This is a genomic window from Pseudomonas serbiensis (assembly GCF_030580745.1).
Classification (GTDB): domain Bacteria; phylum Pseudomonadota; class Gammaproteobacteria; order Pseudomonadales; family Pseudomonadaceae; genus Aquipseudomonas; species Aquipseudomonas serbiensis.
This window is the reverse complement of sequence record NZ_JAUQOO010000005.1, coordinates 172735-230405: the sequence shown is the minus strand read 5'-3', so window position 1 is coordinate 230405 and position 57671 is coordinate 172735. Positions and strand designations below refer to the sequence as shown.

The following is a 57671-nucleotide window of genomic DNA, read 5'->3' as shown; positions in this document are numbered from 1 at the left end:
CGCCGGGTCTCGGTGGTGGGCAGTTTCAATAACTGGGACGGGCGTCGTCATCCGATGCGCCTGCGCCATCCCTCGGGTGTCTGGGAAGTATTCGTGCCTCGCTTGCAGGCAGGCGAGATCTACAAATACGAAATCCTGGGCAGCCAGGGCATCCTGCCCTTGAAATGTGACCCGGTGGCGCTGGCAACCACCTTGCCACCCGATACCGCCTCAAAGGTCGCCCAGCCGTTGCAGTTCGACTGGCAGGACCATGACTGGCTGCAATCGCGCGGCGACCGGCATGCCCAGACGGCACCGCTGTCGATCTACGAGCTGCATGCCGGTTCCTGGCAGATGGAGCAGAACGAAGACGGGACGCAGTGGCGGCAATACAACTGGCGTGAACTGGCTGACAGGCTGATCCCTTACGTCAAGGAACTGGGCTTCACCCATATCGAACTGATGCCGATCATGGAGCATCCATTTGGCGGCTCCTGGGGTTATCAATTGCTGGCGCAATTCGCTCCCACGGCACGTTATGGCTCGCCCGAGGACTTTGCGTTCTTCGTCAACGCCTGCCACCAGGCCGAGATCGGCGTGATCCTGGACTGGGTGCCCGCGCATTTTCCAACCGATACCCATGGCCTGGCCCAGTTCGACGGTACGGCGCTGTACGAATATGGCAACCCGCAGGAAGGCTTCCACCAGGATTGGGACACCCTGATCTACAACCTGGGCCGCACCGAAGTGCATGGTTTCATGCTGGCCTCGGCGCTGCACTGGCTCAAGCACTTCCATATCGACGGCCTGCGGGTGGATGCTGTGGCATCGATGCTTTATCGGGATTACTCGCGCAAGGCTGGCGAATGGGTACCGAACCGTTTTGGCGGGCGTGAAAACCTCGAAGCCATTGACTTCCTGCGTCACCTCAACGATGTGGTCGCGATTGAAGCGCCGGGCACCATGGTGATTGCCGAGGAGTCCACGGCCTGGCCGGGCGTCACTCAGAATACCCAGCAGGGCGGGCTGGGGTTCTCCTACAAATGGAACATGGGCTGGATGCATGATTCGTTGCATTACATGCAGCAAGACCCGATTCACCGCGCCCATCACCATAACGAACTGAGCTTTGGTCTGGTGTACGCCTGGTCCGAGCGCTTTATCCTGCCGATTTCCCACGATGAAGTGGTGCATGGCAAGCACTCGCTGATCGACAAGATGCCGGGTGACCGTTGGCAGAAATTCGCCAATCTGCGCGCTTACCTGACCTTCATGTGGACGCATCCGGGCAAGAAGCTGCTGTTCATGGGCTGTGAGTTCGGTCAGTGGCGCGAGTGGAACCACGACGAGCAACTGGACTGGTACCTGCTGCAATATGCTGATCATATCGGCGTGAAAAAGCTGGTATCGGACCTCAACCGCCTGTATCGCCAGGAAAAGGCCCTGCACGAGCGCGATGCCGAGCCGATGGGGTTCCAGTGGCTGATCGGTGACGATGCGGCCAACAGCGTGTTTGCCTGGTTGCGCTGGAGCAAGGAGGGTGAGCCGCTGCTGGTGGTCGCCAACCTGACCCCGGTGCCCCGTGAAAACTATCGTGTTGGCGTGCCATTCACCGGGACCTGGGTCGAACTGCTCAACAGTGATGCTGAAACGTATGCAGGCTCGAATCTGGGTAATGGCGGCGGGGTGCATACCGAAGACAGCCCGAGCCACGGGATGCCTGCTTCTGTTTCATTGAGTCTGCCGCCTTTGGCGGTGCTGATTCTCAAGCCTAAGGTCGAGGAATAGTGAACCGTCGCGGCCAAGGCCCCTCCCACATCTGCGTGGGAGGGGCCTTGGCCGCGACAGCAACCTACCAGCTCACTCTGACCCCCAGATTTCCCCGCAACCCATCCAGGTCATTGTCATCCAGATTGCTGCTGTAATCGGCGCTCAGGTAGAGGCTGATCTCACGGGATAATCGGGTTGTCAGCCCAACGCCCAGGTCAGCCGTCGTCGATTTGTGTTCCGTCTTGATCCGGTCGTTGTGATCGAAGGTCAGTGTGTCCGCACCATCAAAGTTGTGCCACAGGTTACCTTGTAAAAACGGCTCGACCGGAACTCCCCGCACTTGATAGCGGCCTTCAAGCCGTCCACCCAGGCGTGCGGTGGTGTAGGGCTGTGAGTCGAACGCGACGTGTGAGATTCCATCGTTCTGGCTATCGAGGTCGATACGTTGATGGATCACTTGTGCCTGAGGTTCGATAACCCAGTGTGGCGCCAGCGCAATGGGGTAACCCGCCTCGACGGAGAGGCTCAGGACATGGCCGTCAGTGTCGATACGAATCCCCCGGTCTGAACGGCTGTTGCCATCCAGTCGAGTACCCATCGCCACGGTATCCAGATACCAGCCTTGCGGGTCGATCAGGGTCCAGTAGATGCCGAGGCTGTCACCCTGGATTTTCAGCTTGCCAGTACGGCGGCCCTCGAAACCCTCGGCAAAGCCTTTGACGTGGCCGTCCAGTTGCGTGTGGGCAACGAATAGACCGGTTCGCTGGGTACGCCCGCTGCTGGTTTGCAGGGCCAACAGGTCATGGCCGACCTGATAGCCCTTGAGCGATGCATCCAGGCCAGGAGCTACCGTGCCTGACCAGTCCTGCTGGAAGTCGTTGCCAAATATGCGTGCCCAACCCGCAGCAAAGGCACCGGTCTCGTTCAGCAGGTTCTGGTCGCCTTGACGCTCATGGAAGGTCCCCAGGGATGACAGCGCCAGTTTTGCAGCGGCTGGAGGCACCACTGCGTAATTCGGAACCTCCAGACGATACAAGGGAACAGGCGCAGCACCACGTACAGGAGCGGGAAGCGGCGGGGTGCCAGGTGCGGGAACGGGCTGGATAGCCGCCGGTTGAAAGGTTGGCGGTGTGGGCGCTGGAGCTTCGGGTGGCACAGGAGTTGGCGTCGGTGTTGGCGTTGGTGTCGGCGTCGGTGTTGGTGTCGGTTCAGGAGCAGGCTCGACTGGCGCAGTGACGAGTGCCTCAGGTACGGAAATCACCGATGAGCGCAGAAACCAGCTGTTCTCCGAGCCGGCAGTGGCTCCACCCTTGAACAGGTAGTACTGATAGGCGCCGACAGACAATGAGTTTTTCAGTGAAAAGGCTGAGTTATCGCTGGTCGCGCCATTGGCGGCCTCGACCACTTCGATCCCGTTTTGCAGGGTCAATGCACCGACTCCTCCTTGATTGTCGACTGTAATCTGAGTGCTGCCGCTGATCGATCCCCGGGATACCACCAGTTTGTCGCTGGGCGAGCTGTCTTCGCCCAGCACCGATTGCAGCCTTAGCTGCCCGTTATTGCCAACGTAATTGCCATTGACCGTCAGTGTGTCAGTCGCACTGCTGCTACCGGTGCTCATGTCCAGAGTGCCGGCGTTGTTGAGTGTGACCAAGCGAGCGCTGGTAAAAGGCGAAATGCTGCCCGATACGGATGTCAGGGTACTGCTGGCGTCGACATTCATGACTCCCGTTTCGCTGGTGCTATCCCCCAGCGTGAAAATGCCTGCCAGATCCAGCCGTGAACCATTGTTCAGATTGACCGTTTCCCAGTTGGTATAGCGTGCGGGATTTGCTGAGGTTGTTGCATCAAAGGCCAGTAGATCCGTGCCCGGACCACCATTGAGCAGCGGGTTGGGTCCCAGGTAGGTTTCATTCAGATTGCTCAGTGTCGCCGTGTCATTATCGTTCTCCATCAGCACACTGCCGCGTATGTAGCCGCCATTGAGCCAGGTGAAGGTGTCATTGCCGAAGCTGGTGCGAATCCCGCCGCGAATCTCGCCGCCACTGACGGTAACCCTGTCGTTGCCACCACTGACACTGACGATCCCGCCAATACTGCCGTCTGACAGAATGATCGTATCGCGGCCAAAGCCTGTGACCAGATTGTTGACGATGGCCCCGCCCGACATATCGAAGGTATTGTCATCCAGTTTCATGTCTACGCGGCCTATGGTGCCGCCGGTCATTCTGGCCTGATCACCATCCTCGAAGGCGTTACTGATCGTGCCGCCGGTCATGAGAAAGGTGTCCAGGCCATCGCCTTGAGTCAGCGAGCGCAGGGTGCCGCCACTCATGAAGAAATCATCACGGTCGGTACCTTGATTGACATCGCCCGTGATGTTTCCTGCCGTGATACGAAACTGATCCGGCCCCGCGCCCTGATTGACGCTGCCGGTGATGTTGCCGGAATTCATCTCGACCCTGTCGCTCCCTGGCCCATAGGTGACGCTGCCGTTAATCGAACCCGTACCTCCTGCCGGGAATATCAGCGTGTTATTACCGCCAGGTTTGTTCAAGGGGCCGCTGTTGCCGCTGTCACAGACCTGTATCTCGTTGGCGATGGTGGCGGCGAGATCGCAGGCACCATGAGCGTTGGGAGAGATGAAGAAGGTCAGTACAGCCAGGGGAAGGATTCGAGCGATGAAGCGCAGTAACCGGTGGTTGATTTTCATGACTGCTCTCTCTGAACACGTGGTCAGGGAGGCGGTTCATGGTTCCAATGCTGGCCTGGCTACCACGCAAGTGACATCCATGAAGGGGTTTTATAAGCCTGATCAATGGCTAGCAGAAACAAGTCAAGATCCGATTGCGAGATGCGTCAATTAGTTGACCGACCGGCGGCATCAGGTTCCGTGCGAAAACAGGTTCAGGTGCCTGCTTGAGGGCGGCGTGATAACCAGAGTGTCAGGGCCAGGGCGGTTATCGACAGCAAAGAGGCATAAAAGAAAATCCAGCCATAGCCCTGACCCAGTGCAATGGCTCCCATCACGGGGCCTGCAATCGCCAGCGCCAGATCAAAGAACACGGCATAGGCGCTCAAACCTGCACCGCGACTGGTGGTAGGGACTTGCTTGATCGCCTCGACACCCAGAGCCGGATACACCAGCGACAGCCCCAGACCGGTAAGGCCCGCGCCCGCCAGGGCAAAACCGGTGTTGGGAGACAGCCACAGCATTACCAGCCCGATGGTTTCCACTGCCATGCACAGCATCGCCGCATTGAAGCCGCCCAAGCGATTGATGGCGCCGATAAAGAGCAGGCGGGCAAGGATGAAACATACCCCGAACATGCTCAGGCACCAGGCTGCTCCTTCCCAGCCACGGCTGATATAGAACAAGGTAATGAAGGTGGTCAGCGTCCCGTAGCCGATGGATGATAGCGTCAACCCAAGGCCATACGGAGCGATACGCCCGAACACCGACCAATAGGGCAGGCGCTCACCGGCAATCACCGGTACCGATGGCTTCTTGCGAATCATCAGCAAGGCCAGGGCCGCCATGGCGACAAGGGCAATGCCCAGGCTGTTGAACCCGGTGTGGTCGATCATCACGACCCCAAGTGGTGCGCCGATGGCAATCGCGCCGTAGGACGCGATGCCATTCCAGGAAATCGAGCGTGCCGTATGCTCCGCGCCGACCTTGCCGATACACCAACTGATGGTCCCGACCCCGATCATGCCCTGGGATACGCCGAGGAACAGCCGTGCAACGATCAAAATCCACAGGCTGGCCAGAGGAATGCTTTCAAGCAGCGTGGCGGCCAGCGTCATCACACCGCTGATGACTATCCCGCAAAGGCCAAGGACGATGGCGCGTTTACTACCCATATTGTCCGTCAGCCGGCCGGCAAAGGGACGGCTGAGCAGGGTGGCCAGGTATTGCGAGCCGATGGTCAGACCTGCGACCACCGCACTGAATCCGAGTTGGTCGTGTACATAGCCGGGCAGCACGGCAATCGGCAGGCCGATGCACAGGAAGGCGATGAAGGTATAGAAGACGATTGAGACAATTTGCAGCGTGATCGCCATGGAACTTGGCTGCGCTGAAGGTTTCTGGCTTGAGGCGGCAGGCATTGGACTCGTTCGCTGGCAGGCGGTTGGAATGGAATCATCATGGCGCGGTAAGGGCTTAAATGAAAGCACGCTAACAATCTGATCGGGTGTATTGCTGTTCTTCTCACGTAGTCATAGGATGACTGACCACAAACACAATAACAAAAGGTGCTTCATGAAAAAAAACCTCCTGCTGGCGGCTGCGGTTTCCTGCTCGTTCGGTCTGTCTGCTCATGCAGCGACTTTCGCTTATATCTCCAGCCCTGCTGACGGGCTCATTTCCCAATACCGACTGGACGCGGCAAGCGGGGCGCTTAGCCTGATAGAGCAGACCAAGGCAGGCGATCAGGTCAACCCTATGGCTCTCTCGCCGGATGGCAAGACGCTGTTTGCCGCATTGCGCGCCAAGCCTTATCAGGTGGTCGGTTTCGGCATTGAGCCCGGCACCGGGCATCTGAAACAGATTTCCCAAGGACCACTGGCCGAGAGCCTGGCTTACCTGTCCACTGACCGCAGCGGTCGATTTCTGCTTGGCGCGTCCTATGGCGGCGACCTGCTCAGTGTTCAGCCCATCGATGAGCAACAGCGCCCGGGCGACAGCATAAAGACCTACAAGACCGGCCTGCATGCCCATTCGGTGAGTACAGACCCGAGCAACCGATTTGTGTATGCCGGCAACCTGGGCGTAGATCACGTCCTGCAATATCGTCTGGAGAAGGACGGCACGCTTGCACCGATTGGCACGGGTTACGTCTCCGTTGCAGACAACACCGGGCCACGCCATCTGGCCTTCTCGCCGGACGGCAAGTACCTGTATGTGGTGGGAGAGATGAGCGGCACCGTGGACGGTTTTTCAATCAATGATCAAACCGGCGCGTTGACCGCGGTCACCCAGGCAGCCGGAATCCCGGAACGCCTGAAACTTGCCCATGGCGAAGTTCGTGATGCCCGCAACAACGACCTGAAGGACGATCCGACTCCGCGCATCTGGGCAGCAGATATCCGTATTGCGCCGGATGGCAAGTTGCTGTTTATCAGCGAGCGTACTTCCAGCAGCGTGTCGGTCTTCAAGGTCGAGCCTTCGAGCGGCAAGCTGACCTACCTTGAGAACTACGCGGTCCAGGAAAAACAGCCACGCAATATCGCTGTATCGCCTGATGGCCGCTGGTTGCTGGTGACGGGAGAGAAGAGTGAGGTGGTCGGGAGTTATTCGATCAGTGAAGAGGGCGTATTGAAGCGGGTGGGCGAAGCGCCATCGGGTAAAGGTGCGCTTTGGATTGAGGTGCTGGAGCAGCCGGGGGCGTAATTGATACCGCTTTCGCGAATGAATTCGCTCTTGCAGGAGCGAGTTCATTCGCGACAGGCGGATTTAGATCACCACACCCTGGCTGCGCAGGTAATCATCGTAGGTGCCGCTGAAGTCGATCACACCGCTTGGGCTGAGTTCGATGATGCGGGTGGCCAGCGAGGATACGAACTCCCGGTCATGGCTGACGAAAATCAGCGTGCCCGGGTAGTTCTCCAGCGCCAGGTTCAAGGCTTCGATGGATTCCATGTCCAGGTGGTTGGTCGGTTCGTCCATCACCAGCACGTTCGGTTTTTGCAGGATCAGCTTGCCGAACAGCATGCGGCCTTGCTCACCACCGGAAATGACCTTGACCGACTTGAGGATCTCGTCGTTGGAGAACAGCATGCGGCCCAGAGTGCCACGCACCAGTTGCTCGCCGCCTTGGGTCCACTGGCCCATCCAGTCGAACAGCGTACTGTCGTCCTCGAAGTCGTGGGCATGGTCCTGGGCGTAGTAGCCGATTTCAGCTGATTCGGTCCACTTGATCGAGCCGGCATCCGGCGTCAGGTCGTTGACCAGAGTGCGCAGCAAGGTGGTCTTGCCGATGCCGTTCGGGCCGATGATCGCAACGCGCTCGCCAGCTTCTACGGTGAAGCTGAAGTCCTTGAACAGGATATTGCCATCGAACCCTTTGGCCATGTGCTCCACGACAACGGCCTGACGGTGCAGCTTCTTGGTCTGTTCAAAGCGGATGAACGGGCTGACACGGCTGGAAGGCTTGACCTCGGCGAGCTGGATCTTGTCGATCTGCTTGGCGCGGGAAGTAGCCTGCTTGGCTTTCGAGGCGTTGGCCGAGAAGCGGCTGACGAACGATTGCAGCTCGGAAATCTGTGCTTTCTTCTTGGCGTTGTCGGCCAGCAACTGCTCGCGGGACTGGGTCGCCACGGTCATGTATTCGTCATAGTTGCCAGGGAACAGGCGCAACTCGCCGTAGTCCAGGTCAGCCATGTGGGTGCACACGCTGTTCAGGAAGTGACGGTCGTGGGAGATGATGATCATCAGGCTGTTACGCTGGGTCAGAACGTTTTCCAGCCAGCGGATGGTGTTGATGTCCAGGTGGTTGGTCGGCTCGTCGAGCAGCAGCACTTCCGGATCGGAAAACAGCGCCTGAGCCAGCAGGACGCGCAGTTTCCAGCCCGGTGAAACTTCGCTCATCGGGCCGTTGTGCTGCTCGATGCCGATACCCAGGCCCAGCAACAGCTCGCCAGCGCGGGACTCGGCGGTGTAGCCGTCCATTTCCGCGAATTCGGTTTCCAGCTCGGCAACGGCCATGCCGTCGTCTTCGGTCATTTCCGGCAGCGAGTAGATACGGTCACGCTCGGCCTTGACCTTCCATAACTCTTCGTGACCCATGATCACGGTGTCGAGAACGGTGAATTCCTCGTAGGCGAACTGATCCTGGCGCAATTTACCCAGGCGCACGTTCGGCTCCAGCATCACCTGGCCACCGGAAGGTTCGAGATCGCCACCCAGAATCTTCATGAACGTGGACTTGCCGCAGCCGTTGGCGCCGATCAGGCCGTAACGGTTACCGGCACCAAACTTGACCGAGACATTCTCGAACAAGGGTTTGGGGCCGAACTGCATGGTTATATTCGCGGTGGAGATCAATTGCCTTACCTATCAATAACTTGGGAAATGCCGATGTGAGCCGTACCCCGAAAGGCGGCTCGCTCCAGTCGGAGCTTGAGTGGTTCCAGCGAGGCATACGTCGATAGCAACCAGCCTGTCAGAGACGGGTTGCCGGAATATGAATGCGGGGTTCATGCCAGACTTTGGCGCGCATTGTCGCATAGGTGGGGCGGTAGTCATATGGGGGATCTTTGAAGGTGGCCGATCCAGTCGTCGGCCACCTCGAAAGCATGAACCTGCGTTATTTGCCAATGACGCTTTACAGCCTAGGCTTTCTGCCTGATGGACCGGATACCGGGTCCTTGCATTCAGGAGTAGTCCAATGTCGAGCAAACCACCGCTCTTTAACGACGAAATTCAGGCATGGGATCTGTATGCCTCTGCCGCGCTCAGTGCCACGATTGTGAAAGCCGAATCTGCCGAGCAGGCGGTCGAGGCTGCGGCCGATCTGGCGGACAGCCTTCTCAAGGAGCGGGCAAAGCGTATCAAGGCTGCGAAGGAGCATCTTTTTCAGCATTGAGGTCTTTCTCAAGCCCGGCCATTGTGCCGGGCTTTGACATTTTTCCTGATGCTCCTGTGTTCTGGAAAAAACAGAACTGGTACGGTCATGCTCCTTCTCTGTGATCCAAGAACTCGAAATGCTGCGAATACTCGGCAAGGCATCGTCAATCAACGTCAGAAAAGTACTCTGGGCATGCGCCGAAACAGATCGGTCTTTTGAACGGGAAGACTGGGGGAGCGGTTTTCGGGCCACGGATACGCCCGAATTCATGGCCTTGAACCCCAATGCCATGGTGCCCGTTATTCTGGAAGACGACTTTGTCTTGTGGGAATCCAATACCATCATTCGCTATCTGGCTTCTGCTCACCCGGATGAAGGTTTCTACCCGTCCCAGCCCAGAGCCAGGGCTCGCATAGATCAGTGGATAGACTGGCAGGCAACGGACCTCAACAAGTCCTGGACCTATGCGTTCATGTCGCTGGTCAGGCGTTCGGCCGGGTTTCAGGATCGAGATGCGTTGAAGGCATCCAGCAGCAGTTGGTCCCGGCATATGCAGATACTGGATCGACAGCTTGAGCTGACCGGCGCTTATGTGAGCGGCACATCGTTTACCCTTGCGGATATCCCCATTGGCCTCTCGGTCAATCGATGGTTTGAAACCCCGCTGGACCATCCGGATTTTCCCGCAGTCGCTGCTTACTATGAGCGTCTGAGCGATCGCCCCGGTTATTTGCTGTATGGCAGAAACGGAACTCCGTGACCGGATATTCACCGAACCCCTTCGTAAACAGGAGTCGCAGTTGTGACCACCATAAAAATAACCGCCGGCGGATATGAGTTCCTGGCTGAGGCCAATCCCGATGCACCGCAAACCGTCGCGGCCTTCTTGAAGTTGCTGCCTTACCGGCAGAAGTTCATTCATGTGCGCTGGAGCGGAGAGGGGTGCTGGGTGCCGCTGGATGATTACCAGCTCATGCTCGACGACAAGCCGATCGGTTTCGAGAATGCGACCAGCCATCCTTCGGTGGGCGACATTCTGTTTTATCCGGGTGGTTACAGTGAAACCGAAATCATCCTGGCCTACGGCTCCTGCTGTTTTGCGAGCAAGATGGGGCAGTTGGCGGGCAATCACTTTCTGACCATCACTGAGGGCAAGGAAAACCTGCGCAAACTGGGCGTCAAGACCTTGTGGGAAGGGGCGCAGGATGTGGTTTTCGAGTTGGTCGAGAGTTGATCGGCAGTATGGGGTGCTAGAATCGGCTTTTTTCGACGAAGGCATGTCATGAAATTTCCGGTTTCTATCATCGCGGCCACTCTGTTGCTGGCCGGATGCGCGGCTCCCTCAGACTCCGCTCGTTCGGTCGGGCCTGCCAAGGTCCTGTCCAGCAGCAAGCAGGATGCTGCCGTCGCTCAATGCATCCAGGTTTCCTGGCAGAACGAAGCGATGTTCGGCACGTCCTCTGATGTGTTCATGCACAAGCTTTCCGGTGGCGGCTTTACGGTCTTCACCACTGAAGCCAGATACTTCGCCGACGTGCGCAGCAAAGGCCCGAGCACCGAGATCGAGTTCTATGCCCCGCAAGGCGACAGCCACTCCGCGTTGAGGGCAGCGGCAATTGCTACCTGTTTGTAAGAGGGAAGCAGGCTACAAGCTACAAGCTTACGGCTTACGGCTTGAAGCTTTCAGTTGTGAGCGGCTTGAAACTTGCTTGAAGCTTGCAGCTTGTAACTTTCAGCCCTGGAGCCCCTATGCCTATCCATGTCGCCGATAAAGGCTCTGCCGAGCCGGGCCATAGCTTGTTGTGTGATGTAAGCCTGCCAGCACTGGTGATCCACAATCAGGCGCTGGAGCACAACATTCGCTGGATGCAGGCCTTTGCCATTAACAGCGGTGCGGAGTTGGCGCCTCATGGCAAGACCAGCATGGTGCCGGCCTTGTTTCGTCGTCAGTTGGAGGAGGGGGCCTGGGGCATGACTCTGGCCACGGCGGTGCAGACCCGCACCGCTTTTGCCCATGGCGTGCGTCGGGTGCTGATGGCCAATCAGTTGGTGGGTACGCCCAATATGGCAATCATTGCCGAGATGCTGGCCGACCCTCTGTTCGATTTTCATTGCATGGTCGATCACCCGGACAACGTGGCTGCCCTGGGCGAATTCTTCGCTGCGCGCGGGCTGCGGCTGAATGTCATGATCGAGTATGGCGTGCCTGGTGGACGCTGCGGTTGTCGCACCGAGCAGGAAGTACTGGCGCTGGCAGAGGCAATCAACGCTCAGCCGGGCCTGGCTCTGACTGGTATCGAAGGTTACGAAGGTGTGATTCATGGCGATCAGGCCATCGAACACATCAAGGCTTTTGCCGCATCACTGGTGCGTCTGGCTGTCGAGTTGCAAGACAAACAAGCCTTTGCCCTGGAGCGCCCCATTGTTACCGCCTCGGGTTCGGCCTGGTACGACCTGATTGCCGAAGCCTTCGATGCCCAGGCTGTTCGTCAGCGTTTTCTCAGTGTGCTGCGCCCCGGCAGCTATGTGGTGCATGACCATGGCATCTATAAAAGCGCGCAATGCTGTGTGCTCGACCGCCGTGCGGATCTGGGCGAAGGGCTGCGTCCGGCCATGGAGGTCTGGGCGCATGTGCAGTCATTGCCGGAGCCGGGTTTTGCTGTGGTGGCTCTGGGCAAGCGCGATATTGCCTATGATGCTGGCTTGCCAAACCCTCTCGTGCGCTACAGGGCTGGTGACCGGTCAGCCAAAGGCGATGACGTCAGCGCCTGCAAGGTCACGGCCTTGATGGATCAGCATGTCTTCATGACGGTTGCGCCAGGTTGTGAGCTGAGGGTCGGCGACATCATTTCCTTTGGTTCCTCTCACCCGTGCCTGACCTTCGATAAGTGGCGTTCCGGTTGTCTGGTCGATGAGGAACTGAAGGTGATCGAAAGCTTCAGTACTTATTTTTAATGGCACATTTACCATCAAACATGCAGTTGATCGCCTAAGGGACTGAAAGAAAAGCATTTCGCTGGAGCTTGCGGGCGAATCCGGCGACCATAGGCGTCCGACGATTCTCTATCCGGAGCCTGCGTGCCTGACGACCTGCCTTCTGCTCTTCCTCCCGACCTGGATGTCGAACTCAATCCGCCCGAGCGTCTGCCGTTGTTCAAGCGCTTGCTGTCACGCCTGATCGGTCGTGGTCTGACAGGGCTTGGTGCGCAGCACAGACCTTCATGGTTTCAGGGGCATGCTGACGGGTATCTGAGCGGGCACATCGAAGGTGTGAATGAAGGCTACGCCGAAGGTCGTCTGGATGGGCTGGAGCAAGGGCGCAATGTCTTGCTGATCCGTGACACCCGGCCCAGCGAGCATCGCGGGCCGAAAGTCGATGATCATCTGTTCGATGACTGGCGGCTGGCGCTGACGCCAGAGCTGAAAAAGCGTATCAAAGCCGATGTCGCGCAAAAGCTGCCGCCCCATGCACAGCCCAGCACTGCTCAATGGAAAATGATTTTCAGCGACACGCCATCCACCTACGTGATTGCGGGCGCAGGGGCGGGCAAGTCCACGTCGCTGGTGCTGCGAATACTGTTGCTCCATCACTACCTGGGCTTCGAGCTGGAAGCGATGACTGTAGTGACCTTTACCCGCGAGTCGCGCAAGGACTTCATCGGCAAGCTGATCGAGATAATGGCTTTGTGGGGGCATACCCTGAGCCACAAGCAGGCCCGGGATCTGGTCCGCACCTTCCATTCGCGAATACTGCCGCTGGTTCGCAGCTTGCCGGGTTTCGAGCAACTGCGCGCTTTCGAGAATCTGGGTAATACCTCCGCTTCAGGCGACGAGGCCGACAGTAACCCGTTCGATCTGCGTATCAACGATGCCCAGCGTCAGCAATTGAACCTCTGTTATCGCGACCTGTATGCCAGTAACGAACGCTTTCGTGAGGTGATTGCGCCGCTGTACCGCCATGCGCTGCAACTGAAGGAGCTGGATCGCGATCATCCTGATGTGCAAAAGCGCATCACCGTGACCGAGCTGTCGGCCAAGCGCGATGAGGAACTGTGCGACATCATCGAGGACCTGTGGATTCGGGCAAAGGCATGGCCTATAAAAGGCATTGAGCCTATGCGCCAGACCATTGAAATAAATGGTTTTGCCTTTCACGTTCATGGCTATATCGCCGAACTGGATGCCTGGGTCGTGCTGGGGCTCGACTCCAGCGAAGACCAGCAGATGAAGCGCCCGGGCGCCAAGCTTCCGGTCTGGGCCGAATGGGTGATCAAGCGCACGCTGTTTCAAGCTTTCTGCCGCAAGCCGCTGATCTGGTTCGAGAACTACGAAGCGGCTGGCAAGGTGCTGCAATCTCTGGCCGGATCCGCCGTGGCCGGGCCGGGTTTCGATTACAGGATCAAGGGCGAGTTGAGCGCAGCGCCGCTGCTGGATTGTTTTGTCACAGCGGCCAGCTTCATCGAGAACCTGGGGCTTGATGTACCCGGTGCCGTGGCTGAAATGAGTTTTGCCAGCAATGATCCTGACCGGTTTTTCTTTGAGGGCCTCAGCCTGTTCTGGAAGGCTTTCGAGAACCATCTGCTGGATCAGAAGCCGCCGATCATGACCTACAACCGGATGTTTGCCTTGTTTGGCGAAACCTCACCGGAAAACCTCAGGCAGGTCAGCGATGAAGTGCTCAGGCCTCTGTCGCACCTGATGATCGACGAATTTCAGGACGTTTCGCCGCAGATTGTCTCCTGGATACGCGCCAGCCTGCGAGAGATCCGACGCCGTGGCCCGGCCATTCATGGCGGCCGTGTCGCCAGGCATTCATCGTTGTTGTGTGTGGGAGACGACTGGCAGTCCATCTATGGCTGGCGAGGCAGCTCGCCGCAATATTTCATGGAGTATCCCAAGGAGTTTTCCTCGCCTGCGACCACCAGGGTCATGCTCAGCGATAACTTTCGCAGCCACCAGTACATCATCGATGCCGCCGAACATATCGTGCGGGCTGCGCCTGCCATTGCGGGCAAGAAGGCAAAGGCCAGTGGTGCCGTTCAGGAACTGCTGCCGGTGACGGTGCTGAACCGCGATGATAATGAGCTGGCCGAGCGTGTGGCCGAGCACTACAACGCAGGTGATTCGATCCTGTTGCTGTATCGCAAGAACAGTGAAAAGGCCATGATTTCCGAGTCGTTGAAATCCCTGATTCAGGCCGACTCTGCAATGGGCCCGCAGTCTCGGCGGATCAGGACGCTGACCTATCACAGCTCCAAAGGGCTACAGGCCGATGCGGTATTTCTGCTGGGGGATTGTCAGCACTCGACACTGTCGCCCTACAAGAATCAGGTCTATCGTCTGGCCGGTCTGGGTAACGCAAGCGATACGCAGTCGTTCGACAATGCCCAGCAGGATGAAGTCCTGCGTCTGGCGTATGTGGCGATCACCCGCGCTATACGTTATTGCTACTGGTATATCGATGAAGGAACCGCAGGCAATGACAATGTCCAGGTGCCCAAGGCTTCTGGCAGGGTTGCCCGGGACAAGCCTTTTTTTGAGGATCTGCGCAAGCATTGATGAGTGAGTGGGCGGGAGTCCAAAGCTCCCGCCGGTTCACATGAAGCCGACTGACTGATGGGCTCCGAACAGCTCCAGTTCGGCTTCGATGGCTTCGATGATCCGCTCTACGTCGGTGGCGTTCATGACGGTAGCGCAGGGCAGGCCGGCAATGGCGACCACCGTTTCACCGCTGGCCCGGTCGAACAGGCGGGCGATCATGCTGCTGGGTGCATCCATGGTGGCTTCAAAGCCAACCGGATGAAAGTGCCAGCGCATCAGTTGGCATGCATTGGGGAACGTGACTTTGTTCATGGAAGCGGCCCACCTGATTCAATCGAGCAATTCCTGCAGCCCCAATGGGTAGGAAGACCAGTCGAGATGCGACCGATAAAAGCCTGAGAGATCAAACAGTGCACAATCCTGAGTGATCGTACTGCTTTTCTGCGGGATGATCTGAACGGTCTGGCGAGACCTAAAAATAGCACCTGCCTGCACACATCTGGAAAATATTTTCAGGTGTTCCCCGAATTTTTTCAATTATTTGATGTACGTCAAAATCGTTTGATCCTTAAATCAGTCTGCTCCATCTATTGAGATACGCGCGCCGGTTAGGGCAAGCTGGTTCCATTGACCCCGGGAGTTGACAGATGCTGAGTAAATCCATTGCTGCACTGATGTTGCTGGCCTCCACCAGCCATGCAGCGCAGAGGGTCAATATTTACAACTGGACCGACTACATCGCCCCCGACACCGTCAGGAATTTTCAGGAGGCGACCGGCATAACGGCCGATTATCAGACCTACGAAACCAATGAAGTCCTGAACGCCAGGCTCATGGCCCGCCATTCGGGCTATGACGTCGTGGTGCCGTCCGTACACTTCATGGCACGGCAGATCGACAGCGGCGCCTTGAAAGTGCTGGACAAGCGCCAGCTACCTAACTGGAAGAATCTGAACCCGGTATTGCTCAAGGCGCTGGAGGTCAACGATCCCGGCAACCAGCATGGTTTTCCCTATCTATGGGGCAGTACCGGCATCGGCTATGACGTCGCCAAGGTCAAGGCCCTGCTCGGAGACAATGCGCCGCTGGATTCCTGGGACCTGATCTTCAAGCCCGAAAACATGAAGAAGCTTGCGCAGTGCGGCGTCGCCATTCTGGATAATGCTCCCGAAGTGCTGCCCATCACCTTGAACTACCTTGGCCTGCCTGCCCACAGCGAGCAGCCTGAAGACTATGCAAAGGCTGCGACTGTATTGAGCGCCATCCGGCCTTACGTCCGCTATTTTGACCCCGTCAAATACATTGCAGACCTTGGCAGCGGCAAGATCTGCGTGGCGCTGGGCTTTTCCGGCGATATTGCCCAGGCTCAGGATCTGGCGGAAAAAGCCGGTAACGGCATACAGATCGGTTACACCGTGCCCAGGGAAGGGGCGCCAATGTGGTTCGATATGGTCGCAATGCCTGTCGATGCCCCCAATGAAAAGGCCGGGTATGCCTTCATGAATTACCTGCTGCGCCCGGAGGTGATGGCCCACATTACCAACGAGGTCAAGTACGCGAACGGCAATGAAAAGGCGGATGCCCTGATCAATCCGGCGCTTTGGGGCGATACCAATGTCTATCCAAATGCCGACATGGTCAGCCGGATGTTCGTGCTTGAACCTGTTCAGGTGAAAATCGAAGAACTGCGTGCGCGTATATGGGCGGACACCAAGGCAGGAAAGTGAATATCAAAGACTGTATTGATCATTGAATACGGCAATAAAAACGAACGGAAAGTCGTCACTTTGACGCCAGAAAATATTTTCTGTTTTTGACTCTATTTATTCTCAAGGTTGACCGATAACCGCTTTATGGAGCACAGGCTTAATGCCGTTGCTCTTCCCATTGGCGAGAGTTTTGACTCTCTCGTTTCGTTATGCATGGAGCGCATCGGGTTGTACTTCCCAAGAGAATCAGTTCATGTCACTACGAAGCATCAATATTGCGCCTCGTGCTTTTCTGGGCTTTGCCTTTATTGCCATTCTGGTAATAGGGCTGGGCATTTTTGCACTCAATCGCATGTCCATCATTCGTCAGGCCACCACGGATCTGGAAACCAACATGCTTCCCAGCATCGCCTATCTGGGCGAAGTGGACGAGAACCTGCTGCTGTTACGCATCATGGCGTTCCGGTACGTGATCAACCGCGAGCCTGATCAGATACAGGAAACTGAAACCCGTGCCCAGTTGTTGACCCAGAAGCTTAAAAAAGCGGAGTCCAACTACGCAGCCTTGCCTGCGGAGGGTGAGGAGAAAGATATATATAGAAAGTTTCAGGCTGTGCTGGCCGATTATCTGGACGTGCAACAAACGGCAATGATGCTGTCGCGCAGTAATAAACTCGAAGAGTTGAGAGCGTTGATCAATGGCCAGATGAAAGTCAGTACGGATCTGATCTCCTCGCAACTTGATCAATTGATAACTATCAATAAGAAATCGGCCCAGGAGGCATCCAACCGCTCAAGCCTCCATTTCGATAATGCCAATACAGCAATCATTCTGGTTTCGATTCTGGCTGCTGCCTTGACGGTTCTACTGGCCTGGTTATTGACCCGCAGTATTGTCATGCCATTGAGTCGGGCGGTACGCGCAGCGCAGGAAATCTCCGACGGCAACCTGACCCGGCATATCGAAGTGGACGGCAATGATGAGCCTGCACGCTTGCTGGAAGCTCTGGTGCTGATGCAGCAGAACCTGCGCAAGACCATCGAACAGATTTCAGGCTCGGCGACGCAACTGGCTTCCGCTGCCGAAGAGTTGAGCGCCGTGACTGAAGAGTCCTCTCGCGGCCTGCAACAGCAGAACGACGAGCTTGAGCAGGCTGCCACTGCCGTCAACCAGATGACCGCAGCAGTCGAAGAGGTGGCTCGCAATGCGGTATCCACCTCCCAGGCCTCGCAGCAGTCCAACGAAACGGCACGTCTGGGGCGTGACAAGGTTGTGGAAACGGTCAAGGCCATAGAGGTCATGACCCGTGACGTCCAGAGCACCTCCAGTCTGATTGAAGGGCTGGCCACTCAAGGTCGTGAGATCGGTAAGGTGCTGGATGTGATCCGTGCCATTGCCGAGCAGACCAACCTGTTGGCACTCAATGCTGCAATCGAGGCCGCACGGGCAGGCGAGGCGGGCAGAGGCTTCGCGGTCGTGGCCGATGAAGTCCGGGCGCTGGCGCATCGTACCGCCCAGTCTACCCGGGAAATCGAGCAGATGGTGGCGGGTATCCAGAGCGGCACGGGGCAGGCTGTCGAGTCCATGACGCTCAATACCGGCCGCACTCGATCCACGCTGGACCTGGCTCAGGCCGCAGGCGATGCGCTGGAGATGATCACGGATGCCATCTCGCAGATCAACGAGCGTAATCTGGTGATCGCCAGTGCGTCCGAAGAACAGGCTCAGGTTTCCCGCGAGGTTGACCGCAATCTGGTCAACATTCGCGACCTTGCCAATCAGTCGGCCGCGGGCGCTAACCAGACCAGTGCCGCCAGCCATGAACTGTCGCGACTGGCTGTAGGCTTGAATACGATGGTGGGTCGGTTTGTGATCTGAAAGTGAGTGGGAGGCGGCAAGCTGCAAGCCGTCTCCCTCAGTCTTCTGAATGGCCAGACATTGAGTTTTATGCACCGCAACGCGAATTTTGAAACAAAATTCCGCCTTCAAATACTTTGCCAATATCTGTTGATTTAGCGCAAAAATCCCTCGTTTTTAACCTTCTGGTGAGCTTTTAAATCTTTCCAGAGGGTTTTTCCTGGCTATCCGTCCTCTCGCGTCTTGTCTGTTTTTGCCTGCCCGATGCAACAAGAAGGCACTTTTGGACTCCTATCATCCGAATTCTTCATATCGAAACATATAGGTATTAGTCTTTAAACGTGATCAAGGGTACGTATTCGACTGATCCACAAAGGATTTCACGGGGGCTGCGAACCCGCTCATGGCTGGCACATTCGCATCAGCGACAAGCTGACTTTACTTAACACGTGCCGGACTCCAGACAATGAATATCTCCAGAACCCACTTGATCAGCCGCGTCTATCGCCGTTACGCCTGGCTTTTTTTTCCTGCTCTTTTGATTGCTTGCGTAGCTTTCTGGTTTGCCATCGGTAGCAGAGTGCAAGCCGAGCCGAAAAACGGTACGCAAACCCTCGTATTCCTGCGCCATGCAGAGAAGCCTTCCATGGGCCTTGGGCAGTTGAATTGCCAAGGCTTGAACCGTGCCATCGATTTGTCCGAGCTATTACCCAGGACTTATGGCAAGGCCGATTTCATCTTTGCCGCCAACCCGAGCCGTCATGTGGAAGAGGGGGAAGGTGATCTGTCCTACAGCTACCTGCGGCCCTTGATGACCGTCGGACCCAGCGCGATCAAGTTGGGCCTGCCAGTCAATATCGACTTTGGTGCCAATGACACCGGTGCCCTGGCCGATGAACTGATGCATGACAAGTATCACAACGCAGTCATCTACACGGCCTGGTCCCACGGCTATCTGCCGGAACTGATCAACAAGGTCGCCCAAGAAGCATCGGGCCAGAAAATGAAACTGCTGGACGACTGGACGGGCGACGACTTCGATTCGGTGCTGGTGATTACCCTGAAATGGGTCAATGGCAAAGCCACGCTGGACTACGAGAACCACAGGCAAGGCCTCGATAATGGCACCATCGCCTGTCCGACCTGATCGAAACCGCCCATTCATGCCTGTGCGCGTCATGCTGGCTTGACGGTATGGCCGGGAAGTCTGTTATCTGTGGCCATTGCCCATGGCCGAGGAACAGCGCATGTACAAAGACTACCCAGCCGCTTATCAGGTCAGCAAAGGTGCTGCGCTGCAAGTGGACAAGCCGTTTTACGAACGCATACGTGCCAGCGTCGATCAGCGTACGCTGATCGAGAAGTTCGAGGTGCCGATTCGTACCGGGCGGGCCTGGAAGGTCAAGGCGGGGCAGGTGTTTCGTGTCACCACGCCGGTGGGGCCGCAGGTCGGCGACTTCAATGTCTGGAGTGCCGATGATCCTCGCGAGCGCATGTGGGCTTCCCGTACTCGCCAGTTGCAGGGGGCTCATGTCACGACTCACGACAGGCTCTGGTCGAACCTGCCATTCCTGCGTCCGATGGTGACCATCACCGACGACAGCCTGGCCAGTTACGGCATCGACGAACATGGCGGGCGCCTGCATGACCTGCTCGGCACCCGCTGCGATCCCTACGTAAACAAGATGCTGACCGGCGAAGACTTTCATCATCACTGCCACTCGAACCTGACCCGCGCCGTATTGCCTCATGGCCTGACCGAGTTCGATGTCCATGACGTGCTCAATATCTTCCAGTGCACGGGGCTCAATCATGACGACATGTATTTCATGAAGGCTTGTCCGGCCCGACAGGGAGATTATCTGGAGTTCTTCGCGGAAATCGACTTGCTGTGTGCCTTGTCCACTTGCCCCGGCGGTGACCTGTCATTGCCAATGTGGGGGCCGGACGCTCAGGACCCGTTGTCCGTCTGCCGGCCTTTGGGCGTGGAAATCTACAGCCTGGAAGACTCGCTGCTCGAAGGCTGGACGCCACCTCAGCGGGCAAGCTACGACGGCTTGCATGGGCTGAAGATTGCGCCCGCAGAGTGGGAAAAGTAGCCGCAGGCCATCAAGTTCATCGTTTACCCATGGCTTTACGGTTTGAGCCCGGATAATGTGTGAGCCCCTGTACTCATCTCAGCGCAGTACAGGGGCGCGAAGGGCCGAATGTCCCGCGCATGAGCCGATCACGGAGGAATGGCCGGGCATCTGACCGATGCATCACCGCTGGCTATCCGGACTCGAACTTACCCATGTGCTCTGTGTTTCGTACCTTGTCGGTACTTGTTGTCGTGCTTGGCCTTTCGGGCTGCATCGCCAACCCTGTTCCTCTTACGCCACAGACTGTCGAGCGGCTGCATCAGCAAGCGCCCGTCCGGTTTCTGCTGACCTTTGACGACGGCCCAAGTGCATCGAGCTTCTACAATCCGACGCTCACGGTGCTCGACAGCCTGGCCCGTAATCCGCTGCAACCGGATATCAAGGCCGTGTTCTTCGTTCAGACAGGTTCCAGCGGCGCAGGCGGCAGTGAGCAAGGGCGGGCAATCATGCAGCGTCAGCATGAGGAAGGGCATGTGCTGGGTTTTCATACCAGCACCCCACATCACACCAATCACCGCTCGCTGAATCCCGAAGAGCTTGAACAATCACTGACAGAGGGCAGTGCGATCATTGCCGGCATCACGGGCACACCGACGGTGCTGTTGCGTCCGCCATTCTGGAACTATGACAAACGCACCTTTGCGGCCTATCAGCAGCATGGCCTGCATGTGCTGCTGACCGACCTGAGTGCCAACGACGGCAAGATATGGGGCTACAACTTCAGCCTGCGCCGCCGCTCCAATATGGTCCGGCAACTATCGGAAGTGCGTGAGCGCATCGCGGCCGCCGAGCTTCCGACTGTCGATGGCGTCATACCGGTTGTCGTCACCTTTCATGACCTGAACCGCTACACCGCCCGACACGCTCGCGAATACCTGCAGATATTGGTCGACAGCGCCCATGAAACCGGCGTGACCCTGGCTGAAAAGCCTTTCTACGACGACAGCGCGCAGTTGAAGCGCGCTGCGCTGGCCCGTACGGTCAAGAGCAGCGATGAGAGCGTGCGCTTGCCGGGCATATGGAACTGGCTCTGGGATCAAAACTCACATTAGGTTTTTCATACAAAGCCTGGCCCTAAGCGAAATCATTCTTCATGGACTGGTTTCTCCGGTCCATCGCGCCGCACGCTCAGCCAGCCCTCGGCGATATTTTGATGGCCATAGTCGAGGTTGACCCTGGTGCCGTTGATGTCGCTCGGTGCCTGGCTGTGCCAGTCTTTCCCGGCTGTGCTGATCCAGTGCCATTCACCCTTGGCGACCCGCGGCAGGACCATCGACGCGGGGGCAGCAGAGTCGCTGCCAGTCAGTACCGGCAGGCAGTCGAAGGTTACGTCGAGCGAGGCGAGTGCGCTTGCGTAGTGCCTGGACGGAATGTCGATGGTCTTAGCCGGCAGGATGCCGCAACTAGCGTGTACGCTGCCGCGTGGGTCGAGTAGCAGGACCAGATCCTGCGCCTGGCCATCGGCGGTGACGTTCAGATGATCGTCCGTCTCACGGTCATCGCCCGAAACGGCGGGATGGTAGATGGCCTTGAAGTTCTGGTAGTCCGCGGCATCCTGCGGATTGATCCAGTAGCCCACGAGAGTGTCATCCAGCTTGTTCAGGGCACCCAGGCGGACCGGGAAGCGAACCTTGGTCAAGCCTCCTTCGTTGAGCGTTTTCGGGTCCTTCAGGGATTTCGCCAGGGCGTTCCAGGCCTGGTTTCGCGCAGGCGGGCCAAGCAGCTCCAAGGCCAGGCTGGCACGAGCCAGAACCAGCGGCTGCCCGCTCAGCACGACGTGCTCGGCGGTTTCGGCGAACTGGTCCGGCAGGCAGTAGCGCAGGGCAAAGTCGACGGGGGCCAGGAAATGTTCGAGGACACCCTTGTCGGTGTTGCTGTACATGGCCTTGGCGAAGCGCGAGAAGTCCGCGGGCTGGCCGACGAATACGTCGTCCAGGGGCGTGCCATAGAAAAATCCGCCTAGTGGTGCGCAACTCCAGTGCACCTTGTCGTCCACCAGAGCCAGTTTGCCCAGTGGCCGGCCATTGGCAGCATGTAGCATCAGAGCGCGTTCGAGATGATTGGGGATGACCCAGCCCAGTATCGGCCCACTGTCGATGCTATCGTCACTTTCCCGAATAAGGTTGATGGCGGAACGCCAGCGGAACTGCAGGCGCGCGGGCTGGGCGAGGCGTGGGGCAAGCAGGGCGCTGCCGTCCTGGCGCAAGCCGGGTGGAGGCTGCATACCCTTGGCTACCCGCACTTCGGGTGCCGAATAGTCCTTGAAGCGACCGAAAACATCCACCAGGCGCAAACGGCGGATACGCAGCAGTTCAGCGCGCAGCGGGGTGTAGCTGGCGTCGGCAACGGGAGTGAAGCGGGTTCGCCCGCCGACAGCTTTGCTCACTGCCTTGATCAGATCGGCCTGTGCATGGGCTGCCAGTGGATCGTCCACCGTCAGTTGCAGGGCTGCGCGCTGCATGAGCAAGGCGTCGTTGAGGCCCGTGAGATTCTGCGCGAGCAGGGGCAGGTTCTCGATGTTTTTCAGCAAGTCGCGCAGGGCCTGGTTATCGCCACCGCGCTGCTTTGCATAACGCTCGATTTCCCGGGTGAGACCCAAGGTGGCGTCGGCGGCCAGCAGGGTGCTGCCCTTGAGAGTGCGTTTCATGCCCACTACGCTGCTGGAAGGCTCAAGGTCGAAGGCATCGAAACCGAAGCGGAAATGCTTCTGGATGAAGTCCTCTGGATAGCCGGTGGACGCATTACCGTCGCCCAGGGCGCAGAGTTCGATTTCGTATTGCAGCAGGAAGGGCAGCCAGGGGGTGCTCCATGCCTGGTAATAGCCTGGTCCAGGCTCCAGCCCCTGGTACTCGACCGTCACAGGCATCGTACGGCTTGGCAGCGTCTTCAGTTGTGGTAACAGGTTCTTGCTGAGAATTAGCGCCTCCGCCACCAGTGCTTTCAGCGCGGGAGTCAATGGCAACTGTGCGTGTAGTTGCAGCAATGAAATGTTGGCACTGTCCCACCTGAAATGGGCTCTTGGTGCAAGGCTCACTATGCTGAAACTGCGGATCTGACTGCCCAGCCTGCATTCGTCGGCATTGCCCTTGATGCGATCCGGTTCGTGCCGGGCCGGTGGCACGACATCTTTGCCAGCGAGCAGCAATATCGGCTCGGTCGGCTGGTAGAAACGCGGTGCGCCGGTGGTTTCGCGCAGAGTGCAGTCAGTGGCCAGTTTCTTACACAGTTGCTGTTCCAACTGCTTGATAGCCAAGCGCTGAGCGGCCAGGTCGGAAAGCAGCGCCATGATGTCGGCACTGCGCGCCAGCAGCCATTTGCGCATGTCCTCCCGGTCAAGTTGCAGGCCGGGCGTCACTTGTGCAGGGTCATGCAGCAGGATCTGGTATTTCTGCCAGTCGAGGAACAGTTGCGCCTGCAGCGCTCTGCGTTTGTGATCGCCCTCGTTCAACGTGCCTTGCAGCTCGTTCAGTTTTGCCAGCAGTAACGCCTGGTCGGCTGGCAGTTCCGGCGTATCGCTGCTCAGGCGCTGGTCTTGCCGTTCGACACTCCATGAGTTGCCTCCGGAAAGGGTGGCAAACCCTGCGTCATGCACCTCCTGCTCGAATTCGCGGCCGGAACCAGTGTCACTGTCAGCATCGGACAGCCGACCGAACTGCAGGGCGTTGAACAGGGCCTCGGCATTGTTTACGTCCGACCCTTTGGCCAGCAGCGCCGACAACGCCTCACGCGAGGTGCCGGCGATGGCCACGGTCAAGTCCTGCGGTGGCGTATCGAGGTAGCGAGCGCTGGCCTGCCAGGCGATGTCGTCCAGCATGCCAGCGCAGATCAGCCGTCCTGGCTGGCTGCCCGCCGGCACCTTCCAGTCGGCTAATATCTCGGCCGTTGCCTGGTGCAGTGGATCTTCGCTCTCCCGGGCATACCACCCACTGACCTGATAGCTGATCCGAACTCGCTCCTGCGGGTTCGGGAGGTCGGTCAGCGTATCGTGGAAACCGAATACCGACATGCAATTGGGGTAGAAGGCGGCAAAGGACGGCTCGCCATAACCGAGCGCGGTGAACGGTCGTGGCGCGCGCTGGACTCCGTCAGCGTCAAGGACTTCCTGCCAGATTTCTGCGTCGAACACTTGGCCGATCCAGGCCATCTGTGGCTGCTTCTGCTTGTTCTCGAAGAGGATGGTCGGTGACTCGGGATTGGCAGTGTCGCTGAGGCGGTCGCTTTCCACTACCCAGCTTTTCAGGAGCATCTTGTCGTTGTCGTACCGCAGCATGCGGGTCACCAGCCAGCGATCCGGCACGGGAGGGAACTTCAGGCCCTGAGCCGTGCTCCCGCCGCGGGTCAGTTGTCGCGGCAGGCTCCAGTGCAGATGGATACCGGCCTTCAACGGCTTACCTTCGGCAAAGGGTGAGCTGCCGCCGAGCACGGTCTGGCTGATGTAGGGCGCTGGATTGCCCTTGTGGGGCAAACGCGAGAAGTCAGCCATGGCGGGCAGCGCAAGAGCACCGGCTTCGATATCGCCCTTGCCTACGGCCAGGGCGGCGATATCGAGGTTGGCGATCAGGATGTCATCGCTCATGGCACGCTCCAGGTGAAGTCCACGGCATCGGCACTTTCAACCATCTGCAGGGCGAAGCCGGCTGCGTCGAGGGGGGTGTGCAGCGCTTCGCCCATGCTGGCGGCCAGACGCGCCAACGGTATGACCCGGCGGCCGTTGGCGCGCGGGCTGACCACGGTGGTCAGTTCGGTGAGTTTGCCGGGATCGTTGCCGAGAGTGCGCAGGGCCTTGTCGAAGCCCTTGTTTCCTGCGTTGCTCACACCAAAATGACTGGCCTCGGCAGGCAGCGTGAAGCGCACTCGGGTCAGTCGATCATTGAACAGGCACAGCAGCAGGCCTGGAGCCAGCAGTTCCATGCGCACGATGGACAGCGCCGCGGTGTCAGTGAAGCCTTGGACCTCCAGGCCCGGCCAGGCAGCCAGCAGGTTCGAGCGCAGCAGAAAGCCACTTAGCTTGTCGCCGGTTGCCACGGGCTGGCATTGGACTTCGGGTACGGCTTCGGCGTGCAGCTCCTGGCGCATCTCGCAGCTTTGCACCGCTTCCTCGGCGGCGGCGCGCAGCGCGTTGCAGGCTTGCTGTGCGGCTTGCGAATCGACGGTTGTACTGCCGATGCTGAGCGCTCCGTCAAGCAGGGCTGTGAGCCAGCCCTTGTCGACCTGAAAAAAGCGCAGGGACTCGGCCGGCAGCATAGCCATGTCCGCCACCAGGTAGTTGAACGGTACGCCCTTGAGCATCTGCAAGTCGCTCAACCAGGCGTGGATCAGTCCTGCGTCGGTATCGTTGCTGTCCCAGGTGACGATGGGTGGTGCGACGGGGACTCGCAAGCGCTGCGCCATCTCATCCAGGGTTATCCGTGTGCCGAATTGTCGTGCCATGCTCAGTTTTTCCCCGTACCGATGGATTTGCCCAGTTCATCGACGGCTTTCTTGAGCAGGTTGGACAATACCTGTTCGACACGGCTCTCGGTGGTTTGCCCCGGCGCTCCGCTCGATGACAGATCTGCCAGTGCCGCATCCAGATCGTTGTTTTCCCAGGCTTGCAGCTGTTGCTGAGTGTGGCCGAGCTTCCAGCGGTACAGGGCGCTTGCGAAACTGCTGTTCTGCAGGGCCAGCAGCCGCCCGAGCTGCCAGGCGGCGCTGTAGCTGACATCGAACATACCGCTGGCCGGGTCGTAGCGCAGCAGTTCGTCGGGATGGCTGGCCGAGGGTTTCGGCATGGCTGTGGTGCTGACCGGCAACAACGGGCCACGGTACCAGGACACGCTCTGCTCACCGTTACGCAAAGCATGGTTCATCGCGCTGTAGCCGAGGCCGAAGGCATTCTCGACCTGCTTGTCGCCGCCAGCGTCCTGTGCGCTGGCCTTGTTCCAGGGCATGCGCAGCGCTGCGGGTTCAAGGGCTCTGAACAGCTGGGTAAAGTCCTGCTGCCCGTCGCGACAATTGAAGGTCCAGTTGGCCAGGCTCACCAGGCGGACGGTGCGTGTGCCGTCCGGTAATGCCTTGGACGGCTCACCCTCGTCCCCCGGCAAGTAGGTGGCGAAATTCTCCAGCGACACCAGATGCGCTACCGAGGAGTGCCCGGGGGCAGGCAGGCGATTGCCAACCACCACCGCATAGTCGAGCGGTGGCAGGCTGCCGTCGAGGCTGGCCTTGGCCTGGGGGGCGACACGACGCACATGGGCGTTCCAGCGCAAATCGTTGAGCGATGGGGCGATGGCGTTGAACAGATCGATATCCACATCGATCACCGTGACCGGGTCTGTGCCCAGCTCTCCGGGTTCCTCGCTGCGCTGGGGAAAGAACAGTGTGTCTTTGCCAAGCAGATTGGCCACGGTCAGTTGCTGCGGGGCAGGTGGTGGATCGTTTTCATCGAACAGCAGCACGGCCAGCCAGCTTGGCGGGGGCTCGTCCTCAGCGGTCGGTTTTACGGAGGGCGAGCGCTGCCAGGGCAGGGTGGCAGTGTTCAGCACCACGTGGGGCAACTGTCGAGAGAAATCACCGCGAGCGCCATTTTGCGGTGACTGGCTGTTTAGGAATGTCGGGGGTAGACGATAGCGTTCTCCCAGAACCACGAAGCCCTGGGTCGACTTGAAGGTGTCCTGCTCCACGCCACCGATTTCTACGGTCTGGCTGGCACTGATGCAGTATTCGCCGCTGGCTAGTGGCGGCAACAGGCAGGGGATGAAGGTCAGGGACTGGTTGCCCGGATCCTGGTGGAGAAGGCGTTCGGGGGGAGTCAACGGCACGCTGGCGGATTCCTTGGGATACCGCCGACGGCGGTGTAGTCGAAGCGAGGGAAGCGTTGTTTCATTCGGCCCCCAGTGAACACAGGTGCGGTGCCACGCGGAAAATGGAGGGCGCGTCGCTGGAGGTCTTGCTCAGGTCGAGAGTGGTGGCGGTGGTCTTTTGCTGCCGCTGCAGTGCAGCAAGGATGTCGTTGCGCGCCTTGCTAGACTGCGGACTGCTCAGGGATTCGCCTAGCTGTGCCAGGGTATTGCCCGATTCATAGGGAGCATTGTCGGGTTTGCTGTCCGAACACGTGATTTTAAGTGGTATCGACGTGGGCGCCTGGAGGTTGCTGATCAGGATGCTCAGGCCACCTTGCGCGATACGCTGCGCGGGGAGCAGATCAAGGCCGGTCAGGGCGTTGGCAAGCATCGCCGAACCTTGCAGGGTGGCACTCCCATTGCCCCAAAGGCCAGCAGGTACGTTACCGAGCAGGGCCTGGCTGCTCCAGTTACCGCCATCCTGTTCATCGGTGCGTTTGATGCTCAGGCATAACGTACTGGTCAGCGACCCCTGTGGTTTGTCCATGGGGGCCACGCCCAGGCTGCGATTCCAGTTGCCTTGTGCCGGTGCCAGGGGACCGCTCACATGGGTAACCGGCACCGGGTTACTTAGTACCAGGCGCAGATTGGCGGGGTCGACCTTCCATAACAACTTGCTTTCTTGCGTGACGGTGTTTTTTAGCTCGACGGTGCCGAGCAGCCCACTCGGTGCGCTGATACCGATCAGCGGGCTCTGCGTGGGGGCTGGCTTGTCGGGTTTAAGAACGGTGGGGGCCGGAAGGAACGACTCGCGAAACTCCCCCCAGTCGATTGGTGTATTGCCGGGACGTTTCTGGGCACCGAAGTCGATGGTGAAGGACACCACCGACAGGTCGACCAGCGCCAGGCCACCGAAGTCAGGACCCCACAGGTCAAGATTGGCGTTGACCCGCGCATTGAGGGTGTAGGAGCTCAGCCACAGATCGACCTTGACCGAGACACCGATGCTGACAGTGGCGCTGATTCGGTAAGTGAACGGTTTGAAGCGGATCAGGAAGTTGGTCTGTATCTGGAACCAGGCTTGCACGCCGCTGCTCTGCCAGGTGGCATCGAGCAGGCCGCCGGCCATGATCACCGAGGGCGTCAGCGCGAAGTACAGCTCGCCCTTGATCGTCAGCTGGTCCGAAACCCGCCAGTTCAGGCCCAGGCGCGGGACCTGCGGATAGTGCGCCGGCACCTTGAACTGTGGATGGTAGCCGCCCAGGGTGACGACGAAGTCACCGGCATAGGGGCTGTTGCCGAACCACAGGTAGAAGGCGAAGCCGCCGGTCAGCCGCGCATCGCGACTGAACACCCATGAGGTGGACGACAACTGCGCATTCACTGCCAGCAAACCTTCCTCCAGTTGCAGGCTGGCCTTGAGCAGCAACTCGGCGTGTACCATCGTCAACGCCGGTTTCGCCGCCGTGGAGGGAGGCAGGCTCAGGGTGCTCTGGCCGAGCAGGGCGACTTCGCTGCGTGCCCCGAAGGACAGGGTCAGCAAGGCAAAGCTTTCGATCATCTTGAACGAACTGAAGCGTACTCCGGCGGCGAACCAGTCCTGATCGGCCGCGGGCTCGATGTACTTGCCGAGGTCAGCCTTTGCCTGCAGCTCGGTCATATTGCCCATCGCCGCCTGGATCAGCGGGAATTGCCCGACCTTGTCCACCTCCGGCAGGCGTAGCGCACGGTTGAAACCGACCCCGGCGGCCAGGCCGGTGACGAAGAAACACGGTGGGCCACCCAGCGGCACGTCGATGAAGGTGAAGGCCGTGAAGGACGGTCGATTGTCCGTCCCGGTGGTGTAGCTACCCAGTGCCGTGGCACCGAAGCGTCCGGCGCTGACCGTCAGTTGGCCATCGTAGGTCGGCTTTTCCCGGGTCCCGAAGCGACCCAGGGCACCGCCGATGCTCAGCGCCTTGCTGCGGTATTGCACGGCCAGCCCTGCTAGGCCGAATTCCAGCTTTCCGGCGGCACCCAGCAGGGGAATGTTCGCTTGCAGCCCGTTGAGCATGATGCTCAGACCACGAGTATCGAGGCCGGCATCGAGCAACACGGCAACGGCACCGCTGTCGGTCATGCTCAAGCCGATGCGCTGAAGGCGCAAGGGGCCGAGGGCGCGTTTTATCTTGATCCAGGCGACCTTGTCGGCGCTTGGTTGTTCTTCATCCTCCGGGAGTTCCGGTGCGGCATCTTCTTGCGCGTCTGGTTTGACTGGTGCTGCTGGCTTGACGGGCTTGATTGGCCCTGCCTCCTGGGGGGCTTTCGCTTTGCCGCCGAAGCGTGCCATCAGGGTTTTGCTCGGCTCGCTGCCCACCTTCAGGTCCACCGCCAGGGACAGGCCGCCATCGAACGATAGCCCGGACAGCTTGTCCAGCGTGCTGCCTGCAGGGATAGGCGGCAAGACCTTGCTCGCCGCGATCAGACGCACGCGCTCGATGCCGAGGCGGTCGCTGCCGGCGGGCACCAGCTTGCCCGCCAGGGGAATGCTGTCCAGGCCCAGTTCCAGCTTGAGGTCAAGGTCCATGGCATACAGGTATCCCCATGGATCGTCCTTCGACCGGCGTCCGGCCACCAGTACCGACTCGCTGCTGCGACTGCCGGTCGGATCCTGCGCAGTGGTCAGCAGCGCCGTGAACTCAAGGGCGAAAGACAACGCATCGGACTCCGCCAGGAAAGTGAAGCCGGCTTTGCTCAGGTGCAGTTGCAGGCCTGCGGGCAACTCGCCTATCTGTGGCAGGTGCAGGGCGCGCAGAAGGTCATTCAAAGCGGGCGGACTGTCGTGGTTGGCCCAGTCGCCGGTAACTTTCCTGGTTTCACTGGCCAGATCGATTGCGATATTGAATTCGTTGTATTCATTGATGCGGAAGCCGCCCGCCAGTCCACCTGTGAACCCTTGCAGGTCACGCTGCATGCTCATTTCCAGGCGATGGAAAGCGAGGAAACGTTCATGGCCGATGTCGAACCTGCAGTCACCCTCGATGCTCAGCGCCGCACCGTACAAGGACTGTTCGGTCTTGGCCCAGAACTCCAGGCGCTCGATGGTCATCTCTCCCGGAAGATCGTGCTTGAAGACCTCTTTCACGAAGGTCGTCAGCGACGGTGCTGGCCTGGCCGGATCAAGGCCACCACTGAGGATCTTGCCTGGCAGGTGCCCCTTGACCAGCAATGGCAGCCCGCCCAGGGTGAACACGCCCTGGAGAGCGAAAGACAGGATACTGTTCCGGTCCTTTGGCCGCAGAGTACTGAAGCGCAGTTGCACATCGCTGAGGTTGATCAGCCCGGGGCAGATATCCAGGCCCTTGTCGCCAACGGCATGCAGCGACAGATAGGCGTAGCTCACACTGTGGCTTTCCCGGTTGAAACCACAAAAGGTTTCGTTGCGCCGCAGCAGCCTGGAGCCATTGCGGTACTGTGCCGGCAGGTTGCCGTCAACCAGAGCAGCGTTCTCATGCAGGGGATTTGTCGGTGCAGAGCCCGCCAGCCCCATGGAGATGGCAACTTTCAGAGTGGGTTTCTGGAGCAGCGTCAACAGGGTGTCTACGCCGATCAGGTCGCTGGCGGCGCTGTCCCAGCCGAACAGGCTGGCACCTTGTCCGGCACTGAGGAGCTTGCCATCCACCGCAGGTTGCTCGTCAGCGGGACGTATCTCGCTGACCTGGTGCAACCAGCCGAGCGGAGCGCTGATGTCGCTGCTGGCGATCAGCAGGCTGCGGCAGGCTAGGGTAGCGAGAATCGGATAGGGAGCGTTCGGGAAGGCATCAATGAACTGCCAGTTCACCGGCAGGTTGATACCCAGCAGCACCTTGCACCTTTCGCCGTCTGGCTGCACGCGCAGAAACACCGAGGGCTTTTTCACGCCCAGCAATGTCTCCTCTGCGTATCCGCGCAGGACGAAGGCCTGATCACTTTCGATCCAGCCCTGCTTGCTGTGCAGCGTCAATAGTAAAGGCAGACCGAGCGGTGTGAAGACCGCGTCGCAGGGCGTGCCCGGCAGTTTCGAGGTGTTCAGTACGCCCGATCGTTGCGCCTCGGGAAATCCTTGCCGCAGTTGTGCGAGCAGGTCTTTTGCGTTCATTGCGTATGCCGCCAGTGTTCCGAAGGCTGGGTGTTGCGAGCAGTTCTGTTGCGGCTGATGTCAGGAGTGCTGTATCTATTTTGTGTTGAACCTGCGTTCATTAGGAACATATTCGCCTTCAGAGACCAGTACCTCAAGGTTTTGTACCACGTTGTGGACTCCGGCGGCCTCAATCAGCGACGTGGGTGGCTTGACCGCCACGTAGAGATGGTTCTTGTCACCAATGGCAACCTGTAGCAGTTTGTCGATGCTGCTTTCGTCGACAGTTTCCTTTTCATCCGGCTTGGTGGCGTCCTTCGCCTTGAACTTGAACTGTTCGACCCCGAACAAGAAAGGACTATCGACTGTTGGGGTGCTGCCGGGGAGATCCAGCTTGACGTCGTAATGGTCCTCACCGAGGGACAGACGGAGGTTGATCGATATCTTCATTGCGCACTCCTTGTGAGATTGATGTTATATAGCCATTATGCGTAATTTCCTGTTCAGGTGAAAGAGCGATATCGGGCGGCATGGTTTGCGGGCGGACGCTTGTGAGGGCCTTGTTTGTACGACTCGATATCGAGTCGTACCCGACAGCTTCCCACGTCAGATTTTGTAACCGGTCACTGCTCCAGCGTATTTTTCCGGATATGACCATTCTGCAAGATCATCGCCAGACGCTCGCCTTGACCTACCAGACAATCAATATCGGTCAGCGGGTCGCCGTCCACGACCAGCAGGTCGGCCAGTGCGCCGGGTGCGATGCAGCCCAGTTCACCCTCGCGCTGAAGAATCTGTGCTGCCACGCTGGTGGCGCTGCGCAGGGCTGCAAGATTGCCCAGCAGTTCGGCCCGAATTTTCAGCTCATGGCTCTGGTACTCATGCATTTCGCCGAGCAGGTCCGAGCCGTAGCCCATGGGCACGCCCGCTTCGGCGAACAGCAGCAGGGCATTGCGTCCGGCCTGACGCACGTCTTCGATCTTGGCGACCGAGTCTGCTGGCAATCCGAAGCGTTCCCCGTACTGGGCGAGCATTTCATAGGTCACTTGAGTCGGTACTGCAAACGCACCTTTTTCTGCCATCAGGCGGGCGGTGTCGGCATCCACCAGATTGCCGTGCTCGATGGTGCGCACGCCGCATTCGATGGCCCGGCGAATGGCGCGTGCTGTGTAAGCGTGAGCCATTACATAAGTGTTGGCGGCTTCGGCCTCGTCGACGATGGCGCGTATTTCGGCTTCGCTGTATTGGGTATTGGCAATCGGGTCGGTGGGTGAGGAAACGCCCCCTGAAGCCATGATCTTTATCTGGTTCGCGCCTTGTTGCAGTTCTTCGCGAACCGCCAGGCGCACATTGTCGACCCCATCCACCACACGAGCGATAGCCCCGGCGCGGAAGCAGCAGGAGCAGGGTTCATTCAGCAGAAGTTCGCCACGGGCGCGCATGTCGCCGTGGCCGCCTGTCTGCGACAAGGCCTTGCCCGACGCAAAGATCTTCGGGCCGGGGATAAGCCCCAACTGGATGGAACGGGCCAATGCCCAGTCGGCACCGCCGGCATCACGCACGGTGGTGAAACCGCGTTGCAGCATGGCTGCCAGGATCGGCAGTGCGCGATACATGATGATGGCGTTGGGTTGCAGGGCATTGAAACCCAGGTTGGCATTGGAGGCCAGAACGTGAACATGGCAGTCGATGAGGCCGGGCATCAGCGTCTTGCCACCCAGGTCGATAATCCTGGCCCCGGCTTCGGCGGGTTCGCCGGCAGGGCGTACGGCGACAATACGCTCGCCCTCGATCACGACTTCCTGACCGGCAATCAATTGACCCAACTGAAGATCAAGCAAGCGACCGTTGCGCAGTATCAGGCGGGAAGAGTCAGTGTGATTCATTGAAGGGCTCCAGTCAGGGGACGATGTGATACGTGCTTCCGGTCGCGATAGAGCATCGCGCCGGTGCCGCTGATGAGTGCTGCAAACATGATGTAGAACGCGGGGGCAACGTTGCTGCCGGTCGAGGCGATCAGCCAGGTGATGGTGAATGTGGCGAAGCCGCCGAAGATCGTTACGGCGAAGTTGTAGGCCACTGACAAGCCGGTCGAGAGCACGTGGCTTGGTAGCAGCTCGCCGAAGGCGGCGAGGATCGAACCGATGTAACCCGAAATCAGCAGGCCGAGCACCACTTCAAATACCAGCAGCGAAAACAGCCCCGGCATCTGGTTGATGAAAAGAAACATCGGGTAGGCGCTGAAGAAAATAGCCACTGCCGACCCCAGGAGCCATGGCCGACGACCATAACGATCAGCAAGCGCCCCGACTATTGGCGTTGCCACGATCAACACAGCGCCGCCCATCATGCCCGCACTGAATCCCATCCATGAAGGCAGGCCGAGCACCCGTTGGGCGTAGGAAGGAATGTAGAACAGGACGGCGTAGGTACAGACTGTCCAGAGCACGACCAGCGAGAAACTGATCAGGGTCTGGCGTGGGTAAGTGCGAAAGACTTCACGCAGGGGCGACTCGACAGGTTTGCTGGCGCTGTAGACAGGCGTCTCATCGACGCGGCTACGAATATAGAAACCCACCGGGCCGATCAGGGTGCCAATCAGAAAGGGCACCCGCCAGCCCCAGCTTTCCAGTTGTGCCTGGGTCAGGTAGCTGGACAGGACGGCACCCAGCGCGGAGCCGAGCAATACCGCCACGCCAATGCTGGCTTGAATCCAGCTGGAGTAGAAGGCTTTCTTGCCTTCGGGGGCGTGCTCGGTCAGGAATGCCGTGGCGCTGCCCATTTCACCTCCGGCCGAGAAGCCTTGCAGCAGGCGCGCCAGCACAATCAGTACCGGCGCCATCAGGCCTATCTGCGCATAGCTGGGGGTGATGGCGATGATCAGTGTGCCAAGGGCCATGAGCAGGATAGTCAGCGAGAGTGCCGCCTTGCGCCCGTGCTTGTCGCCATAGATGCCCAGCACGATGCCACCCACCGGGCGCATGAAGAAGCCGACGCCGAAGGTTGCCAGGGCCAGAAGGTAGGAAGTCAGCTCATTGCCGGTGGGAAAGAACACCTTGGCGATGATGACGGAAAAGAAGCTGTAGACCGTGAAGTCGAACCATTCCAGGCCATTGCCGATGACCGTGGCGATAACGGCACGACGCGCCTTTTGATTGTGGGTGCGTGATGGAGAGGCGTGTTCAGTGCTCACTTTTTGACTCCTGCATGCAAGACATGCAGGAAGCAACCCTGCATTTATAAGGGGGCAGAGTTGAAAAGTTGAAACATTATTCGGATCTAATGCCCGGTTGCGTTCGAGATTAGGCTTCGGCCTGGATTTGAGAAAGCGATCATTACGCAGGTTTGCATGCGTATTGCGCATGCAAGTAACCGCGTGTCAGCTCGCAATCTCATTGGTCAGCCATTTCTCGAAGGCACGGGCGGCGCGTCTTGGAATCTTGCCGCTGGGGGTGAGCAGGTAATAGCCGCCGATGGCACCGATATCCGAGTTGCATGCAGGCACCAGGGCACCGGATTGCACATGGCGATCAATCATCGGTCGCCAGCCCAGCACAATGCCATGACCGGCGATGGCCAGATCCACGAGCACCGGGTAGAGATTCACGGTCATGCGCTGGTGGATCAGCGAAGCATCTACACCCTGGCGACCGAACCAGTCGTTCCACGACAACCACTGGCGCTGGCCGTCTTCGAGCATCAGCAGGCAATGGTCGAGTAATTGCACCGGCTCAAGCGTCTGTCCGTTCAGATAGTCCGGTGAGCAATAGGCGTTCACCGATTCGGCAAACAGCAGGCGGCTGTCCAGGCCGGGAGGTGATTGCTCGCGCAGGAAGTACAGTGCCAGATCAAACTCCGCCCGAACCAGAGAGTCCAGCCCATCGACCACGCGCAGGCGTATGTCCACTGCCGGGAATTCATCCTTGTAACGACCCAGCAAAGGGCCAAGCCACAGCGCCGCCACACCGCTGGAGCAGGCCAGCGTCAATTGCTGTTCACCGCTGTGGGTAATGACCTGAGCCGTAGCTTCGGCGCACTGAGTCAGTATCCGATGAATTTCCTCGGCATAGATTTGCCCCGCCACGGTCAGATGAATGCGCTTGTGCTCGCGACGAAACAGCGCCCGACCCAGAAAGTCTTCCAACTGCGCGACTTGTCGGCTGATTGCGCTTTGGGTCAGGTGCAACTCGGCGGCTGCCCGGGTGAAGCTGCCATGGCGAACGGTGGCTTCAAAAGCAATCAGGTTCTGCAGTGGCGGAAGGGGTTCTATACGCACAGAGACTCCGTATTACAAACCGTCCGGGAACGGTGTCGACAGCAGCCAGTCGCGGAACACACAGAGCGCTGGCAGGTTCTGGAAACGTGTTGCGTACACCAGATAGTAATTGCGGCCACTGTCCATCGGCTCGAACAGCGTGACCAGCTCGCCGCTGTTGATTTCATCCTGCACCAGAATACGCGGCACCAGAGCCACGCCGATGCCCGCGGCCACGGCCTGAATCAGATGCGCAGTCAGCTCGAAACTTGGGCCGGGGCGCATGATGTGGTGATCGAGCTGGTTTCTGTCGAACCAGTCGGACCAGGCGTTGGGCCGCGAAACCACGCTCAGCAGCGAGTGCTGGGCAATCTGGCCTGGCGTCATGGACTCATGGCCAGCCAGTGCCGAAGGGCTGGCGATAAGCACCAGTTTTTCCGCAATCAGCGGATGGGCGATATAGCCCGGCCAATTGCCTGTGCCTGCACAGATGATCGCGTTCATGTCGCTGGCCGCAGGCATCAGGTCGGCATGCACGATGCGCGAGTGGATATGCACCACATGGCCCGGATGTCGGGTGTAAAAGTCATGCATGCGTGGCAGCAGCCACTTGGAGCCGAAGGTCGGCAGAACGGCGAGGTGCAGGGTTCCGCCTTCGGATTTGTGGGCGATGGTCTGCAGCGTTGCACTGCGGATTCGCCCAAGGGCTGCCGCCAGTTCATGCTGATACAGCGCGCCCGCCGTGGTCAGTTCGATACGTCGGCCATCACGCTTGAACAACTCGACTTCCAGTTGTGCTTCAAGGGCCTGCACCTGGCGACTGACGGCGCTTTGGGTCAGAGCCAGTTCATCGGCAGCCTTGGTGAAGCTGACATGACGCGCCGCTGCCTCAAAAGCGATAAGCAGCGACATCGAAGGCGTGAGTCTTCTCGGGTTCATTCATAAAGCTCATGGAAAAACTACAGGTTTTACATTTGCTCTCTTGGTCATCAAGCCTGAAAATCAGCGTAACCGTTGATAAAGCCTGGTTTCAGAGCGCTCTGAAGCATACGTGCTTTACCTATAAAAGTTTGCATATAAAAAGCCTAGCCTGTCAGGAAGCCACCATGATTGCCCTCTTGAAACCGACCTCCGCGCAGGTCGATCACTATGACCGTTTCCTCAATGCCCTGGCGCAGGAGGGGTTTCGAGGCGAAATCGCAAGGGATCATGGCTCGCGAACCGTTCTGGCCACCGATAACTCGATCTATCAGCGCATGCCCCAGGCCGCAGTGTTTCCTCTCGACAGTGCCGATGTCGAGACTCTGGCGCGACTGGCCGGACGTGCCGAGCACAAACAGGTCGTACTGACGCCACGGGGCGGTGGTACCGGAACCAACGGGCAATCGCTCACCGATGGCGTGGTGGTCGACCTCTCGCGGCACATGAACAGGATTCTGGAAATCAACGTCGAGGAGCGCTGGGTTCGCGTGCAGACCGGCGTGGTCAAGGACCAGCTCAACGCAGCACTCAAGCCTCACGGGCTGTTCTTCGCCCCGGAGCTGTCCACCTCCAACCGTGCAACGGTCGGCGGCATGATCAATACCGATGCCAGCGGACAGGGCAGTTGCACCTACGGCAAGACCCGCGACCACGTACTTGAGCTGTCGACAGTACTGCTCGGTGGCTCGCGCATACACAGCCTGGCCATGGGGTCCGATCAACTGGAGTCTGAGCAGGCCCGGACCGACCGGGCAGGGGACGCCTATCGCTGTGCCCGCGAAATTGCCGATACCCAGGCGCAGTTGATCAAGGACGTCTTTCCGCCGCTCAATCGCTGTCTGACCGGTTACGACCTGGCTCACCTGCGCGAGACCGACGGCCGTTTCAACCTCAATAGCGTGCTGTGCGGCTCGGAAGGTTCGCTGGGCTTTATCGTCGAAGCCAAGCTCAATGTGCTGCCGATTCCCAAGCATTCGATTCTGGTCAACGTGCGTTATGCCGGTTTCATGGATGCCTTGCGTGACGCCAAGGCACTCATGGCGCTCAAGCCGCTGTCCATCGAAACCGTGGACTCCAAGGTCTTGATGCTCGCCATGCAGGACATCGTCTGGCATGGCGTTGCCGAATACTTTCCTCAGGACCCGGATACCCCGACGCTTGGGATCAACCTGATCGAGTTCTGCGGCGACGAAGCCAGCGAAGTGGAGCAGCGTGTCCATGCGTTCGTGGAGCATTTGCAGAGCGACACCTCGGTGGTTCGGCTGGGGCACACGCTGGCGGTGGGCAGCGCAGCGGTCAATCGGGTCTACGCCATGCGCAAGCGCTCGGTAGGCCTGCTGGGCAACGTCAAGGGCGAGGCCAGACCTCAGCCTTTTGTCGAAGACACCGCTGTGCCGCCTGAGAACCTTGCCGATTACATTCAGGAATTCCGCGCATTGCTGGACAGCTACAACCTGCAATACGGCATGTTTGGCCATGTGGACGCCGGCGTGCTGCACGTGCGGCCGATCCTGGACATGAAAGACCCGGCGCAGGCCGCGTTGGTACGCCCGATTTCCGATGCGGTCGCAGCACTCACCAAACGTTATGGCGGCTTGCTCTGGGGCGAACACGGCAAAGGCCTGCGTTCGCAATATGTGCCGGAATACTTCGGTGAGTTGTACCCGGCGCTTCAGGCCCTGAAGGCCGCTTTCGACCCGTTCAACCAGCTCAACCCCGGCAAGATCGCGACGCCCGCGACCGTCCCAGCCGCCAGATTGACGCTGGTAGATGAAGTGAAATTAAGGGGCGATCTGGATCGCGGTATCGACGAGCGTGTCTGGCAGAGCTACGAAAGCGCCGTGCACTGTAACGGCAACGGTGCCTGCTACAACTACGATGCCGACGACGCCATGTGTCCGTCCTGGAAAGCCACACGCAACCGCATTCATTCACCAAAGGGCAGGGCCTCGCTGGTCCGTGAATGGCTGCGCCTGCAAGGTGAACAGAATATCGATGTGCTGACCGCCAGCGCCCGTGCCCGTTCTGCCAATGTCATCAAGAGTCTGGTCAGCAAGACCGCCAACACTCTGGGCAGGCTGCGCGGGCAGCAAGACTTTTCCCATGAAGTCTATGACGCCATGGCCGGTTGCCTGGCCTGTAAATCCTGTGCAGGGCAGTGTCCGGTCAAGGTCAATGTGCCGGAGTTCCGCTCGCGTTTCCTGGAGCTTTACCACAGCCGCTACCTGCGTCCGCTGAAGGATTACCTGATCGGCTCGCTGGAGTTCAGCATTCCGTATCTGGCCCGCTTCCCGAAGTTCTACAACGCCATAATGGCTGCCAAACCGGTTCGTTACCTGCTTGAACATGTGGCGGGCATGGTGGACAGCCCCTTGCTGAGCCTGATGGATTTTCGTGCCGCCTGTGCCCGCTGGAATGTCGGCATCGCTACGCCGGAGCGTCTGGCTGCGCTGTCTGAACAGGAACGCAAGCGTACGGTGATCCTCGTTCAGGACGCTTTCACTCGTTACTTCGAGACCCATCTGGCGGCTGACTGGCTGGAGCTGATTTCGCGTCTGGGTTATCAGGTTTACCTCGCGCCATTTGCACCAAACGGCAAGCCGCTGCAAGTGCAAGGTTTCCTGGCGGCCTTCGAGAAAGCTGCCAGTTTCAACAGCCAATCGCTGCGCAAACTTGAGGCTTATGGCATTCCGCTGGTAGGGCTTGATCCGGCCATGACGCTGGTTTACCGGCAGGAATACAGCAAGACACTGGGCAGCGAAAACGTGCCCACGGTGTTGCTGCCACAAGAGTGGCTGGCTGCTCAGTTGGAAGAGTCCGGGCAGGTTCAGTCGGGCGAAACCTATTACTTCCTGCCGCACTGCACCGAGAAAACCAACGAGCCGGGCAGCGTTGCTCTGTGGCAGAAAGCCTTTGCTCGCACCGGCCTCAAGCTTGAAGTGCTGGCCAGTGGTTGCTGCGGCATGTCAGGTACCTACGGCCACGAAACCCGCAATGCCAAGCATTCGGACACCATATACAGCCAGTCCTGGCAACCGTTGGTGGCCCGCCATAACGGCGAGGGGCGGCTGGTTGCCGATGGCTACTCCTGCCGCAGTCAGGTCAAGCGCCAGGACGGGCAAGTGGTGCAGCATCCGTTACAGATATTGCTGGCTCATGTAGGAGTAATGCCTGTCAGTCAAGAGACGGTGATTTCAAAAAACAGGTGATCCGTGGGAGGGGCCTTGGCCGCGACAGCAGTATGAAGGCGCTGAAAATGTGTTGCCTTCTCACTGGTCGTCGCGGCCAAGGCCCCTCCCACAAATGGCATGTACGCCTTCTTCGCGAATGGCCTCAAACCAGATAGCGCCTAAACCATCCCACGGTCCTGTCCCAGGCCAGATTGGCGGCGGCTTCGTCGTATCGTGGTGTGGAGTCGTTGTGGAAGCCGTGGTTGGCGCCGGGATAGATATAGGTTTCGTAATTCGTGCCAGCGGCTTTCAATGCCGCTTCATAAGCGGGCCAGCCTTCGTTGATGCGCGTATCCAGCTCGCCGTAATGAATCATGATCGGAGCCTTGATTCGCACGACGTCTTCGGACTTGGGCTGGCGGCCATAAAAGGAAACCGCTGCTCCCAGCTCTGGATAAGCCACGGCCGCAGCATTGGCGACGCCTCCGCCATAGCAGAAGCCGGTGATGCCGACCTTTCCGGTGCTTGCGTCATGCTTCATCAGCCATTCGATAGCCGCGAAGAAGTCGTTCATGAGTTTTTCAGGATCGACTTTCTGTTGAAGCTCGCGGCCCTTGTCATCGTTGCCTGGATAACCGCCCACCGAGGACAGACCGTCGGGTGCCAGCGCGATGAAACCTGCCTTGGCTACGCGCCGGGCGACATCTTCGATATAAGGGTTGAGCCCTCGGTTTTCATGGGCGACCACTATCGCAGGCAGCTTGCCGCTGGCTTTCGCCGGACGCACCAGATAACCACGCACCTGCCCATGCCCCTTGGGTGAAGGGTAATTGACGTATTCGGCAATGATATCCGGGTCGGTAAAGGCCACTTGTTCGGCCAGCGCATAGTTCGGGCTCAACGAGGCCAGAAGGGCTGTGGCGGTCATGCCTCCCAGAGTGAACAGGGCGGCACGGTCAAGAAATTCTCGTCTGTTGATCTTGCCGTGTGCGTAGTAGTCGTATAGCTCAAGCAGTTCAGGGGCAAAGTCTTTAGCGGTGAGACGATCCATCGGCATGCTTCCTGTCAGATCATTGGGTTGTCTATTAAAGCAGCTTTGACACTTCTGGATGTCGAGGTGCCGTTCATGACACCTCGACATCATTCCCGGATCAGAACTCCAGCGTGACTCCGGTATACAAGGCACGTCCATCACCCGGCGAGTGCAGGGAGTCGACGGCGCCGTCCGGGTCATACCAGACGTACTCGTAATAACGGTTGGTCAGGTTCTTGAGTTGCAGGTCGACACTGACCGACTCGCTTACCTTCCAGGTCGCACCCAGGTTCATCAGCACATAGCCGCCATAGGTGCCCTGAGTGTTTTCCCGTTCCAGATAGTAGTTGGTCTGGCCGTTCATCCAGGCCGTCAGCTGCAGGGCCGGAGTCGCCTGATACGTCATGCCGGCGTTGTACACGTGATGGGGAACATGGTCGATTTCCCGGCCTTTGCTGTTGGGCAATGTAGCGCTGGGCTCAAGGATTTTCGAGTATTGCCATGAGTAAGCCATCCATATTTCCGTGCGCTCGTTCGGGTGCAGGTTCACCTGCAGGTCATAACCCCAGCGCCGGGTTTCACCGACGTTGTCCGATTCCCCGCTCGGGTCGTTGAGCCGGCGGCTGACCTCGCCACTCGCTTCCTGCTGCCAGTAGGCGATCCGTCCATCAACCCAGCTGGCGGGAGTGAATTTGATCCCGGTTTCCCAGCCTTCGTTGATCGACGGTTCCAGATCGGTATCCCGTGGCGGAATCTTGTAGGCCGCAGCCCCTGTGCCGACCTGAAAGGTACGTCCCCAGTTGGCGTAGAAACTGGCCACATCCCAGGGCGAATACACCACGCTGAGCTTGGGTTGCTTGATCAGGCCATAGTCATTGATGTCGTAATCCAGGCCGGTCATTTCATTGGTGAAGTCGCCCTGGATCTTGTCGACCCGATAGGCCGGGACAATCTTCAACGACTCGAAAGGCTTGATCTCGGCCTGGACATAAGCGCCGTAGGTGTCGAAGTCGAATTGCTGGTCGCGGGTCTGGGCCTGGCGAACCCGATTCAGGGTCCGGTAGCGTTCGCTCTTGTTTTCCTGCTGCTGCATGTCCGCTCCGCCTTCCAGGGCAAAGTCGTACAGCCAGCTGACTTCCGGGCGCCAGGTCAGGGAGGTGAGGGCGCCGTACTGGGTTTCATAGGCATCCCGCTCCTGTTGCGAGGTGGTTCTCCAGTACTGGGTCCAGCGTCGGTCGTCAAAGGTGTTGATGTAGGTTTTCGCGGACCATGCCAGGGTGTCTGCAAGATCCGTATCGAAATGCAGGCTGACCTGATTCATGCGCCGCGTGCCCTTGTCCGTGGCGTTGTAGCTGTTGGTCATGGTCGGGTGGCGGCTGGCATTCTCTTCGCTCAGGTATCCGGGCTCCTGGGCTTCGGTTTCGTAATGCCGGGCAATCAGGCCGATGCGATAGCTCTCGTCGTCCGGGGTATAGAACCACTTGCCGGACATCGAGAATTTCTCGGCGTCGGAGTGATCGCGATAGCCCTCGGATTTCTGATAGGCGAAGAAATAGTTCTGGCTCCAGTTACTGCTCTCGAAGCCTTTGGAAAGCTGGGTTTCCTGAGTATTGAAGCTGCCGTAGCGAATCCGGGCCTTGGTGTAATTGCCGCCGGTGCGGGTCAGCATGTTGACGTTGCCCGCGATATTGTTCAGGCCGTAACGCGCATCGCTGGTGCCGCGCACGACTTCGATGCTGTCCAGCTCCATGGGGAAAATCATGTCCATGAACGGCATGTTGCCGTCGTTGCTGTTGCTCGGAATGCCATCGATCAACAGCTTCACCGCGTTGATTTCGCCTTCACCGTTAAAGCCGCGAAAGGAAATCTTGCCGGAAGTGGTGCCCTGATTGAACTCGGTAAGGATCACGCCGGGTGCACGACGGAACAGCTCCCAGCTGTAATTGACTGGCATCTTTTCAAGGATGTCGCCCCCCAGAATATCCACCGAGCTCAGCACACTGCTGGTGCTCAGCGGGCCGCTGCTGTTGCCTTGAACGGTCACGGAACCGAGGGTCATGGTCGAGTTCTCGACCTGGGTTTCGGCCAGTGCGGCGGATAACGGCGTCAGGGCAAATACCCCGCAGGTCAGTGCCTGGCAGACCGAGCGGGACACGGGAATATGCATTGCGCGTGGCAATGTAGAAAAAACAGGCATAACAAAAACTTCCTGATGACCAAGAGACTTCAAGGGCGCGAGATGGCCGATCAGGGCATTCCCGCGCCAGACAAGAAAAGCCGCGCCAGAGTCGGCGGGCAGGCAAGGCGTGGTCAGGCCAGGGGAGAGGCGCGAGGGGTCAGACTGGGCCAGCGAACCCTGGGATGCAGCGTCGGCTGCTCGGGGTTCTCCAGTGCTGTATCAGGTGTGTAGCGGGGCAGGAAGTGTCGATAGTGATCGGCCGGCAGAGCGACCAGACCCGCATGGCCACAGCAGCAATCGCCATGCTGCATGGCCGCTTTCGATGAAGCGGGTTGCAGCGTATCGATCAGCTTCTTGAAGCCTGGTGGCAGGGCGGTCGAACCGCTCCCGGAACAAAAACCGCCCCATAGCAGTAAATGCGCATCCGCCGGCTGCATGGCACGGCTCATCGGCATAGCCAGCATGTTGAGCAACACGGCCAGACAAGCGATCCAGGGAATGATGCGTTTCATTGAAGCCATGGGTGGGCCCGTAGCACGAAGGCCGCCATTTAGCCGTATTTGGTGACGGAATGTAAATGCTTCTGTGGGCGGGATTTCAGGCAGGCAGAAGGGGATGCGGGAATTGCCATGTGGCTATTTGACATCTTGATATTTTGTCATCTAGTGTCGTGGCCTGAGAAACGTTCTCAGAATATTTCACTTCAGCAGGGAGGCTACATCGCAATGGCCACTACCATCAGTACCGCGTCGATCAAGTCAGTACGTGTGCATCCAGGGCTTGGTATTGCCCGGGTCGGAAATGCGCTGGGGCATGACGAATATGTCCTGGCCGCAGAGGTTCCGGGAGCTGTTGCGAGTAGCGCGGACGGAGAGTTTCGCGATGCGAAGGGGCATTTGCGACGTCAGGCTGTGCGCTTTCGGATCTACGCTGAGCTGACTGATGGTTCGGTCCGCGAGCTTACCCTTGCCGATGGTGTGAAGATCGACTGGACCGTGGAACTCGCCAACCTCAAGGCTGGCTGGTACGACTTCGAGAATGCCATGGACCTGCCCGCGCCATACGCCAAGAAAGCCGGTCGACGCAATCCGGCAGTCATTGGCCCTCAGCGCAAGGCGCTGGACATTCGTCCGGGCCCCAGAACCATCGGCGGTCGCAACAAACAGGGCAAAGCCTTTCATTTCGATACGGGTGAGTTCTACAGCAAGCCGGTCTATCTGGGCGAGTTGCGCACCGACGAAGAAGGTCGGCTCATTGCGCTGGGTGGCCATGGGCATTCCGCACCGCTCAAGGCGGGTACCGCGCCTGTCACCTTTGCCAACAACGAAGACTGGCATGACGACATCTCCGATGGCCCGGTCTACGCCCGTGTGACCTTCGCCAATGGCGATGTACTTGATGCCGAGCCTGGTTTTCTGGCGGTGACGCCGCCCAACTATGCGCCGGGCCTGTTCGGTGTGGTCACCATGGAAGACGTGGTGCGTGATCTGTATGTGCGCAACGGTCAACTGCCTGCCCACACAACCACCGAGTTCACCCGCGACATCTGGCCGATCTTCGACCGCCTGACCAATATGCAGTGGACCAACCATGGCATTTACCTGCTCAGCGGCTCCGGCTCACCACTGGATACCAAGAACAAGGCGGTCTTGAAGAAGCTTGCCGACCCGTCTGCAAAGAATGCCGAGTTCCGCAAGAGGGTCTTCGAGCTTTTCCGTATCCCGGATGGCGCCGGGGCGTTCACGGCTGCGCTGTTGCCGTTCTACGGCGATTACTACGGTGATTACTCCGATGCCGAAGGTGCAGGCCTGGCCGTCACGCCTTTGATGTACAAGGCACTGGAAAAATGGGTGAAGGGGGACTTCGTCTCCGACTGGAAAGGTGAACCGGTTATCCCTGCGTTCTCGTCGCTCAGTCCAAAACAGCAGACCGACGCGCTGGATCGAGTAGGGCTGCATGAGTGCCTGGGCGGGCCGTTCCACCCCGGCATCGAGCTGACCTGGTTCATGCGTGTGTCCAGCGTCTGGAAAAGTCCGTATCGCCTGGCCGTTCTGCCCCAGGGCCATGTCGTTCGCCAGGACTACGGCAGCAAGCTGACACCGGAAATCTGCCTGAGCAAAGGTGGCCCGCTGGACGGCGTAGGTCCGGGCTCCCTGACCCGCGCACTGGGCGTGCCATGGCAGACCGACGGCGCATCCTGCCTGTCCGATGCGGAATACGAACCTGGCTCTTATCTGTCCTTCCCCAGCTACTGGGGTGCCCGCGTGCCCAACAGCGTGCTCAGCAACGAGGCCTGGCAGCGTGTCGGTTCAACGCAGTCGAGTGAACCGCAACAGCTCAAGAATTTCTCCTACCGCGAAGACTGGTTGCGCGACCTGAAAGGTTCTTACCTGGCGCGTATCAACAAGATGGTCAGCCAGTGGTGGGAGCTTGGCGTTCTGGTCAGTAAAGAGACATCGCCCGAGTTACAAAAGAAGCTGGGGCTGCCAGCCCGGGCCTGGATTGAAACCGGTCGTCCGGAAAGTGCCGTTGGCCCCAACACCAAGGTTGCCCTGCTGGCGGCCATCGAGGCTCTGGACCATCCACAACCGTTGCTCAAGGCGGCCGAACTCGACAAAGCCAAGCCACGCAAGGATGTGAAACCTCGTCGTCTGCGCAGGGACGAGATTTGACCCACGTGTACGACGTTCTGGTCGTGGGCGCCGGACCGGCAGGTTCGGCGCTTGCCATCTGTCTGGCCGAAGCAGGGCTTGATGTCTGCATGGTCGATCGTGGCGAAGCAGGCCAGCCACGGCCCGGTGAATGCCTGTCGCCCGAGGCGGTGCCGTCACTGGCCGCGCTTGGGCATGCCGACTTGCTGGAAGAGATTTCGGCTGCGCGCCGCTGTTGCGGCGTGCAGTCCATCTGGACGACACCCGAACGGAGCTTTCGGGATTACTTCGCCGAACGTTCATCCCATGGTTATTTCCTGGACCGTCAGGTGTTCGATTCCCGTCTGCGGGACAGGGCACAGGCTGAAGGTGTGGTGCTGGAGCGGGGCGTGCGGGTGACCGAGGCCGAGTTTGGTGCAATCACCACCCTGAGCGGCTTGCGTGGCGAGGACTGCTGGAGTGGTCAAGCCCGTTTTGTGGTCGATGCTTCGGGCAAGTCCAGCTCTATTGCGCGCCTGGGCGGTGCGGGCAGGCGTCGCTTGAGTCGTCAGGTCGCCGTTGCAGCCTGTTTGCCTGCCGGTACTTCTGAACTTGCGTCAACCGACTGGTTGTTGATCGAGGCGGATGCATCGGGCTGGTGGTCTGGCGCGACGTCAGCCAGCGGCCAGCGCCATCTGGTGCGATTCTTTCCCGAAGGCGGCGAAGTCTTCCGTAGCCTGGCCGAACTTGCCCGGCAACTGGAACAGACAAAATTGATGCAGCACTATGTTGCCGCCGGCGAACTGTCGGCGGCACCTTTCCAGGTGCTCGATGCAGGCTGTTCTGCGCTGGATTGCGTCGCAACGTCGCAATGGCTTGCGGTCGGTGAAGCGGCAATCGCTTTTGATCCCGTCACGTCACAGGGCCTTGCCCATGCATTCGGGGCGAGCCAGCCAGCGGCCAGTGCCATATTGGACTACCTGCATCACGGTCGTACGGCCAAGCTTGAACGTTATGACCAGCAGACCCGCATAACCCTGGCGCATTCCCTCAAAGGGCTCATGAGCCACTACGCGCAGTGCCATAGCCTGGCGAGTTTTGGCTGATCAGCCAGAGATAGACAAATAAAATGATTTATTTTTATCATTTGAATATTCATATATTTGAATCTTTTATTCCTGTCTGATCTATCGATACAACCGATCTTGCAGGCCACCTTCGCTCAGGAGCATCCGCGTGCAAGCAGCCATTTTGATTGCGTCCTCTTCATTCAATTTCCGAGTCACTTCATGAGCCAGACTGAGCGACAGATGCGCCTGGGCCTTTTCATTCAGGCCGCAGGTCACCACTCGGCTGGCTGGCGTTATCCGGGTGCCGAATCCGGGAGCGAAAACTTCCCGCTGATCCGCCGCCTGACCCTGGCAGCCGAAAAGGCCAAGCTGGACATGGTGTTCTTTGGCGACAAACTGGTGACCGGCCCCAAGGAGCATCCCTCCATGATCGTGCGCCTGGAACCCGTGGCGCTGTTGGGCGCGCTGGCGGCGATCACCGAGCGCATCGGGCTGGTGGCGACGGCATCGACCACCTATAGCGAGCCGTACACCATCGCCCGGCAGTTCGCGACCATCGATCATCTGTCTGCAGGCCGTGCCGGCTGGAACGTGGTGACCACCGGCTACGACAGCGCGGCCAACTTCACCCGTGCCACACATCCCGACCATGCTCAGCGTTATGCGGTGGCCGAGGAATTCGTCGATGTGGTGCGGGGCTTGTGGGACAGCTGGGAAGAGGGCGCCTATGTTCGCGACAGCGAAAGCGGCGTGTATCTGGACCCTGAAAAACTGCATAGCCTGGACCACAAGGGCGAGTTCTTCTCCATTGCCGGGCCACTCAACCTGACCCGTGCGCCGCAAGGTCATCCGGTACTGGTCCAGGCCGGCTCATCCGGGCCGGGCATGGCCCTCGCGGCGCGCATCGGTGAAGTGGTGTTCACCGCCCAGCAAGGTCTGGAAGAAGCCGGGCAGTTCTATCGCGACCTCAAGGCGCAAGTCGTTGCTCAAGGCCGCTCGCCGGATCATTGCCTGGTGATGCCCGGTGTCATGCCGATCCTTGGCAAGACCGCCGCCCAAGCCCAGGCGCGCTTCGATCATCTGCAAAGCTGGACCGACCAGGAAGCCGCCTTGCTGATGGTTGCGGATCGTTTGGGGCAGGACCTCTCCGGTTTCGATCTGGACCAGCCACTGCCGGACTTGCCACTGCCGCAAAACATGCAAAGCCGCGCTCGCCTGCTGCTGGACCTTTCACACCGCGACGGCCTGACCCTGCGCCAGATCTGCAACCTGGCGGCCGGAGCACGAGGTCATAAAATCGTCGTCGGCACCCCGCAACGTGTAGCGGACGAGCTGATTGCCTGGTTCGAGGGCGGAGCCGCAGATGGCTTCAATCTGATGCCCGCGTACTTCCCCGAAGGCCTGGACGACTTCATCGAAGGCGTATTGCCAATCCTGCGCAAGCACAAACTGTTTCGTGAGGAATATAGCGGGAGCACATTGCGCGAGCATCTGGGGTTGCCTGTCCCGGAGAATCGATACACATAAGCTACAAGCGGCAGGCTGTGAGCTTTTAACTTGCAGCTTGCCGCTTGCCGCTTGCAACTTTCCCCCATTACATCTCACCCGTTGATCCCATATCCAATGCAAATCCCGCAAATAACTTTTGCGGTTCTTACATAACCTCCAGGCACTGCATTCCTGCTTGTTTATGCTTTTCAGGAATAATCATGAGGGGTTTCGGTATTTACGAAGAGCGCTGTCGTTGTGGTTAAACGTCATCGCCTGCTGGCCAGACAGTGCCAGTGGTTTTCTACGGAGTCCGAAACCGCCCATGTCATTGCGTTCTCATTTTCTTGTTTCTCTGCTGCTAAGCCTGGGCCTGACGCTGGGGCCATTGACTGCTGTGAGTGCGGCGCAGCTCAATATTGCGGTGTCCGATATCGGGGCTGGCAGCAAGCCTGCCGGTGGCGGTCTGGTGGATGTCATTCATGCCCAGCAGCGTCTTGAGCAGGCGTTCAGCGCCGAGGGTGTCACGGTCAAATGGCACTTCTTCAAGGGTGCGGCGCCCCTGATTAACGAAGCCTTTGCCAATGGCCAGCTGGATATGGCCTATCTCGGCGATCTGGGCAGCATCGTCGGCAAGTCGGGCGGGCTCGATACGCGGGTGGTTGCCGTCGCTGCCCGTGGCGTCGCGCATTACCTGGCGGTACCGGTCGGTTCGTCGATTCATTCCCTGGCAGACCTCAAGGGCAAACGTGTCGGTCTGTTTCGCGGGACCGCCGCGCAGCTTTCGTTCATCGATGCCCTACGCACTGCGGGGCTGACCGAAAAGGATATCAGCGTCATCAATCTGGACTTTGCTGCCGCCAGCGCGGCTTTGGCAGCCAGACAGATCGATGCGACCTGGGGCGGCATCAACATCCTGGCGCTGCGCGAGCGTGGTCAGGCTCAGGTGCCTGTCTCTACCCGGCATCTGGATGGCGCGGGTGAGTTGTCCGGCCTGGTGCTGGTATCGCAAAAGTTGCTCGACGAGCATCCGGAGTGGGTCAGCAGGATCGTTCAGGTCCAGCGTGAGGCATCGGACTGGGCCAGCAACCCGCACAACCGCGAGGCCTATATCCAGTTACTGGCCGATCAGGCGTCTTACCCGGCCAATCTGCTGAAGGCCAACCTGGAAGGTGCGCCGCCGTTATCGGTACTGCTGTCACCTGAGCTGGACAGCGGTTTTGTCGAACGCCTCAAACAGTCCATCGGCAGCGCCAGGGAGGCGCGCCTGATTCGTCGTGACATCAATGTGGATCAGTGGCTCGCGCCGCAATTTCTGCAACAGCCCCGACCTTGAACCTTATCTGCCGACAGCACATTGCTGACGGCACGGCATCCATTGCTCGCTGGAACACCCCATGAAACTTGAAACTCAGCAAAAACACCTCCCTTGGGTCACCGGCATGGCACTGGTCATGGCAGTAGCGCCCGCGATGGCTGAAACCACGACCCGACTGGACACCGTACAGGTCGAGGGCGTGCGTCAGGCCGATCCCCAGCAGCCACCTTCGTCAAAGCGTGAGCTGAGTGGAAAGACCCTTGAACAACAGGGCATTTACCGGCTTGAAGACCTGCAACAAGTGGCCTCCGGCCTGGATGTGGCCACGGTGGACTCCTATGACACACGCATGACCATTCGGGGCGTGGGCGATGGCGGCGGCACCGAAATCAATATCGGCATGCCCAGCAGCGTCGGTCTGTTTCTCGACAACGTTTACCTGAGTCGACCGGGCATGATGTCCAACGACCTGCTGGATATCGAAAGCGCCGATGTGTTCAGCGGGCCGCAAGGGACGCTCAAAGGCTTCAACACCACGGGCGGGGCGGTGGATATCCATAGCCGCAAACCCACCTTCACGCCTGAAGGCTCGTTGCGCCAGTCCATCGGCCAGCGCGGCTATACCCAGACTCAAGCGATGTTTTCCGGCCCCTTGACTGAAACCCTGGCCGGGCGCCTCAACCTGTCGCACACCGAAAAGGGCGGTTACATCAAGAACATCTACACCGGCCATGACCTGGGTGGCAGCAATCAGGATGGCATTCGCGGGCAGTTGCTCTGGCAGCCCGCGGACGATTTCAGCCTGCGGGTGATTGCCGACTACAACAAGGCGACCAGTGAGCCGGTGTCCGTGCTGGACAAGGCCAATACCGTCAATGGTACGGTGCCTTATCTGAACCGGACTGCATTGGTTGGTGCGACGGTGATAGGCGGGGGCTACAAGGTCAACGCCGACAATGAAAACCAGGCGTACGTGCGCCAGGGTGGCCTGTCTGCGGAGGCAAACTGGAAGCTGGCCAACGGTTACAACCTGCGTTCGGTGTCGTCGTTCCGCTATTTCGGTTTCCAGCCCAACAATACCGATGCCCTGGACATTCCTCTGTATGCGGGCAGCGGCGCTGACGTGCGTGACCGCATCTGGTCCCAGGACATTCGTCTGGATTCACCCAAGGGCGAGCTTTTCGACTACGCCATCGGTGCCACTTACTGGGGCGAAAACCTCGACACCTTTGCCCATGACTACTATGCCGCGGGCACTCGCACTACGCAGTATTACGGCAACACGTCCAACACCGGCAAGACAGTAAAGCGCTGGGGCGAGATCAACGACACCGTGTTTTCGCTCTATGCCCAGGGCACCCTGCACGTTACCGAAAAATTCGATATCACGGCCGGGATACGCGACAGCTACAACAAGAAATCGGGCTCGTTTCGCCGGGTCAACAAGAACGATTTCGACTCTGGAGAGCTGAACCAGTACAGCCAGTTGCCTGCCGGTATGCTCAATTTCAGCTACTTCTTCATGCCCAACCTGCAAGGCTATTTCACCGTGGCCTATGGCGAGAAGGCAGGAGGCCTGAACGTCTCCTCGGGAGCTGCCAACACCGCAGGTTTCGACAGCCTGTTGATCGAGCCCGAGGAAACCCTTGGCAGCGAACTGGGGCTCAAGAGTCACTGGCTCGATAACCGGGTGACGGTGGATGCGGCCTTGTTCTGGTCGAAGGTGCGTAAATTCCAGACCACCGCCTATGACCTGGAAAGCCAGAGCAGTTACCTGATCAACGCCGGCACCATGCAATCGCGTGGCCTGGAAACCAATCTGACACTCAAGCCACTGGATGGCCTGAGCATCAACTTCAACGGCACGTTGCTGGACAACACGTATCTGGACTTCAAGGGCGGCAGATGCCCGGCGGAAGTGACGCTTGCGCCTCGTCCGCCAGCCTCCTGCGACCTGACCGGCAGCCGGGTGTTCCGCTCGCCGAAACTCACCTACAACCTGAGCAGCCGCTACGAGTGGCAGGCATTCGAGGGCCTGGAAGCCTTTGTCGCCGGGCGCTATTCGTATCGCACCTGGGCCTACGGCACCGTGGACAACTCCGAATTCACCCGCATTCCGGGCTATGGCCTGCTGAGTCTGTCCACCGGCCTGAGCGGCAAATATGACGAGGGCACCTGGAATGCTTCGTTGTGGGCCAACAACGTCACGGACAAACGCTATTACCGCTCACTGAATGCTGGCGACTATGGCTCGGCCTTTGGTGTGGTGGGTGAGCCGCGTACCTTGGGCATGACCGTTGGCTACGACTTCTAAAGGCCCTGACCGATGAGCAGATTTTTACTCGATCGCCGAAGCTTCATGCGAGCCGGTGCTGCACTGACAGGCTCCGCGCCCTTTATCGGCAGCGCTCTGGCTGCACAGCCGGCCCCCAAGGCCGAGGCCCGACTCGGTTGGCTGGGCAAGCAAACCCCGGCGTCGTTCAGCGGCGTGACCTGGGGCACGCCATGGCCCTGGGGGCAGGTTGCCGCTGGCAGCCAGTTTCAGATTCACGGCAGCGATGGATCGGCGCCGTCATTGCAAAGCTGGCCGCTGGCTTACTGGCCTGACGGCAGCCTGAAATGGACTGCCCATGCCATGGGACCGCAGCAGGGTGTTGCAGAATATTATGATCTGCGCCCGGCCAGTGTCGTGGCACCTGAAGGACGTGCGCTGGCCAGTGAAAACGATGAGCAGATCCGCATCGACACCGGCGTGCTGCAATGTGTGATCCCGCGCCAGGGCGAAAGCGTGTTGAGCAGTGTCAGCCGTAATGGCCGCATCACCTTGCAGAGCGGACATCTGGTGCTGCAAGTGCAGGGCGACCCTGACCAGCCCGCAACGCCGACCCGTCAATATCGCAGTGAAATACAGCGTGGCGTGCTGGAACAGAATGGCCCGGTACGCGCGGTGGTGGCCTTGCACGGCACCCATCGGTTGCTGGACGGCGACGGGACTTTGCTGCCTTTCATCGTGCGTATCTATGCCTATGCCAACAGTGAAAACCTGCGCCTGATTCACACCTTGCTGATCGATATCGATGAGCAGCATGACTTCATCAAAGGCGTGGGCCTGCGTTTCGATACGCCTCTTGATCAACCCTTGCATGACCGGCATGTGCGCTTCGTCGCTGCCAACGGCGGGGTCTTTGCCGAAGCAGTGCGTGGCCTGACCGGCCTGCGCCGCAATCCGGGCGACGGAATCATGCGCGCTCAGGTCGAAGGAAGAAGCACCGGCCCTGTGGAAGGCTTTGCCCCGGAAGTTGCCAATCGACTGCACTACATTCCCGCGTTCGGCAGCTATCGCTTACTGCAGGCGCACCCGGACGGTTTCCAGATCAGCAAGCGCACAACGTCCGGCCAGAGCTGGCTCAACAGTGCCACGGGGCAAAGGGCGGCAGGCGTGGGGTATATCGGCTCGCCTCAGGGTGGCGTGGTATTCGGCCTGCGCAATTTCTGGCAGAGCTACCCGGCGCAGCTGGATATCGAAGATGCGCAGACCGAAAGGGCGCAAGTCACTCTCTGGCTATGGGCGCCTCAGGCTGCACCGATGGACCTGCGCAGCTACCACGACGGCATGGGCCAGGACAGCTTCGTCAAACAGCGCGAAGCCCTGGAAATCACCTACGAAGATCATGAACCCGGCTTCGGCACTCCCTCGGGCGTTGCGCGGACCAGTGAGCTGGAGTTGCAGTTCGTTGCTGCCACGCCCAGTGGCGCAGTGTTGCAACAGATTGCCCAGCGCATTCAAGAGCCGCCACTGCTGCTGGCATCCCCCGAGCGCCTGCATGCAGCAGGCGTGTTCGGGCCTGACTGGGCACCGGTCAGGAAAGAGACCGGGCGCAAGCAACAGATCGAGCAGCAACTGGCGTGGTATTTCGATTTCTATCGCGACGAAGTCGAGCAGCGAAAATGGTACGGGTTCTGGGATTACGGCGATGTCATGCACACCTATGACGAGCAGCGGCATGTATGGCGCTATGACGTGGGTGGTTTTGCCTGGGACAACTCGGAGCTGAGCACCGATCTTTGGCTCTGGTATTACTTCTTGCGCACCGGCCGCCAGGACGTGTTCCGCATGGCCGAAGCGATGACCCGCCATACCGGCGAGGTTGACGTGCATCATATCGGGCGGTTTGCGCCGCTGGGTTCGCGGCATAACGTTCAGCACTGGGGCGACAGTGCAAAACAGTTGCGCATTTCGACTGCCGCCAATCGCCGGTTCTTGTATTACCTGACCGCCGATGAGCGCATCGGTGATTTGCTCAATGAGCAAGTCGAGGCCTTGCGCACCCTGCGCGAAGTGGTGCCCGGCCGCAAGATCGGCCAGCAACGCGACCCTCGCGACGGCTATGCCAGCATCACGTTCGGTACCGATTGGGGAGCCATTGCTGCCGCCTGGCTGACTGACTGGGAGCGCAGCGGCGATCCGGCCATGGCTCGCCGCCTGCTCAACAGCATGGAGACGATTGCCGCGCAGCCCCATGGCTTTTTCACTGGGCTTGGCAACATGCAACTGGACAGCGGACGCTTCGATATCGACACCAGTGGCAAGCTGTCGGTGTCGCACCTGTCGGCAGTATTCGGTCTGGCTGAAATCTGTAGCGAGCTATTGCAGCTTTTGCCCTCGGCCAGTTTCGAGCGCGCCTGGCTGGATTACTGCCGGTTGTACAACGCCCCGGCCGCTGAGCGGAAAAAAGCCCTGGGCGCACCACTGGCCAATCTCAATCTCGCCCAGGGCCATGCACGGCTGACGGCATTCGCGGCCTATCGATTGCGTGACCGTGGCTTGAAAGACCGGGCCTGGAAGGAGTTCTTCGGCGGTTCGGGCGGTATCCCGAAACCCAACCGAAGCCTGCATGTCGTGCAGCCGCCAGCCTATCTGTATCCGTTGAATGAGCCTGATCCCGTGTCGGTGATCGATGAGCATTCCGGAACATCCGCTGCGGCCAATCTATCGACCAATGCCGTGGCCCAGTGGGGCCTGACCGCTATCGCCTTGTTGGCGCTGGATAACTAGACGGTCCTTTATTCATCTGTTTCGAGACTGTATTCATGCCTCACCCGAATGCTGCACCCCTCGCGCCTGCAAGCGTGGTTGTCCAGGATGACTTCCAGACCTTCAACACTCGACTCTGGATCGCCGAAACCGAATTGCCGGAGCAATCCCGTGTCTGGGCCGAACACGGCCGCCTGATCATGGATACCCGCGCCGGAATGACCGTCTGGCTGCGCCAGCGCCTGAGCGGAGCCTACCGCATCGAATTCCTGCGTCAGGTGCTGGTGGCAGGGCAGGCCAATGATCGCCTGTCGGACATGAACGTCTTCTGGGGCGCTCATGATGGAGGGGCCAGCGAACTGATCGAGCGTGACGGCGTGCTGGAATCCTATGACTCGCTGGCGACCTGGTACGTGGGCATGGGCGGCAATAGCAACAGCACCACCCGGTTTCGTTACTACGACGGTCAGGGCAATCGTCCGTTACTGGGCGAGAAACTGGATGCTGCCCATCTGCTGGAGGCGGGGAGGATTTACCGGATTCGTATCGACGTGACCTCTTCATCGACTCGCTACTGGGTCGATGAAGAGCTGGTGTTCGAGCAAGCGCTCAATGGGCTGCCGGTTGCCGGGTATTTCGGCTTGCGGTCGGTCTGGTCGCGTCAGGCAATCAGCCGCTTCAGTGTGCAAGCCCTGTAAGGGGCAGGTTGGCGAGTTCGTCTTGCGGCGGATTCGCTTCCAGCGCCTGCATCGCCTGATCCGCCTCATGAAAGGCGTCGATCAGGTTTTGCGCCAGGAATGACAGCTTGTAGCCGGCACGGCTGACGATGCCGTAATGGGTGAAGAACTCCGGCGCCTGAGGGTCCAGCCCCGTGACGTTGAGCAACTTGAGGCCCTGACGCAAGTAAGGGTTATTACGACTGACGTTGGTGGTACCGATGGCATCGGAATGCTGGATGACACTGATCAGGCTGTAGCCGTTATCGCATTCGATGCTGGTTTGAAAGTCCGGCCGCCCGCTGAGTTCGACCAGCGCCTTGCGCAGATTGGGCGGGCGTACGGTGCCTGCCAGCGGGTAGCTGAACAATTGCTCTACGGTGACTTCATCGAACGCGGCCAGAGGATGCTCGCTGCGGCAGCAGAAACCCCAGCGGTGCTGGCTGAGCAGTTGGACCCGGTAATCCGGGTCGTGCTCGAAGTTACGGGCGTCGGCCACGAAGAACTCGCATTCCTCAGCCAGCAGTCGCTGCCCCAGGGCTTGCCAGTTATCGACATGAAAACGCAGCCGGACCTTGGGCAAGCGACGGGTGAAAAGCCCCAGTGCCTGTGGCATCAGCCAGGCTGCCGGAGCAGGGCCGCAAGCGAACGACAGCTCACCGTCCTCGTTTTCGTTGAACTGATGAACTGCATTGATCAGATCGTGGGCGTTGCCAATCATCAGTCGTGCATGTTCCAGCACGATCAGGCCTTTCTTGGTGGGTGCCAGGTTGCGGGTTCGATCGATCAGGCGGGTTCCGAAACTCTGTTCAAGTGCCTGGATACTGCGGCTGAATGCCGACTGGGACAGGCTGACCGACTCGGCGGCAAGGCCGAAGTTGCGATACTCCACCAAGGCAATGAAGTGCCGCAGTTGACGTAGATCCAGATGCATTGGCAGCAATGACTCATAGGAACAAGCGCGTGACTTTGCCGGATTTGTCGGGTTTTTAAAAAGAACTAAAAGCATGTTGCCGATCATCATCCGGCATAAGGCCAGTGATGAAAGTGCTTCTATGGATATTTCAATTGGTTATTTATCGCCGGATAACCCGTCCATTAGGCTATATGCGATTTCGTCTCTCCTGAAGACGTCGTTTATCGCAGTGTTACCCGTGCGCGGCCTGCTTTTCTCTGATTCCTTGTGTTGAGTTCTCCATGAAAGTGCCCGTAACGGTCCCTCATGATCCTCTGGTCAGTACCCGTGGGCTGGGCAAGTCATTCGGCTCAAGCCGGGTCTTGCAGGATATCGACCTGAACCTTTATCCCGGTGAGGTTGTTGCCTTGCTCGGTGCCAATGGTGCGGGCAAATCCACCCTGGTCAAAATCCTCTCTGGCAGCCATGGCCATGATGCGGGCGAGTTGCGGGTCGAGGGCAGGGCGCTTGGTTTTGCTTCCCCCCATGAAGCGCGGCGCGCCGGTATCGTTGCCGTTCACCAGCAGGTCGACGAGGCGGTGGTGCCGGGGTTCAGCGTGGCCGAGAATCTGGTCCTGGACGAGTTGTGCCAGCCCCAAGGTTCCATCTGGAGCAAGCGACGACATCTGCATGAACGGGCTGCACAGATCGCCGCAGGTCTGGATTTGCATCTGTCGCTGGACGCCGCCATCGAAAGCCTCGGCACGGCTGAACGGCAACTGGTGGTGCTGGCTCGTGCGCTGGCACTCAAGCCCCGCTTGCTGGTGCTGGATGAGCCCACCGCTTCATTGTCTTCTGCCGAAGCGGAGCGCCTGTTCGCGTTGATCGACGTGCTGCGCGGGCGCGGGGTCAGCATTCTCTACATTTCCCATCGCTTGTCAGACCTGCAGCGTATTGCCGACCGTGCGATTGTGCTGCGCGACGGACGCCTCGCTGGCGAGTTCGCGGCACCGCTGGACCTTTCCGCTGCCGTGCGGGCCATGCTCGGCAGTGAGCTGGCGCCTGTGGTTCACCAGCAGACCGAGCGCGGGCGTGAAGTGGTGCGGATGCGCGATTGTCGACTCAGTGAAGCCAGCGCGGCTTTCGATCTGAATCTGTACAAAGGCGAAGTGGTCGCCATGACTGGCCTGCTTGGGGCTGGCAAGAGTGAGATAGCCGAACTTCTCTTCGGCCTGCGTCAGCCTGTGACGGGCGTTATCGAACTGGATGGCCAGCACTGGGCTCCGGCATCGCCACGCGAGGCCATTGCGGGCGGTGTATTCATGGCCTGCGAGGACCGCGTGCGTTGCTCGTTGGTGCCGGGCTTTTCCCTGACGCGAACCCTGACCTTGCCGTTTCTGCAGCGATTCAGC

At 59.1% G+C, this 57671-nt stretch carries 39 protein-coding genes (2 of these 39 only partly in view); 22 read left to right on the top strand and 17 right to left on the bottom strand.

Annotated elements, in window-relative coordinates:
* Positions 1–1767 carry the 3' portion of a 1,4-alpha-glucan branching protein GlgB gene (glgB, locus tag Q6A51_RS09070; protein WP_304574617.1) on the top strand. 465 nt of this gene lie to the left of the window's left edge, so the window shows 1767 of its 2232 coding nt (coding positions 466–2232); its start codon lies beyond the left edge, outside the window; it ends in the stop codon at positions 1765–1767.
* A 64-nt stretch (positions 1768–1831) separates the two neighbouring features.
* Here the strand turns inward: glgB and Q6A51_RS09065 are convergent, their stop codons facing one another.
* Entirely contained in the window at positions 1832–4462 is a 2631-nt protein-coding gene (locus tag Q6A51_RS09065; RefSeq protein ID WP_304574616.1) for an autotransporter family protein, read from the bottom strand.
* A gap of 194 nt (positions 4463–4656) precedes the next feature.
* Positions 4657–5862, bottom strand: coding sequence for an MFS transporter (locus Q6A51_RS09060; RefSeq protein ID WP_201017003.1), 1206 nt, complete (start codon positions 5860–5862; stop codon positions 4657–4659).
* A 154-nt stretch (positions 5863–6016) separates the two neighbouring features.
* On the opposite strand from Q6A51_RS09060, the gene Q6A51_RS09055 reads away from it, so the two are divergent.
* On the top strand, positions 6017–7147 hold the full coding sequence (locus Q6A51_RS09055) for a lactonase family protein (RefSeq protein WP_304574615.1): 1131 nt from the start codon (positions 6017–6019) through the stop codon (positions 7145–7147).
* Positions 7148–7210: 63 nt separating this feature from the next.
* Here Q6A51_RS09055 and Q6A51_RS09050 read toward each other — a convergent pair whose 3' ends face one another.
* The gene (locus Q6A51_RS09050) at positions 7211–8800 is read right to left on the bottom strand and encodes an ABC-F family ATPase (protein WP_025260106.1); all 1590 of its coding nucleotides are present in this window, start codon (positions 8798–8800) and stop codon (positions 7211–7213) included.
* Between the two features lie 343 nt (positions 8801–9143).
* On the opposite strand from Q6A51_RS09050, the gene Q6A51_RS09045 reads away from it, so the two are divergent.
* The 6 genes from Q6A51_RS09045 to Q6A51_RS09020 all read left to right on the top strand — a co-directional run bounded on the left by Q6A51_RS09045 (position 9144) and on the right by Q6A51_RS09020 (position 14882).
* Positions 9144–9341 (top strand): hypothetical protein, encoded by a 198-nt coding sequence (locus tag Q6A51_RS09045; protein ID WP_025260108.1) that lies wholly within the window; start codon positions 9144–9146, stop codon positions 9339–9341.
* A gap of 118 nt (positions 9342–9459) precedes the next feature.
* Positions 9460–10083: a glutathione S-transferase family protein gene (locus Q6A51_RS09040; RefSeq protein ID WP_304574614.1), complete on the top strand. Its 624-nt coding sequence runs from the start codon at positions 9460–9462 to the stop codon at positions 10081–10083.
* A gap of 42 nt (positions 10084–10125) precedes the next feature.
* The gene (locus tag Q6A51_RS09035; RefSeq protein ID WP_201000481.1) at positions 10126–10557 is read left to right on the top strand and encodes a DUF3830 family protein; all 432 of its coding nucleotides are present in this window, start codon (positions 10126–10128) and stop codon (positions 10555–10557) included.
* A 48-nt stretch (positions 10558–10605) separates the two neighbouring features.
* Entirely contained in the window at positions 10606–10956 is a 351-nt protein-coding gene (locus tag Q6A51_RS09030) for a 2-oxoacid ferredoxin oxidoreductase (protein WP_236250120.1), read from the top strand.
* A gap of 116 nt (positions 10957–11072) precedes the next feature.
* Entirely contained in the window at positions 11073–12278 is a 1206-nt protein-coding gene (locus tag Q6A51_RS09025; RefSeq protein ID WP_304574613.1) for an amino acid deaminase, read from the top strand.
* 123 nt (positions 12279–12401) lie between these two features.
* Positions 12402–14882, top strand: coding sequence for a UvrD-helicase domain-containing protein (locus Q6A51_RS09020; protein WP_304574612.1), 2481 nt, complete (start codon positions 12402–12404; stop codon positions 14880–14882).
* A gap of 36 nt (positions 14883–14918) precedes the next feature.
* On the opposite strand, the gene Q6A51_RS09015 is transcribed toward Q6A51_RS09020, so the two are convergent.
* Positions 14919–15176 (bottom strand): DUF1652 domain-containing protein, encoded by a 258-nt coding sequence (locus Q6A51_RS09015; protein ID WP_201017008.1) that lies wholly within the window; start codon positions 15174–15176, stop codon positions 14919–14921.
* 335 nt (positions 15177–15511) lie between these two features.
* On the opposite strand from Q6A51_RS09015, the gene Q6A51_RS09010 reads away from it, so the two are divergent.
* From Q6A51_RS09010 to Q6A51_RS08990, 5 genes are all read left to right on the top strand, one after another.
* Entirely contained in the window at positions 15512–16591 is a 1080-nt protein-coding gene (locus tag Q6A51_RS09010) for a polyamine ABC transporter substrate-binding protein (protein ID WP_304574611.1), read from the top strand.
* Positions 16592–16826: 235 nt separating this feature from the next.
* Entirely contained in the window at positions 16827–18452 is a 1626-nt protein-coding gene (locus tag Q6A51_RS09005; RefSeq protein WP_304574610.1) for a methyl-accepting chemotaxis protein, read from the top strand.
* 445 nt (positions 18453–18897) lie between these two features.
* Positions 18898–19578, top strand: coding sequence for a hypothetical protein (locus Q6A51_RS09000; protein WP_304574609.1), 681 nt, complete (start codon positions 18898–18900; stop codon positions 19576–19578).
* A 100-nt stretch (positions 19579–19678) separates the two neighbouring features.
* Positions 19679–20530, top strand: a complete 852-nt coding sequence (locus tag Q6A51_RS08995) for an urea carboxylase-associated family protein (protein ID WP_201017012.1) — start codon at positions 19679–19681, stop codon at positions 20528–20530.
* Positions 20531–20724: 194 nt separating this feature from the next.
* On the top strand, positions 20725–21624 hold the full coding sequence (locus Q6A51_RS08990) for a polysaccharide deacetylase family protein (protein ID WP_201017013.1): 900 nt from the start codon (positions 20725–20727) through the stop codon (positions 21622–21624).
* 32 nt (positions 21625–21656) lie between these two features.
* On the opposite strand, the gene Q6A51_RS08985 is transcribed toward Q6A51_RS08990, so the two are convergent.
* From Q6A51_RS08985 to Q6A51_RS08945, 9 genes are all read right to left on the bottom strand, one after another.
* Positions 21657–25148, bottom strand: a complete 3492-nt coding sequence (locus Q6A51_RS08985) for a hypothetical protein (RefSeq protein WP_304574608.1) — start codon at positions 25146–25148, stop codon at positions 21657–21659.
* A complete protein-coding gene (locus Q6A51_RS08980) occupies positions 25145–26002 on the bottom strand; it encodes a hypothetical protein (RefSeq protein WP_304574607.1) in 858 nt (285 codons plus the stop codon). The genes Q6A51_RS08985 and Q6A51_RS08980 overlap by 4 nt, the downstream gene beginning before the upstream one ends.
* A 2-nt stretch (positions 26003–26004) precedes the next feature.
* A complete protein-coding gene (locus tag Q6A51_RS08975) occupies positions 26005–27372 on the bottom strand; it encodes a hypothetical protein (RefSeq protein ID WP_201017016.1) in 1368 nt (455 codons plus the stop codon).
* A gap of 61 nt (positions 27373–27433) precedes the next feature.
* A complete protein-coding gene (locus Q6A51_RS08970; RefSeq protein WP_304574606.1) occupies positions 27434–31510 on the bottom strand; it encodes a DUF6603 domain-containing protein in 4077 nt (1358 codons plus the stop codon).
* Positions 31511–31585: 75 nt separating this feature from the next.
* Positions 31586–31939 carry a hypothetical protein gene (locus tag Q6A51_RS08965; protein WP_201017018.1) on the bottom strand — a complete coding sequence of 118 codons (354 nt, stop codon included), beginning with the start codon at positions 31937–31939 and terminating at the stop codon, positions 31586–31588.
* A 173-nt stretch (positions 31940–32112) separates the two neighbouring features.
* Positions 32113–33375, bottom strand: a complete 1263-nt coding sequence (locus Q6A51_RS08960) for a metal-dependent hydrolase family protein (RefSeq protein WP_201000490.1) — start codon at positions 33373–33375, stop codon at positions 32113–32115.
* Positions 33372–34682 carry an MFS transporter gene (locus Q6A51_RS08955; RefSeq protein ID WP_201017020.1) on the bottom strand — a complete coding sequence of 437 codons (1311 nt, stop codon included), beginning with the start codon at positions 34680–34682 and terminating at the stop codon, positions 33372–33374. Before Q6A51_RS08955 ends, Q6A51_RS08960 begins: the two co-directional genes overlap by 4 nt.
* Positions 34683–34868: 186 nt before the next feature.
* Positions 34869–35765 (bottom strand): LysR substrate-binding domain-containing protein, encoded by an 897-nt coding sequence (locus Q6A51_RS08950; protein WP_201000492.1) that lies wholly within the window; start codon positions 35763–35765, stop codon positions 34869–34871.
* 12 nt (positions 35766–35777) lie between these two features.
* Positions 35778–36683: a LysR substrate-binding domain-containing protein gene (locus Q6A51_RS08945; RefSeq protein WP_304574605.1), complete on the bottom strand. Its 906-nt coding sequence runs from the start codon at positions 36681–36683 to the stop codon at positions 35778–35780.
* Positions 36684–36850: 167 nt separating this feature from the next.
* Between Q6A51_RS08945 and ydiJ the strand changes: the two genes are divergently transcribed.
* Positions 36851–39934 (top strand): D-2-hydroxyglutarate dehydrogenase YdiJ, encoded by a 3084-nt coding sequence (ydiJ, locus tag Q6A51_RS08940; protein ID WP_304574604.1) that lies wholly within the window; start codon positions 36851–36853, stop codon positions 39932–39934.
* Between the two features lie 124 nt (positions 39935–40058).
* Here the strand turns inward: ydiJ and yghX are convergent, their stop codons facing one another.
* The 3 genes from yghX to Q6A51_RS08925 form a co-directional block, all read right to left on the bottom strand.
* Entirely contained in the window at positions 40059–40946 is an 888-nt protein-coding gene (gene yghX, locus Q6A51_RS08935) for a YghX family hydrolase (RefSeq protein ID WP_201017024.1), read from the bottom strand.
* Between the two features lie 100 nt (positions 40947–41046).
* Positions 41047–43095, bottom strand: a complete 2049-nt coding sequence (locus Q6A51_RS08930; RefSeq protein WP_304574672.1) for a TonB-dependent receptor — start codon at positions 43093–43095, stop codon at positions 41047–41049.
* Between the two features lie 143 nt (positions 43096–43238).
* A complete protein-coding gene (locus Q6A51_RS08925; protein WP_304574603.1) occupies positions 43239–43628 on the bottom strand; it encodes a DUF2946 domain-containing protein in 390 nt (129 codons plus the stop codon).
* A 204-nt stretch (positions 43629–43832) separates the two neighbouring features.
* Here Q6A51_RS08925 and Q6A51_RS08920 point away from each other — a divergent pair, with 204 nt between their 5' ends.
* From Q6A51_RS08920 to Q6A51_RS08890, 7 genes are all read left to right on the top strand, one after another.
* Positions 43833–45779 carry a LodA/GoxA family CTQ-dependent oxidase gene (locus tag Q6A51_RS08920; protein ID WP_304574602.1) on the top strand — a complete coding sequence of 649 codons (1947 nt, stop codon included), beginning with the start codon at positions 43833–43835 and terminating at the stop codon, positions 45777–45779.
* Between the two features lie 5 nt (positions 45780–45784).
* Positions 45785–46843, top strand: coding sequence for an NAD(P)/FAD-dependent oxidoreductase (locus tag Q6A51_RS08915; RefSeq protein WP_304574671.1), 1059 nt, complete (start codon positions 45785–45787; stop codon positions 46841–46843).
* A gap of 183 nt (positions 46844–47026) precedes the next feature.
* Entirely contained in the window at positions 47027–48334 is a 1308-nt protein-coding gene (locus Q6A51_RS08910; RefSeq protein WP_201017028.1) for an LLM class flavin-dependent oxidoreductase, read from the top strand.
* Between the two features lie 286 nt (positions 48335–48620).
* Positions 48621–49631 carry an ABC transporter substrate-binding protein gene (locus Q6A51_RS08905; RefSeq protein ID WP_304574601.1) on the top strand — a complete coding sequence of 337 codons (1011 nt, stop codon included), beginning with the start codon at positions 48621–48623 and terminating at the stop codon, positions 49629–49631.
* Between the two features lie 61 nt (positions 49632–49692).
* A complete protein-coding gene (locus Q6A51_RS08900; protein ID WP_304574600.1) occupies positions 49693–51927 on the top strand; it encodes a TonB-dependent receptor in 2235 nt (744 codons plus the stop codon).
* A 12-nt stretch (positions 51928–51939) separates the two neighbouring features.
* On the top strand, positions 51940–54669 hold the full coding sequence (locus tag Q6A51_RS08895; RefSeq protein WP_304574599.1) for an exo-rhamnogalacturonan lyase family protein: 2730 nt from the start codon (positions 51940–51942) through the stop codon (positions 54667–54669).
* 35 nt (positions 54670–54704) lie between these two features.
* Positions 54705–55346: a DUF6250 domain-containing protein gene (locus Q6A51_RS08890; protein ID WP_201017032.1), complete on the top strand. Its 642-nt coding sequence runs from the start codon at positions 54705–54707 to the stop codon at positions 55344–55346.
* Here the strand turns inward: Q6A51_RS08890 and Q6A51_RS08885 are convergent.
* Positions 55327–56298 carry a LysR family transcriptional regulator gene (locus Q6A51_RS08885; RefSeq protein ID WP_304574598.1) on the bottom strand — a complete coding sequence of 324 codons (972 nt, stop codon included), beginning with the start codon at positions 56296–56298 and terminating at the stop codon, positions 55327–55329. The two genes, Q6A51_RS08890 and Q6A51_RS08885, sit on opposite strands and share 20 nt — an antisense overlap.
* A 263-nt stretch (positions 56299–56561) precedes the next feature.
* Between Q6A51_RS08885 and Q6A51_RS08880 the strand changes: the two genes are divergently transcribed.
* Positions 56562–57671, top strand: partial view of a sugar ABC transporter ATP-binding protein gene (locus Q6A51_RS08880; protein ID WP_304574597.1) — the 5' portion only. The gene runs 450 nt beyond the window's last position; only the first 1110 of its 1560 coding nucleotides appear in the window; the start codon lies at positions 56562–56564; the stop codon falls past the right edge of the window.

Bases quoted from the DNA above. Each gene is read 5' to 3' on its own strand.
- Q6A51_RS09065 (WP_304574616.1), bottom strand. From the start codon at position 4,462: ATGAAAATCAACCACCGGTTACTGCGCTTCATCGCTCGAATCCTTCCC.
- Q6A51_RS09060 (WP_201017003.1), bottom strand. From the start codon at position 5,862: ATGCCTGCCGCCTCAAGCCAGAAACCTTCAGCGCAGCCAAGTTCCATG.
- Q6A51_RS09055 (WP_304574615.1), top strand. From the start codon at position 6,017: ATGAAAAAAAACCTCCTGCTGGCGGCTGCGGTTTCCTGCTCGTTCGGT.
- Q6A51_RS09045 (WP_025260108.1), top strand. From the start codon at position 9,144: ATGTCGAGCAAACCACCGCTCTTTAACGACGAAATTCAGGCATGGGAT.
- Q6A51_RS09040 (WP_304574614.1), top strand. From the start codon at position 9,460: ATGCTGCGAATACTCGGCAAGGCATCGTCAATCAACGTCAGAAAAGTA.
- Q6A51_RS09030 (WP_236250120.1), top strand. From the start codon at position 10,606: ATGAAATTTCCGGTTTCTATCATCGCGGCCACTCTGTTGCTGGCCGGA.
- Q6A51_RS09025 (WP_304574613.1), top strand. From the start codon at position 11,073: ATGCCTATCCATGTCGCCGATAAAGGCTCTGCCGAGCCGGGCCATAGC.
- Q6A51_RS09015 (WP_201017008.1), bottom strand. From the start codon at position 15,176: ATGAACAAAGTCACGTTCCCCAATGCATGCCAACTGATGCGCTGGCAC.
- Q6A51_RS09010 (WP_304574611.1), top strand. From the start codon at position 15,512: ATGCTGAGTAAATCCATTGCTGCACTGATGTTGCTGGCCTCCACCAGC.
- Q6A51_RS09005 (WP_304574610.1), top strand. From the start codon at position 16,827: ATGTCACTACGAAGCATCAATATTGCGCCTCGTGCTTTTCTGGGCTTT.
- Q6A51_RS09000 (WP_304574609.1), top strand. From the start codon at position 18,898: ATGAATATCTCCAGAACCCACTTGATCAGCCGCGTCTATCGCCGTTAC.
- Q6A51_RS08995 (WP_201017012.1), top strand. From the start codon at position 19,679: ATGTACAAAGACTACCCAGCCGCTTATCAGGTCAGCAAAGGTGCTGCG.
- Q6A51_RS08990 (WP_201017013.1), top strand. From the start codon at position 20,725: ATGTGCTCTGTGTTTCGTACCTTGTCGGTACTTGTTGTCGTGCTTGGC.
- Q6A51_RS08985 (WP_304574608.1), bottom strand. From the start codon at position 25,148: ATGAGCGATGACATCCTGATCGCCAACCTCGATATCGCCGCCCTGGCC.
- Q6A51_RS08980 (WP_304574607.1), bottom strand. From the start codon at position 26,002: ATGGCACGACAATTCGGCACACGGATAACCCTGGATGAGATGGCGCAG.
- Q6A51_RS08970 (WP_304574606.1), bottom strand. From the start codon at position 31,510: ATGAACGCAAAAGACCTGCTCGCACAACTGCGGCAAGGATTTCCCGAG.
- Q6A51_RS08965 (WP_201017018.1), bottom strand. From the start codon at position 31,939: ATGAAGATATCGATCAACCTCCGTCTGTCCCTCGGTGAGGACCATTAC.
- Q6A51_RS08960 (WP_201000490.1), bottom strand. From the start codon at position 33,375: ATGAATCACACTGACTCTTCCCGCCTGATACTGCGCAACGGTCGCTTG.
- Q6A51_RS08945 (WP_304574605.1), bottom strand. From the start codon at position 36,683: ATGAACCCGAGAAGACTCACGCCTTCGATGTCGCTGCTTATCGCTTTT.
- ydiJ (WP_304574604.1), top strand. From the start codon at position 36,851: ATGATTGCCCTCTTGAAACCGACCTCCGCGCAGGTCGATCACTATGAC.
- yghX (WP_201017024.1), bottom strand. From the start codon at position 40,946: ATGGATCGTCTCACCGCTAAAGACTTTGCCCCTGAACTGCTTGAGCTA.
- Q6A51_RS08930 (WP_304574672.1), bottom strand. From the start codon at position 43,095: ATGCATATTCCCGTGTCCCGCTCGGTCTGCCAGGCACTGACCTGCGGG.
- Q6A51_RS08925 (WP_304574603.1), bottom strand. From the start codon at position 43,628: ATGGCTTCAATGAAACGCATCATTCCCTGGATCGCTTGTCTGGCCGTG.
- Q6A51_RS08920 (WP_304574602.1), top strand. From the start codon at position 43,833: ATGGCCACTACCATCAGTACCGCGTCGATCAAGTCAGTACGTGTGCAT.
- Q6A51_RS08910 (WP_201017028.1), top strand. From the start codon at position 47,027: ATGAGCCAGACTGAGCGACAGATGCGCCTGGGCCTTTTCATTCAGGCC.
- Q6A51_RS08905 (WP_304574601.1), top strand. From the start codon at position 48,621: ATGTCATTGCGTTCTCATTTTCTTGTTTCTCTGCTGCTAAGCCTGGGC.
- Q6A51_RS08900 (WP_304574600.1), top strand. From the start codon at position 49,693: ATGAAACTTGAAACTCAGCAAAAACACCTCCCTTGGGTCACCGGCATG.
- Q6A51_RS08895 (WP_304574599.1), top strand. From the start codon at position 51,940: ATGAGCAGATTTTTACTCGATCGCCGAAGCTTCATGCGAGCCGGTGCT.
- Q6A51_RS08890 (WP_201017032.1), top strand. From the start codon at position 54,705: ATGCCTCACCCGAATGCTGCACCCCTCGCGCCTGCAAGCGTGGTTGTC.
- Q6A51_RS08885 (WP_304574598.1), bottom strand. From the start codon at position 56,298: ATGCATCTGGATCTACGTCAACTGCGGCACTTCATTGCCTTGGTGGAG.